Here is a 57,671-nt window from a genome sequence, read left to right as displayed (position 1 = left end):
AAGCATGTGAACACCGTGCAAAAGATGCGGGTTGTAAATGGCTGAGGATTCCTGCGCTAGGACGAAATCAACAGGCTAGAGCAATTTATGGGCATTTAGGATTTGAGGAACAATATGTTGTTCTTGAAAAATGTCTCTGAGTAGGTAAGGGGGTATTGTATATAGTTAACTACAAATTTGTATCGTATGGAGAGGATCGTTTGGTGCAATCTTGAGTTTAGCGTAATTATAGATTGTAGCTCAAGGATTTTTATGGTTAATGTGTGACTTGGTGATATATTTTGGTGCTATTCGTTATTTAGTCTTTCGTAAGCATCACAGCCGTCTTTTGATCCATTTGAACAAGCCTGTTGATAATATTTTTTAGCCTTTTCTAAATCTTTTAGAACAGTCCTCCCGTACTCGTATATTACACCAATACAATATTGTGCCTCTGCATGATCTTGATCCGTAGCATCGATAAAATATTCCATTGCTTTGGCTTCATCTTCGGGAACGCCTTCTCCTCGCCAGTATATTAACCCAAGGTTATAAATGGCAGATACATGACCTTGATCGGCAGCCTGTTGAAACCATTTCTTCGCTTTTACATTATCCTGAGGAACATCATCTCCATGCCAGTATATCATTCCAAGCTTATATTGCGCGCCCTCATCCTCTCGCTCAGCAGCCTTTTGATACCATTCTATCGCTTTTTTATAATTTCGACGCGTACCCAAACCCTGTTCATACATTATTCCAAGGTTATATTGAGAATCTTCATCTCCTTGCTCGGCAGCTTTCTGATACCATTCCAATGCTTTTTTGTAATTTTGCGCAACTCCTTGACCTATATAATATGCAGATCCAATTCTATATTGTGCGTAAACATGCCCTTGATCCGCTGCTTTTTGATACCATTCTAATGCACTATTAATATCTTGAGGAACATCTTCACCAATATTGTATATTTCTCCAAGCTGAAATTGTGCTTCTGCGTGTCTTTGGTCTGCAGCTTTGCGGTACCATTCAATCGCTGTATTTATATTCTGCGGAACACTACAAGCACCTACGCTATATATTTCGCCAAGATGAAATTGTGCTTTGACATATCCTTGATCCCCTGACCTTAGATAGTAAAATATGGCCGTTAAATAATCTTTTGGAATACCAGCAGCATACTCATACATATATGCTAAATGAAATTGAGCCTCTGCATCCCCTTGATCGGCTGCTTTTTGAAATAATTCACGAGCTTTATCATAATTTGGTGGAACGGAAATACCATTATCATAAAATTGTCCTAAAGTCCTTTGAGCGACAGCATCACCTTGCGCGGCTTGTTGCTCTAGCTCTGCAATCTCTTGTTCATTTGGCTGGGAATAGGTTTTAAAGGATTGCTGTGCTTTGCTTGCATCGTTTTTAATACTTGAAAAGATTTTTTTGAAAAAATTCATAATAAACGTTCCTTTAAGTATCGCTTACCCTTAGCGGGTCTTATTGATAATAGAATATTCTTTTATCATTATAAACACTTAAACTTATGAAAGTTTTATTCATCCTTCAACTGTTCATAAGCATCACAGCTTTTCTGATAGCCATTTGAACAAGCCTGTTGATAATATTCCAATGCTTTTTCTTTATCTTGCGGAACACCCACCCCGTTTTCATACATTACCCCAAGGTTGTATTGAGCATTGATATGTCCTTGATTGGCAGCTTTGGTAAAATATTCCACTGATTTTACAGTATCTTGTGAAACACCTCGACCATGATAATACATCCGACCAAGATGATATTGGGCATCAGCATCCTCTTGATTTGCGGCTTTATGATACCATTCTAATGCTTTTGTATAATCCTGCGGAGCAATTTGACCAGTCTCATATATTACTCCCAACGTATTTTGAGCATTGATATGTCCACAGCTGCCCGCTTCAGAATATAATTCAATTGCTTTTACATAATCCTGAGGCACACCTTGTCCATTTTCATACATCAGACCCAAATTAAATATAGCTAAGAGATTCCCTTGCTCGGCGCTCTTAGTAAAATATTCAGCTGCCTTTTCATAATCTTGTGCAACGCCTTGACCTGCATCATACATTACACCAAGGTCATTTTGAGCATCCACATCTCCTTGATTGGCAGCTTTGGTAAACCATTTAAGAGCATTAGAATAATTCTGAGGCACATCTTGACCATGATAATATAAACGACCAAGATTATATTGTGCTAAAACATAGCCTTGTTCGGCAGCTTTGGTAAAATATTCTATTACTTTTATATAATCCTGAGGCACACCCTTGGCATTTTTATACATCAAACCCAGAAAATATAGAGCCTCCACAGACCCTTGATTACCAGCTTTACGGTAATATTTTACTGCTTGGACATAATCTTGTGGAACGCCTTGTCCTTCTTCATACATCGTAGCAAGGTGATACTGAGCATCTATATGTCCTTGATCGGCTGCTTTATGATACCATTTTGCTGCTTGAACAAAATCTGGGCGATTATCATATATTACCCCAAGATTATATTGGGCATCAATGTCTCCCTGATAGGCTTTTTGTTCTAATTCTTTGATATCTTGCTCGTTTTGCTGACAAGCTATATTAACAGATTGTGACGTTTCGTTCGTATTATTGATTAAACTAGAAAGTATTCCTTTTAAAAAACTCATAATCGAACTATTCCCTTTGAAAGATAGATATTCTATTCGTGCTTTATTTTGAAAACAAACACTTAATACCCTAAATCAAAGTATTAATCATTTTATTTGTTCTTTAACCTTTTATAAGCATTGTACCAAGATTATATTGAGCATAAATATCTCAAGAAATTGCCTTGTGCCCTAATAATTTTGAAACATAAAAAGGTAAATTTCTTATCGTAAAATTATACTTTATTACGCAGGAATATTTTTAAAGATCTAAAAACAAAATGATTATTGTTCAGATATATGATGGGGAATAAATAAAGGTGGTAGATGTTATTGATTATTTCAGCAACTTTGTCATATAGTCGAACATTAACTTATTTTTGAATAAAGGTGCATGATGTCTCAAATGCCAAAGATTTTCATTGATGGTGAATATGGAACAACGGGTTTAGGAATTCGTCAACGCTTGGGCAACTTGCCTGTGCAAGTCTGTTCTATTCCTGTTGAACAACGCCATGATATGAAAGTGCGTTTGGATATGATGGCACAAGTGGACTTGGTTGTGATGTGCTTACCTGATGATGCATCGCGGGAATCTGTGGCTGCTATTCAATCCTTGTCAGGACATCACCCCAAGGTTTTAGACGCCAGTACTGCGTTCAGAACCCATCCAGATTGGGTCTATGGATTTGCTGAGTTGGATTTGGGGCAAGCTGAGAAAATTAAATCCGCACCATTGGTTGCTAATCCTGGTTGTTATTCTAGTGGTGCGATTGCGTTATTGCATCCTTTGGTCAGGGCTGACATTATCGCAAAAGATTACCCAATTACAATTAATGCGATTAGTGGTTATAGTGGTGGGGGCAAGCAAATGATTGCGTCTTATGAAGTTACAAAAGAAGCGCCACCTTTTATGCTTTATGGTTTGAATTTACAACACAAACATTTGCCAGAGATTGTGCATTATGCGGGATTAAGCCGTGAGCCTGTTTTTGTCCCATCAGTAGGGAATTTTCCGCAAGGGATGATTGTTTCTGTTCCATTGCACGTAGATACATTGTCTAATAACGCCAGTATTGATGACATAAAGCAGTGTTTACAAAATCATTATGCTGATGGGAAAGTCGTGTCTTTTGTTGATGAAGCACCCGCTAAAGTATCTGGCGATCAATTAGCACTGACTGATCGAATGGAGTTGCATATGCATAGTAACGCTCGTCAAGATATGGTGGTATTAACGGCGACTTTTGATAATCTTGGCAAAGGTGCCTCTGGTGCAGCGATACAGAATATTCGGTTGATGTTGGGTGTGTAGCGATCGAAATACTAAAGAGCAAAGAGAAAAAAATGACTGACCAACTCCATCAATCAGAAATTATGTTTCCTAAATTCTATCAAAGGCTGATGGCAGAGAATTTAGCTAAGTATGATGTGTTAGCTGAAATGGAACCTTGGTATTTTGTGGAGCAACACAAATGCTTCTTTGCTCATACATTATGGCCAAATGTTTGCAACGAAAAGCTGTTTGTTTTTGCACGTCGTCAAGATAATGATGACTTGGCTGCATTTTTAGTGGATGCAACGAATAAGGCAGAGCAAGTCTATATTTTGCATGGGTGGACGAATGAAGGGTTTTGTATTATGAAAAAATTACCCGATATTTGGTCATGGATGCACATGGTGATTGATGATATGCAGGAATGGGTAGAGCTGAATGAATATTTATAAAGTCAGCTTTTGATTAAGATATTGTTTTGATGATTTTATCCGTGCTATAAATTAGACCATTAACTTGCTCTTTGGTAGGTTCTTGTTCTTTATTGTGACAACAATGGTTACGAATATCAGCATAAAATTGAATTGAACGCCAATCAGGTTGGCTGATAATTTCTTCTTTCTTTAACGGTTCACATAAATCACTAATCGTAGGATGTTTCTTACCGATTTCAATGTTATGATTTTGACATAGAGTCAGAAGATGTTTTTCAATAATAACACCACAAATAACACCAGCAGCTCTGAAGAACCCTTTTTTAGCAGGCTCTTTTGCAATATCTATTTCTGAATCAAATAAATCTGCTTGTACAAGTGCTTTTAAGTCAAACAGTTTAGATGACAGCATTTCTTTAGCTGCTTTTAAGATGCCAAGTTGTTGTTGAAAGTGAGGAATGACTATTTCAAAAGGAATTATAAAGTTATTTTTTGCAAAATTTTTCTTTTATTACAATAATCATCAATGCGATAATTATCAGAATATAAACCTTTACTTGCTCCTTGATATTGATAGTGGTCTTTAAAATCATCTAATCTACTGGGTAAGATATGTTTAACTATTTCCAATGTAAGACTGTACCATTGTTGATAATTATCTCTAAATTTAGCAGTAGTTTGACTTGAATCTTCTGAATCACATTCACTTTGTATAGCTTGATTTAAATTTTCACCTTTTTCAATCAACCTATCCAGTTCTTCGCGGAATTTGTTTTCTCTTGCTGCCATTGGAACCTACTTAAATATTATTACGATTTATATATGGATAATATAAGTTTCGTTTGAAAAATACCATTGTTTTTGATTGAAGGTGAGGGCGATGGTAGGTGATTTAGTTTACTTCACATCCTTTTTCTCATTCCAACATTCAGTCATAAACCCATATTGTTCAGAATCAAAGGATACCCCTTTATTTTTGCGATAATCAGCAAGTGCTTTTAATACAAAGGGTAATCCCAAGAGTAACAAAGGAATATTGAGGTACACCATGACGATATTCATGAGGTCAGAGATATACCATAAGTTTCCTAATTCTAATCCTGCCAGAATGGTTAAAATCCCAAAGGGAACAAAGACTAAAGATCCTAATATTCGAATGACTAAAATAAAGCTAGATTTCTTGGAAATAAAATTGGCTGAAATCTCGGCAAAGGAAATCATGCCTAATAAAGTCGTAAACGCAAATAATCCATAACAAGCACACATAATAATTTTAATGATTATGGCAATGGACGAAGGGACCAGGGCTTGTACTGAGGTTAGATATAAGGTGATTTTTGAGGCTCTGACGGACTCCCACATCACGCCATCAACGGATCCAGTCCAGACATGCGCCATAATCACGATAAAGCCTGTCATGGTACAAATGACCATGGTATCAAAAAAGACCCCAAAACTTTGCACTAATCCTTGTTCACAAGGGTGGCGATTATTGGCAATCGCCGCCGCCATCGTAATAGTTCCTTGACCTGCTTCATTTGACATCAAACCTCTTTTGACCCCTTGTGCAAGGGCGGTGCCAATGGCTCCACCGAAAATAGCATGAGGGGCAAATGCTCCAACCACGACTTCACGAAAGAAATAAGGAATTAATGGGAAATTGATGAGGATAATAACAATTGAGATCCCAATAAAGATGACGGCTTTGATAGGAACCAAAACGTCAGAATATGCCACAACACGGCGAATGCCACCAAAGATAATAAATGCACAGGTTATGACAAGAATAACTGCAATCGTATAATATAAGGTGGATTGATGGCTATATTGATGCCCTGTTGTGGCTTGTGCGATGGCGCCAATAGCAGAAAAAACGTTAAAGGTTTGTGCTGGAATATTAAAAAGCGCATAGGTGATAAAGACAAGCGATAAAAATAATCCAACAAAGCGGTTATTTCCCAGCAGGCGTTTTCCATAAAAAGGTAATCCACCAACAAATTCATCGCCTTTCTTTTCTTTGAAAAGCTGTGCCAATACAGATTCAGTAAAAGCAGATGCCATGCCAAAAAATGCTGCAACCCACATCCAGAATAAAGCGCCTGGCCCGCCAATGGAAATGGCACCTGTAATTCCAACAATATTCCCTGGTCCTGCACGCATTGCCAGTCCCAGCATAAATGACCCTATGGCACTGACCCCTTGTTTAGAAGGTTGTCGAGCCAGCATAATCTTGATTGCTGGGGCAAAGCTGTGTCGTTGAATAAAACGTGTGCGAATGGTGAAATAAATCCCAACGCCCATTAATAAAAGAACAGGAAAAGAAAGCTGTCCTAAGATTGGGGTATGTTTATACCAAGCAATATTGGTTGGAAAATCCCAAACAGCATCGGTAATTGGAGCTAGGAATGCAAAAAATTGGTTAATGAAATTGAAAATAGTATTCACAGTAGATACTCACATGATTTGTGGAATGAATATAAAGCGAATATCTGTTAATGAATAGGGATTAGAGAGTTGATCGTTTGATTTTACACGTGGGCTGTGTTGATTGAGTGGCAAATGAGATCGGAGTAAAGAAATCAATATTGTATTTTATCCAAATTGTTTTTTTGATATTGGTAGAATAATGCAGATTACAGAAATTATATAACAAAACTGTTTAATTAAATAAAAAAAACACCTTGCTATTTATTATTAAGCATAATCCCTTGGTTTTTCCCTATAAAAGGATTTTGTAATAATGTTGATTCATTACCAAGCCCTAAATACAAGCAAGAAAATTCTAAAAGTAATTCGGAATCTGAAGCAATCAAATTTTTTACTAAAAATACTGACAAATGGAAATCAGTAAATAATTTCTCTTTAGGACTGCAATATTTTTACGGAGATAAGGTTCCTAAAAACTATTCTAGAGCTGTAGAGTTGTTTACAAAAGCTGCTAATCAAGGAGATGCAAATGCTCAAGGAATGCTTGGGACAATGTATTTACAAGGGCAGGGTGTTCCTCAAGACTATTCCAGAGCGGTGGAATGGTTTACTAAATCCGCTAATCAAGGAAATGATTCTGCGCAATATTTACTTGGCACTATGTATGGAGGCGGCAAAGCTGTTCCTCAAAACTATGCCAGAGCTGCAGAACTATTCACCAAATCTGCCAAACAAGGCAATCCAAGATCTCAACAGCAACTTGGATTAATGTATCTAAAAGGGGATGGTGTAACTCAAAATTCGTCAAAAGCAATAAAATGGCTTACCAGCGCTGCCAACCAAGAGGATGCAAAAGCCCAAGCAATACTTGGGCTAATATATTATCAGGGGCGCGGTATTGCGAAAGATATATAAAAATCCAAATATTTCTTAAAGCAATCTTGCCTAAATAAAAATAAAGATGCTTGTGATTTCTACGCAAATTTTATTCACTAGTTATATTTTTGTTTTTCTGTGGTTCTTATTAAAATAAGTGATAAAATTTTAAAATTTTATCACTCGAGTATAGATTAAGGCTAAATCAATTGAACTATTTTAGGTAGCTTATTTATGATCTAGTTTACTAATAATTGTATCAATGACAGTATATACGGCTGTATCATCATCGTCTTTTTCTGCAACTTTTCTAGAACTTTGTTTTACAACGACGACTTTGGCCGTTGGATCAACATAAACGATTTGGTCATAAATACCTACTGCCGCAAAGGCATGATTAGGGTTGTTTCTGATCCACCACTGATCTTTATATGTCCATCCTTTAGTTGATTCAAAATGGGCATAATGGCTGTTATCGAACGCTTCTTTAGAACCGCCTTTGATAACTTCATCAACATATTTTTTGCTGACGATTTGTTGGTTGCCTAATTTACCGTCATTTGCCATAATCATCCCAAATTTTGCTAAATCAACGGCTGTGGCATTCGATCCTGCACCACAAAAAGCCTGTCCTTGACGGTCAACAAGAAGATAAGCATCCCGTATCGTGGATAATTTTGACCATAAATTTTGATCAATCAGAGTTTCAGCATTTTTTCCAGAGGCTTTTTGTGCAATCCAGCAAAGAACATCGGTGTTTGGGGTTGCATAATTGAATATTTTCCCGTGTTCGCCTTTGCCTTTTTTAATCCCTTGCAAGAATTTGTGAATACCAATCGTATTTTTAAATTCTGTGTCAGGGGCAGTAAAACCCATCGCTCTTAAATAGTTATTAAAGCCTGATTTTGGATCATCATAGTTTTCGGTATAATCAAGGCTGACCAACATATCTCTGACTTGTTGAACAGTCGCATCTGCCCATGCAGATCCTGCAAGCTCAGGGACATATTTGGTAACTTTGGCATTTGGATCGATTTTGCCCTCATCAATCAAAGGTTGAATGGCTGTTGAGCTAATGGATTTTGTAACAGACATCATTTGATGACGAGTTCTCTCATCTTGTCCATTTAAGTATTTTTCATAAATAATTTGACCATCTTTGACAACAACAAATGAATCTGTATAGGTTTCTTCTAAATATTGGGTAAGTTTAACTTGTTTACCTCGGCCATCTTTGACCATCAAATCATCTAGATTTTGTAATTTTTTAGGTAAACCGTTGGAGTAATGTTGACCGTCGACATTTGCAGAGGGATATAATTGTTGCATATGTTGGTATGACCATCGATTGGCAGGATAATAAAATCCATTTCCAGCATTTGCTTTGACGCTTTGTCTGGTTTCGCCGCTTTGTGTTGTGTTAGCATGTGCAAGATTTTGCAATGATACCAACATTGTCATTGATAATAATGAAACGCTTAGTATTTTTTTCATATAAATTCCCTTATTGCATATATATAGATACTTCAAACGTAAATTGTATTTAATATTTTCCAAATCATATTATTGTCATGAATAAGGTTAAAATGAGTCTAATTATATTTGACGATGTTTATTATCTTATTAATATTAAAGGATAAAATATTCTCATTTTATCCTTTAATGAAATGAACGATCACGTAATATTGTTTTATTGTGCGACATATCCACCATCAACTAAGAGCGCAGCACCATTGACAAAAGATGCCTCGTCACTGGCAAGGAATGCCACAACATTAGCGACTTCTTCTGGTTTTCCAAGACGTCCAATAGGGTGTAATTCTTCAAGAGATTTTTTGACAGTTGCAGGCAGGATTTTTAATAATGGTGTATCAATATAGCCAGGGCAAACGGCATTAACACGGATATTTTTGGCCGCATAATCAATGGCCAATGTTTGGGTTAATAATTTGACCCCTCCTTTGGATGCGGCATAAGCAGTAACGCTTTGTTTGCCAACCCAAGAGTGAATCGAACCACAATTTACAATCACGCCAGGTTTGTTTTGATTTAACCAATATTCAATGGCATATTTATCTAATAAATAAACGGCGCTCAGGTTTATATCGATGGTTCTTTTCCAATGTTCAAAGTCTAATTTGTCAATAGAGTTGTCATTAGCAATGCCTGCATTAGCAAAAACAATGTTCAAATCCCCAAAATGCTGTACGGTCTTTTCTATTAACATTTTGTTTTCATCTTCGCTGGTGACATCAATCTTAATAAAAAGGGTTCTATGACCTTCAGTATTCAGATTATCAGATAGAGCTTGTCCTTCTTTATCATTAAGATCTGCAATAACAACATTGGCACCGAGTTGACAAAATTTTTCAACGGTTGCTTTTCCAATACCACTGGCACCCCCAGTGATAATAATTGTTTTATTTTTAAAACTCATAATTCCCTCTTGGTTACATAGTGAATGGATATAATCATATCTGTATATAATATGAATTTGTTGATTTTAATGATAGCGTCACAACATGTTGATTCAATTTTTATTATGAAAAGGGTGCAATGATGGCAATTCAAAATGCAACCATGCAGCAATATAATTTTTTAACAGAGATGTATAAGGATAGTTACTTTCCAGACCATCTGGTTAAAAAAATTGAAGACACTTTGCGTCATTTATGTGAGCAAATTGAAAAGCAGCAACCTAAAGATATGAAAGCATTATGCGTTTTAACGCATGCAGCTGTTGAGGTGATTAACAATATTCAAGAAGAATTTTGGGAAGCAGAGAGTGAATTGGAAACTGCTGCCAGAGAATGCATTTGTGGAGATTTTGTTTTTATTTTGAAAAATTATGGTTTTGATTTGGATGAAGATCAATATGAAGAGGCAATAGAAAATAGAGATTGGTAATGATTGTTTTTTAAATTAATATATTTTAATAGATATTTAAATTGATTTCTTATTTGATGCATTGTCAGCTCACACGTCTGTAATAAAAGCTCATTATACAGGGCAATAAAGAATTGAGAAAATTTCCAATTTTGTATAATATCTCGTTCTAATTAAAAAAAGTAACGTTGTGTGATGAGATAAATAGCTATGTAACTATCCTCTATCTACTAAAAGTTGCATTTATGAAAATAGATAGAGGTATAGGTAAAAATTATTTTAAAATATTAGTGTATTATGGATTATAACCGAAAAACTGCCAATACTGATTATCTGTTGCAGTTGTCGGAAAATACCAATAGCTACCAGTGTTTTTAAGAATAAAGTACATTTTTGTTGAAGTATCGTAGTACAGCTCTCCTTTTTTGCCTGAGTGGTTGCTGTCGTTCCAAGTGTGGACAGGAAGATTATTATAAAGATTTTCGCTACTTCTTGAATAACGACCTACATACTCCCAACCATTACCATTAGTTTTATCGGTAGGAAAATATCCTGGATTTGTTTGGGTCAATTTAAAGTATTCTGTGTCTAAGTTGATTGGGTTATGATAAACAAAATAGTCACCAATTTTAACATTGCTGTTTTTTAGTTCTTCCCATTCATAAACTCTTTGGTTACGAAAGTATAAATCATTAATAATTGGGTATCCAATGCCTATGGATTTCCAATCTTTATTATCCACACCCTTGGCAGGAAAGGCCCCATATACACCATCGTGTAAAGCCTCATATATATAAGGTTCTGCTACAGTTGGATTGCTAGCAAACATCATACCTTTTTTGGCTTGTTTTTGATATTTTCCCCATTGATGAATACCACGATAATTGTTGCCTAGTAAGGTTAGTGTTCCTTTGTTATTAGATGCAATTGAACCGTGATCTGCTTCTGTCATATTGGGTAACAGATATTCCTGACCACAAGTATGTGGGTTTCCATAAATTGAAGCATTTGACGAGCTTAAAGCTGTTTCTTTGCCATAATTACCTTTAATTTGTCCCATAGTTGTTTTTGAATGACGTAAAGAGTTACATTGGTATGGTCCTGTAAAATATTCAAGGAAAACGCCATTGTAATTTTTCAGCCCATTCCATTTCGGTGTTTTTAATTCGCCTAGAATATCAATGGTACCTGTAGTTAAATCAGCAAGTGATATTTGCCACCAATCTCCAGTGTTATCTGATGGTGTTCTAGGGCTTTTTTCTACACGAAAACGATATTTGTGTCCAACTTTCCAATTGTATTCACCTTTGATACTGGAACATGATCCGAATTCATAGCAATTTACAGTGGGTAAAATACCAGCTTTTGCACCAGTGCCATCCCAGATAGAGGCTAGAGCAATTTTCTTTCCGTTGGCACGTTGTAATCCCAAATACCCACCACTGGCATTGTTAAAAGTAATGTATTCAGCCCAGTAAACAGAAGATGGTGCATAACCAGCACCGCTATATTGTTCTCCAGGATCAACATCTACTCTCATAGAGTAATCTTTTACTGTTGGGCTGCTTTTTTGTAATGTCCATTCCCCCGAAGGTGTATAGGCACGTGAATTGATTACACTACTGCCTTGTGCAATAATGGTCCACATTAAAATAAATAAAATTCTTTTATACTTAATCATAATAAGGTTTTCTAAATATAGTTGAAATAAAGTTAATTTTTAATAATAATATTAATACGTATTTATAGTGTAAATAATGGATTAATAAATTTATATTTAATAGAATAAAATATGATAAAATGTTAATTTTGTAAAAAATTAAAATAATCCCCCTTTTACTTATTTTCGTCAAGTAAAAGAGGAAATTATACTAATAATAATTAGCAGTTGGAATAAATATTAGATAGCTTCCAAAATTCTGCAGCAGAAACACGTGCTTGCCCGCTATTTGCGTAGAATGTGAATTTACTATCTCCATTCGTTGGATAGAAATTGCTGGTTAAAGAATATTCTCCATCATTAACGAACACTTCGATAGAAGACGCATCAACAAAAATATGTAAATTAATTTTTGAACATGCAATTAGTGGAATGCTACGTTCTGTATTTAATACGGGATTCTTACTCTCGCGTTTTAATACAAGACGTTGAGATTGTGCATCAATAAATAATTTAGCACCATCACCAATCATAATACCATATTCTTCTGCTGTACTATTCGCCAAATCAAAAGAGATTTTATATTCTTGGTATTGCTGCGCTAAGCCCATATGAATATTGGTAACGGTAAACGGTTTGAATATGTCGTGGCTGGTTCTTAATTGCTCTAACTCGACAATTGGTGTGCACAGCAAACGACCATGTTCATTATAATTGACCTCACGAGGAAGGGTAAATGCGCCAGCCCATCCATGTTTTTGCGTAGGCATGGCGGTATTCCACATATTCATCCAACCAACCATAATACGACGACCATCAGCAGCCGTAAAAGATTGTGGTGCATAAAAATCGTGACCATGATCGATTTCTTTGAATTCTTCTTGAACTGTAAAAGATGAATCTTGTTCCCAAACGCCACAACGATAACCGCTTTGATATAGATTGCGATAATCATACCCTTGGGCTGGTATCCCTTGTGGTGAGGTAATCAGGATGTCTTTGTTATTCACATTAAAGAAATCAGGACATTCCCACATAAACCCTTCGGCTGAAGTTTGTGCTTGATCCAAAATTCTCACAAAAGTCCAGTCAGTAAGGTTAGAAGATTGATATAATCTGACTTCGCCTAGATTATTTTCTGGGCGTGCGCCAACAACCATCCACCATGAGTCTCTGGCACGCCAGACTTTTGGATCACGGAAATGCATAATCCCTTCGGGTGGATATAAAACAGGACCATGTTTAACAAAATTGATACCATCAGTGCTGGTCGCCATACATTGAACTTGGCGAATATGGGTATCATCGCCTTCAGCACCTAAATAGACATTGCCTGTATAGATTAAGGTCAAAACACCATTATTATCTACAGCTGAACCAGAATAACATCCGTCACGGTCATAATCTTGGTCAGGGTAAAGGGCGATTGGAAGATGTTCCCAATGTACCAAATCTTTACTGACTACATGACCCCAATGCATTGGACCCCATTCGGCACTATAGGGATAATGTTGAAAGAAGAAATGATAAGTACCGTTAATGTAAATCAAACCATTTGGATCGTTAATCCATCCAGATTCTGCAGCGACGTGAAATTTTGGGTAGTATAAATTATCAAGTGTTTTTGCAGTATTTTTCACAAAAATATCTGCTTGTGATAATGTTTCCATTGTAAATTCCTTTTTAAATAAAATAAAAAAATTAAATATAGTATAAGTTGAAATATCTATACTTATATATAGTTTAATATCGTATAACTATATATAATTATTAGTATATACTACTTTAAGTATATTTAAAATACTAAATTCATTATGTTACAAAAATAAATTTTGAATATATTAAATAATAATACTTGCAATTTTTCTTGTTTTTTTTTAAAAGAACATTGTCTTTTGATACGAATATCTGTTAAGAGAATTACATAAGCGAGAGTGACGGAACGGTAGACGTAGTCGACTCAAAATCGACCGCCGCAAGGCGTGGGGGTTCAAATCCCCCCTTTCGCACCAAATTGCATATTATACAACATGAATATGCGTGATGTAATTGTGAGCTCTGATGTCAATGACAATTTCAAATATACCCCCAAAACCTCATCAAAAACCAAATAATCCTTCTTTTTCTTCTGGACCGTGTGCAAAACGTCCTGGTTGGACTTTGGATGTGTTAAAGGATGCACTGGTTGGTCGTTCCCATCGTTCGGCAGAAGGGCGTCAGAAGTTAAAGGACGTTATTGATCTATCTGCTGATATTCTGGGCATTCCAAGCGACTGGAAAGTTGGGATTACCCCTGCATCGGATACGGGTGCGGTTGAGCTGGCATTATGGGCTCTGTTGGGGTCACGTCCTGTTGATATGGTTTCTTTTGACAGTTTTTCAGCCGAATGGGTAACTGATATTGTTAAGCAATTAAAATTACCTGATGCGACCCTATTACATGCGGATTATGGTGATTTGCCTGATTTGAGTAAAATTAATTGGGATCATGATGTGGTGATGGTTTGGAATGGAACGACCTCTGGGGTTAAAATTCCAAATGATGATTTTATTCCACAACATCATGATGGTTTAATTATTTGTGATGCAACTTCTGCTGCGTTTGCGATGGACTTACCTTGGTCTAAACTGGATATTGTGACGTGGTCTTGGCAAAAAGCGTTGGGTGGGGAAGCTGCCCATGGAATGATTGCGTTATCTCCTAACGCAATTAAACGGTTGGAAGAAACCGAGCAATTGCGTCCATTACCAAAGATTTTTCGTTTGTTAAAGCAAGGAAAAATAAATGATAAAATCTTTGAAGGGGATACGATCAATACGCCTTCAATGTTATGTGTCGAAGATGCGTTGGATGGGTTGCGCTGGGCGCAATCTGTTGGTGGATTACAAGGGTTAAAAAAACGTTGCGATCAAAACTTAGCGGTTATCGCACAATGGGTTGCCAAAACGCCTTGGGTCAAATTTTTGGCAAGTCAAGAAGAGTTCCGTTCAAATACATCTATTTGCTTGAAAATTATTGATCCGTGGTTTGTGGCGTTAGATGCCAAAGAACAACAGGTTGCATTTACTAAAATAACAAAATTAATTGCTCAGGAAAAAGCAGGGTATGATTTAGCCAGCTATCGTGATGCACCGTTAGGGTTGCGCATTTGGGGTGGGGCAACGGTTGAAACCTCTGATATTGAATTATTATTGCCGTGGCTGGACTGGGCATTTGCTTTTGTCAAATCTAGCTATTAATATGTCCAAATAGTCTTTTAATAAATTAAAGTAAAGCAAGACCCTATGATTGATGATCCAGAGATGAGCAATGCTCTGCTACCGATTGGTTTTCGTGATCTTTTACCTCCGTACGCACAGAATGAGGATGAGATCGTTCAATGGATGATTGATGCGTTTTCTGATTACGGGTATGAACGGGTCAGCCCTCCTTTGCTAGAATTTGAACAAAGCCTTTTGTTACATGCAGGGTCAGGGATTGCTGAACAAACGTTTCGAGTGATGGATCCTGAAACGCATTATATGATGGGTCTGCGCCCAGATATTACGCCACAAATTGCTCGGATTGCAGCAACACGTTTAGTTAATTCACCCCGTCCGTTACGCTTATCTTATGCGGGTCCTTGTGTGTTGGTTAGTGGCGCAAAGCACAGTGCTGCCAGACAAATTTTACAAGCTGGGATAGAGCTTATTGGGATTGATAGTCCACAAGCAGATGCAGAAATTATTATTGTGACTGCTGAGGCGATGGGTGTAGAAGATCTCCTTCCGCCTATTTCTATTGATTTGATGATGCCACAATTGGCAAATAGTATTATTCAAACCGAAAATTTTGACGAGCAACAAACGAAATTATTAATGCGTGCGTTGGATCGCAAAGACGTTGCAGCAGTTCAACAATATGGTGGTAGTCTTGCTGGTATTTTAACAACAATGTTGCAAGCTGCTGGACCAGCAGATCGTGCTATTGAGATGTTAAAGGGGCTAGACTTACCTGCAGATTCACAGCAACTATTGGATCGTCTATTTACTGTGGTTCAAGCAGTCAAAACACATAACCCTCATTTACAACTTACCATTGATCCTGTTGAATTTCGTGGTTGGGATTATCATACGGGTTTATGTTTCTCGGTTTATATGAGTGGAATTAGTGGTGAAGTTGGACGTGGTGGTCGTTATTTATCGAATAATGGTGAGCCTGCTTGCGGATTGACATTACGACCTGATCTTTTATTACCTTTGATTAATGATGATGATTGCTTTCAACGTGAACGTGTTTTTATTCCATTTGGATATACAATAGAAGAAGTCCGTGGCTTGCGTCAGGATGGGTATATTCTGCTTATGGGATTGACCGAAGAAGAAGATGCGTTAACAGAAGCACGTCGGTTAAACTGTAATTATATTTTGCAAGATAAAGAGTTAAAGGCTGTTGCCGATTAATCTTTGATTGCATTTTAGGTGCTTTGATTCAACTTTTTAATATATTTGGTAGGAAAAATTTTATGTCCAGTGTTACCATCGTGGGTTCTCAATGGGGTGATGAAGGAAAAGGTAAAATTGTCGATTGGCTAGCCAGCCGAGCAGATGTCGTTGTTCGTTTCCAAGGGGGACACAATGCTGGGCATACGTTGGTGATTGATGGGGAAAGTTATAAGCTTTCTTTGTTGCCTTCTGGTGTTGTACGTAAAAAAACAAGCGTGATTGGTAATGGGGTTGTGGTTGATCCACAGGCTTTATTGAATGAGATTGCACGGTTTAAAGATCAACATATTGAAATTACGCCTGATTGTTTAAAAGTTGCTGAAAACTGCCCTTTGATTTTACCATCTCATGTGGCATTGGATCAAGCGCGTGAAAAAGCTCGTGGTGACAAGAAAATTGGCACAACAGGTCGTGGTATTGGTCCTGCTTATGAAGATAAAGTGGCACGTCGTGCTATTCGTCTATGTGATTTAACAGAACCAGAAACCCTTGATTGGCGTTTGGATGAATTGTTAGCCCATCATAATGCGTTATTGGCTTCTTTGGGTGAAAAGACCTTTACCAAAGTAGAAACTTTGGCTTATTTAATGGATATTGCCCCTAAAGTATTACCTTTTATGGCGCATGTTCCTGAATTACTCGCAAATGCTTTGGAACAAGACAAATTCGTGTTGTTTGAAGGGGCTCAGGCAGTCATGCTTGATGTTGATCATGGCACGTATCCTTTTGTCACTAGCTCTAATACGGTTGCTGCACAAACAGGCGTTGGCAGTGGCACGGGTCCTCGTGCGGGTGGATATATTTTAGGGATTGCCAAAGCCTATACTACTCGTGTTGGTGCTGGACCTTTCCCAACAGAATTATTTGATGATGTGGGTAAATTCTTGGGCGAAAAAGGTCATGAATTTGGCACAGTCACAGGTCGTCCACGTCGTTGTGGTTGGTTTGACGCGATATTGGTCAAACGTGCTGTGCAAGTGGGTGGTTTGGATGGACTAGCCCTTATGAAACTGGATGTTCTGGACGGGTTAAAAGAAATTAAAATCTGCGTTGGGTATGAATTAGACGGAAAACAAATTAATCGTTTCCCTTATACTTTAGAAGCTCAAAAACGTCTGAAACCGATTTATGAATCGATGCCTGGTTGGGATCAAAGCACATATGGGGTCAGAAGCCGTGATGGCTTGCCTGATGCAGCCAATAATTATATCAAACGGATCGAAGAATTAACGGGCGTCAAAGTTGCCATTATCTCCACCAGCCCAGAACGTGAAGATACGATTAAGTCTGATGATTTTGTAGTATAATTATTAATTATAATTAATAATCTTTGTTTCAAAAGGATAGTCGAAAGGCTATCCTTTTTTTATGGTTTATTATTATGTTTATAAAGTCAAAACCAACTTTTAATTTGTTGTTATATTTTGAAAGGCAACTTATGGAAATTTCTGACTTAAAACTTGGAAAAGTTATGAGTAATGACGAGATTGTTGGATTTTTTAAGTGTAGTAATCAAGGTGGAATGAGGCGTTCATATAAAATAAATACGTTGGTTTTAATTTCTGACTATACAAAATCTATTTATGAAGATTGGTGGGAAAAAGATGTATTTTATTATACAGGTATGGGTTTATTAGGAGATCAAGAGTTAGTTAGACAAAATAAAACACTATATCAATCGCAAACTAATGGGATCGATATACATCTTTTTGAACGTTTTAAACAAAAGAATTATATTTATATAGGTCAAATGTATTTGGCAGGCGAACCCTATACAGAGTATCAAATGGACACAGAAAACAATAATAGAAAAGTTTATATTTTTCCTTTGAAATCTAAGTTGGTTGATTTTCATATACCAACAGAAGTGATTGATCATTTTCGACACGATCGTCAAAATAATGTTCAGAAATTATCTAACGATCAACTAGAAAAAATAGCTTTAAAAGTTAAACCCAATAGAGCTGAGCGTTTATGTATTACGCAAGTATATTCAAGAAGTATATATCTTTCAGAATGGGTTAAAAGACTAGCTCGTGGAATATGTCAATTATGTTTACAACAAGCGCCATTTAACTTTAAAAGGTGTACCATATTTGGAAACTCATCATATTCAGTGGTTATCACGTGGGGGTAGTGATAAACTTGAAAATATGGTTGCATTATGCCCTAATTGTCATAAAAAAATGCATATTTTGAATGATGAGAAAGACATGGATTTTTTGATGAAGCAGGTGGAGAAAAGAATTAAACTACTATAGTTTTTGTAATCTTTGGTGAACGGTATGGATTGCATCGAAAGTATAAACATAACAAAGCTAAGAAAATAAGAATCATCTTGATTTAAATCGCTTATTTGGATAGGAATTTATCCAGCACTAATTGATTCCATGACTGGCAGCTGCGGCTTTGATAGATGCTTTTGACATTAACCAGCGCAATTTCATAGGAAAGAATAGGATCAATCACGGGAATAATAATCAGATCATCTCTGGAGTTCTGTTCCCACATGCTTTCAGGTAATAAGGTAATGCCAACGCCTGCTTTGACCATGGCGGTTATAAGGTCTAGATGATTGCTGCGTCCTGCAATGATGGGTTTTGCTGAATGAATACCACAAGCACTGTTAATTAAATCATTAATACGAAAATCATCAGCAAATAAGATCAAAGGTTGTTGAAGCAACTCAATAAACTGAATTTCTTTTTTTGAAGCAAATGAATGAGATTTATTGACGATAAGGGCTAGTCGCTCTGTGGAACATTTTTGAATATCAAAATTATGATCTGAAAGCGGTAAAACAACGGTGGCGGTTTCAATGGTGCCTTCATTTAATGCTTTGATAATTTTGTTGGTACCCATTTCAAAAATCTTCAGCTCTACTTGAGGGTGCAGTTTGGTAAAGGTTAAAATAATATCAGCAAAATAAGTCGAAGAAATAATCGGTGGAATCCCAACATTTAAGGTGCCTTTTAGGGGGCCAGATTTATCTTTTAAAGAATGTTTAATCTCATTAAATTGGCGCAGTAACTCTTTGGCTTGATCGAATAAGATACTTCCTTCATCGGTCAGCTTTACCCCATCAACTTCACGAATTAACAACTTAAATCCTAACTCGTCTTCAAGATGTTGAATCGTACGGCTGATTGCGGGTTGAGTAACGCATAATGTATCAGACGCACGGCTAAATCCGTTTAATTGAACGACTTCGACGAAATATCTCAGCGCACGAATATCCATGATCTATAACCTCTCTATTACTTTTAGTTATAGCTTATATGATTATAAACCATTTCCAATTAAAAAAAATTATTCGTAAGATTTAATTAACAAATCAATCAACGATTGATGGTTTTTATTTTAAGTTTATAAAATCAGGAGAGTAAAATGCAAATTACCGTTATTGAATATGTATTATCATGTTTAGATGATTTAGGGATCGATGATGTTTTTGGGGTTGCTGGGGATTATGCATTCCCGATTGAGGATGCAGTTTGTAATAGCAATACGATGCGTTGGATTGGGAATTGTAATGAATTAAATGCCGCTTATGCTGCGGACGGATATGCTCGTGTAAAAGGCGCTGCTGCACTATCTACTACTTTTGGGGTAGGCGAGTTAAGCGCAATGAATGGGATTGCGGGAGCTTATGCTGAAAACCTTCCAATCTTTCATTTGGTTGGGATGCCAGCTTCAACAGCACAAGAAAACAAAAAACTGGTTCATCATACATTGGGTAATGGTCAGTTTGATATTTTTTACAAAATGAGTCAAAATGTTGTTTGTGCGCATGCAATCATGACCCCCGATAATTGTGTCGAAGAAACAAAACGGTTGATTGCTTATGCACTCAAAGAAAGAAAACCTGTTTATATGGGATTTCCTTCTGATTATGCGGTTTCACCTGTCAAAGAACAAACGACAACAAATGCTGTTACCTTTCCAGAAAGTGATCCTGTAACTTTAGAAAAAGCAGTAAAAAAGATTGTTGAAAAATTAACCAATAGCAATACGGCATGCGTTATGCCTGGTATCTTATCTGCGCGATTAGGGTTTGCTACCGAGGTTCAAGCCATTATCGATCATTCGAATTTACCTTATACCACGATGTTTATGGATAAAAGTGTTTTGAGTGAAGCTAATCCTCAATATATCGGGATGTATAACGGACATTTATTAAACAAAACTGTTCAAGAATATGTTGAACATTGTGATTGTATCTTAGGGATCGGTGCGATGTTGTCTGATTTCAATACAGGCAGCTTTACGGCGAAAATACCAAATGAGCGATATATTAATATTATGCCCGATCATGTTAAAATTGGATTGGCAGTTTATCATAATATTTATATGAAAGATGTATTATCAAAACTGAAAGATTCTTTACCTAAATTCTCTATGAATGCACCAAAGGCAACCGGTCTGGGTGAGCCAGTTAGTTGCAAAGATGGAAAAATTACAGCAGAATATTTTTATGCTCGTTTGGAAAAAATGTTCAAAAAAGATGATATTATTTTTGCAGAAACAGGGAATTCCTCTATGGGTTTAGGGTTCGCACATTTGCCTGAAAATGCTAAGATTTATAATCAAACCTTGTGGGGATCTATTGGTTGGGCAACGCCTGCTGCTTTTGGTGCTGCTATTGCTGAACCTAATCGTCGAGTTATTTTAATTACGGGTGAGGGGTCTCATCAATTAACGGCACAAGAAATCAGCCAATTTGCTCGTTTTGGGTTAAAACCAATTGTTATTGTGCTGAATAATGATGGATATTTGATTGAGCGTCTTTTGTGTAATGATCCTGAAACCTATTATAATAATTTAGCCCAATGGAATTATTCAGAACTGCCAAAAGCCCTAGGATGTAATGATTGGGAATGTAAACAAGTTACGAATTGTCAAGAGTTGGATGCTGCCATTCAACAAGCTGAACAATCCGAGTATGCATCTTATATCGAGGTAATGACTGACCGATATGCAGCATCAGAATTAGGCGAAAAAATGAAAGAGTCAAAAGATACATTATATTAGTATTTATCAACTCAAGAATTAATTTCAATCTTAATATTCCAGTCTTATATTTAAAAAGTGAGGCTGGAATATTTTGTATAGTGTGATGTATTTAAAACCAAAAAAAGTGGAGATTGATAATATTATTTTTTAACTTATGATTGTTAAGAAAAGAGTCGTTATGGAAACTATTGTCAATCAAAAAATATAGATGATTTAAATACAAAAATTAAACAGTCAGGCGGATGGGTTGATTGTATCGTATGGTCGTATAATGGTTGGCAATTAACAATTGTTGGTAGTTTTGATCTACAGACAGATTTATTCGTCAAAGCCAATGTGGGCTTAATAGAGGATTTGGATAAGATTAAAAGATTGACATTTTATCAAGACGGCCATGAAGCCTTTATGGTAGAAGCCTGCCAATTTTCTGTTCGTTTTGATACGGTTTTCATTATAAAAGAGATGATTTAAAGCCAAATGAGCGCATTGGAGATTGGGCTAAGGATTGGAGAAATGATCGTGATCCAGCCATTCAATTATCCATCCAGTTTCTTTAAAATATTCTATTAATGCATATCGGTCTTGAACCCAATCATCAAACCCAATACGTGGATTAGTTGGGTCTGGGGTCAGTAAGATTGAGAAGCTATCATCTTCATTCACAATGATTTTAATGAAAGCCCCTTTATCCTCTCCATTCAGGACTCTTCCTGTTGTATGAATAGGAAACGGTAAGTTCATTATAAATATCCATAAGTAATTTTTGTAAGTTTGTCATTTACGTCAAAGATCTTACAAATAATATTTTTAGCCCCAAATGCAGTCATTCTTTGCGTATGTTTTTCAATATATAAAGCTGCATGTTGATGGTCGGTAAATAGATAAATACCTCCAGCTTCGTTTGTTTTGGCATTGTTGAATAATGCATCCCCCATTGCTTCTTTGGGCCAGTCAAAACAGAAATAGATAAGCACGGACATAATGGTTCTTTCATTATATAAATTGAATATAAGAAAAAAATAATATCATATTTATGCTCGTTTTTAGAATGTAAACTGTTAAGATCAATTTGTTGAGATGATGCCTAGAGGTTCTTTATGAAGATTTTAAAAAATCTAGCTGAAAAAATAGACCAACGAGAGATATTGCGTCATAGAATATACAAGGCTTGTTATCGTTATATAGAGCCCAAATCTGTTAAAGAATTATTACCTGATATCATATCAGCTTTGGAAGATTATGATTTAAGTTATTTAAATGATTTAAGTGCTCCTTGTTTAATTTATGAAGCAGGAGATGCGATTCATTTACCCAGTGAAATTACTTACTGGCATTTTCCGTATTTGAATTATTATGAGTGTAGTGATCCTAAACCTATTAATGTTAAGATTTTTGCAGATGTTTTCATAGAACTATTTGAAGCCTATCATACCCAATGGCAACGATTTAAAGAATTGCCCCAACAAAAGCAAGATGCTTATTATAATAAGATTTATAACGTAATTGGAAATTTTACTACCATCAAAAATGTTGCTGCATCTTCTCACTTATTGATTAATAGGAATGGACTTGGGATTGATGAATATAAAGCAAAAAGAATGATTAAAACGGTTTTATGGGTAACGGGTTTAGAGAAAAAGATATATAGTGCTTTTGAAGATTATTTTAACTTTCCGATAGAATGGAGTAGTATTGCCTTTGGGCTGTTTTTTATTGGGTTGTCAAGTCTTTGCTTCTATGCAGGCACGATATGGAGTATCTTTTTTGGTATTATTTTCCTTCCATTTGGATTAATGCATCTGTTTGATCGCTCTGTTGCATCAAAACTCTTAACAGTCAAAGAGTTTGCCGATAAGATCGTAGGGTTACGGTTAATGCAATCTTTTCAAGATACTCGACAATCAAAAGGACAACATAATGACTAAAATTATTCAGTTTTCAACGATTGGGGCTTTGATGGCAGGGCATGTGCAGGGCGAGATAGACTTTGCTAAGCTTAGTTGTGGATGTAATTTTGGTTTGGGATGTTCTGCGAATTTAAACGGCGAGCTTACGATTTATGACGGTACAGCTTATGAAGCCACCGCAGGTCAATCTTTGGAAACATTGGATTATGAAGAAAAAGTTCCTTTTATTCAATTAACCAACTTTAACCCTGAACATGAATATGTTGTTGAACATGTGAATCATAAGAATATTGAAGCATGTTTAAAGCGTTTTATTCAAGCTCAAAATATTTTTATTGCAGTTTCCTTGCAAGGGGTTTTCGAACAAATTGTTTTCAGACGCCCTTATTCTTTAGCTGATAGTAAAGAAAGAAATGTTGACGAACTGGTAGAAACGCAAAAAGTCGATAGGTACCATCAAATTGAGGGTAGGTTAATTGGCTTTTGGACACCAGAATTATTTGGTCGTGTTTCTGTGCCAGGATTTCATTTTCACTTTTTCGATGAGAGCAAGCAAATTAGCGGTCATGTCTTGGAATTCTATATGAATTATGCGCAATTAAGTTTCCAAGAAAAACAAACTATCGAAATTACGAACCCTAAAAGTCACTCTTATAAAGAGATGAATATTGATGTGAATATGTTGGATGAGATGATTCAGAAAATAGAAAAATAATACTCTGCTTTTCTATCTGTTAAGGTGCTTTATACCCGTATATAGTAAATATATTTCCTGTTTCTTCATAAGGGATGTTCAGACGCTCTAAGATTGCTCTGAACTCGTTAGTCTCGTCGATAATTTCAGGTTTGATTAAGGCTCCTCTGAATTTTTCAAGTTGGGGACGGACTTTCATCCATTCAATGTTAAACAGAGGGGGTAACCCTTCGCAATAATAGTTTGACCAACATCCGAACCATGAGGGTATTTTTTCTTCTAATATTGTCATTGCGTTGACAGATTCTGGATGATTTTCCGCATCTGTCACACATCGTACAATATTCGCAGGAGGAAATGGTAATGTATGAATAGCAGTTTGTAGTTCAAGCCATTTGGTTGTGTTCATACAAGAAAATAGACGTTTTTTTGTAATAAGAGCGGTAACGTTTTCTCTTAATTCTTTAAAATATTCCCTGTGTGCAGTGTAATGCATGGTGTATTCTTCATATAAGGTTGTTGCACCCAAAAGGAATGTCTCGGTCATTTGATTGATCTCAGTGTGAATATTGAATTTTATCTTATTATTTTTGATTAAAAAGTTCACTAATATAATTTTTAACCGCTTTAATTCTGGCACTCGATCTTAGTCCACTGTGAATGGACAACCATATTTCTTTATCCAGCTCTGGAATATGTGGTATCACAGGATGTAACAGGTTTGGGATTTCTGTTCCAACAAACGTATCCAAGACACCCAGTCCGTTATTGTGCGTAATGCCATCAAATATCCCCAGAGCATAGCTGCATCGCATCCACGGTGTGGGTGCATTGGGTAAAGATCGTAACCATTTTTCGGTTTCGAAGTGAGAGCGTACTTCGTCAAAACCAACAAAATCCAATTTGTCCCAATTTTGTTTTTGGATATTTACTTTATGTTCTTTGTAGTAATCTTGCCCGCAATATAAACCATAGGAAAGGGTGCCTATTTTTTGAATAATTAAGTTCCCTTGCTCTGGACGGAATGTTCGAATACCAATATCTGCCTCCAGCTTGGTTAAACTATAGGCACGGTGGGAGGTAATGATTTCAATTTCTATATTGGGATGTAATTTGTGAAATTCTGCAAATCTTGAGGTTAAAAAATAAGAGATTAACTCGTTGGCATTGATTTTGACGGTTCCTTCGACCTCATGAAAATCTTGTTGATCGACCGTGCGTTCAATTTCAAAGGCAATTTCCTCCATATCTTTTGCCCAATCAATGATTTCTTCACCAGCTGGGGTTGGGATACATCCTGCTTGCACGCGTTCTATTAATTTAACGCCCAGCTCTTGTTCTAGTTCATCAATACGTCTTGAAAGTGTTGCTGGGCTAATTCCTGTTTTTTGTGCAGCGCGCCGAAGGGTCTTGGAGCGTGCAACGATGACGAGGATCCTGAGGTTATCCCAATTCATATGTTTCATAAGTGAACCACCAGAGCTTATTTGTTGATATTTACATCTAAAAATAAAGCATATATGCTATATGTGGGAAAAGTAAATCACTATATAAAGATAAAAAGAGTAACATATGCGTAGCTTTTGGGACAGAATCCGTCATGCCATCATGTTTGAGATTTTAGGATTAGTTTTATTTATTCCTTGTTCTGTATGGGTGTTTCACCATTCAGTAACTGATATGGGGGTTATCGGTATTTTTTCCTCATTGGCGGCGACTATTTGGAATTTTGTTTATAATTTAGGGTTTGATAAAACTTTATTGTTTTTTTTGGGCTATGTGAAAAAGAGTTTATTAATCCGTGTTCTTCATACAATCCTTTTTGAGATTGGATTGACTTTGGTTACTTTGCCGATGATTGCTTGGTATTTGAATATTAGTTTCCTAGATGCGTTGATTATGGACATAGGGATCGTTGTTTTTTATCTTGTTTATGCGTTCTTTTTTAATATTGCTTATGATTTTATCTTTCCAATTAAAGAGAAAGAAACGATTATTCGCACGAAATAGCTACAAAGGATGTTCGTCAATCTGATTGGCTGATATAAACTGATCGAGTATTAAATTGCGGTGGTTTAAAACTTTATTAACTCATTAATTGAGTTTAAATAAAAATATTGACCAATATGATCGTATGAGGGGTCAAAACTATTTTCAATATCGGATTTCAAAAATAAGGATTCACGATCTCTAAATCATGCTCGTTCAATGGGACAAATATAATGATATTTAGAATGTCCTAGCATCGCATAATTGTCTGTTCGAAGGGGGTAAATGGGTTTTAATTGATCTTGTAATGAGAGTTCTAACCAAGTGATATAATCTGTAGCTTCAGATTTACTTTGTAAAACAAGATTTTTCCCACTTAGTAACATGTTCATTATAGAGCTTATTATAATTACTTACAGAGGCTTGTATTCATTAATGTTAGGTAAATCTTATGTTATCAATTAAATTTAATTCATTAGTAGGGGTGCTAATGTTTTTGAATAAATAGATTTTACCAAAGAATAAACCTTTCGAAAATCATTATTCTCTATTTACAAACGATCATCTTAGACAATTAGACATCAAACTAAAAAAATTTTATTTATTGAATAATGTTATTTTTATCAATCGAACGGCATTTTTAAAATGATTGCTGGGTAGGGCATGGTTACCCCTTAATTTGTTGATAGATGGCGGTAATTATTAATCATAATTTTGGTGTGCCACGATGTTTAGTGTTTCAAAAATGAAGCACTATGGGTGATTTGTTGTTGTTTACTTCTAAAATCAGAGCAGATATACTTATCGGTAAGTAACAACAGAGTAAAAAGAAGAAAAAAAATCAAACCCAAATAAAAAAATACAAACTTAGTAATTGATTTGTCAAAAACGAAGAATATAAAACTAATAAAGAGTATTTTAAAATGCGTAGTTTCCGAGATAGAGTTCGGCATGCGATTTCTTATGAGATAATTGGACTATTTTTATTTATACCCGTTGGTGTATTACTATTTAACCAACCTGTCACCGAAATGAGTGTTGTTGCAATTGCTTCATCATTGGTTTCAACAATTTGGAATTTTATCTACAATATATCCTTTGATAAAATTATGGTTTACTTTCGCGGTACAACCGAAAAAAAGGTAACTATTCGTGTATTTCATGCAATCTTATTTGAAGCAGGGCTGACTATTTCCCTCGTTCCAGTAGTTGCGTGGTATCTGGGAATAAGCCTGATTACAGCCTTTGTAATGGATATCACCATCGTCTTGTTTTACTTGGGATATACATTCTTTTTTAATCTTGCTTATGACTATATTTTTCCTGTTGACGAGAAGAAAGGTAAGGTGCAATATTCTCTTAATCCTTAATAGCTAAATTGACTAACCATTCGTTTTATTTATTTATTCTTATTTGAGTTTAATCCTCCTGGATTGAACTCTTTTTTATAGAACTGAATACAATTCGGTATTTAAAAATAAATGGTTAGAAATGGGCTATATACAAGAAAAACTCATTTTTTGCTCAAAATAGTATGATCTCACGGCAATGTTTAGTATCGAAACAGACACGTAAACAAGTCAAGGCAATATAAGTAGTTCTGTGATCTGGACTTTTATTTGGGAAATTCCAATCTATAATCTGGTTTTTCCAATAATCCATTAAGATTGGCACCTCTATGCGCATTTTGAAATGTTATTAAGAAAAACCATCATAGAGCATGGTTTTTCTTATAAAAAAGTTGTGCTGAATAAAGCTTAGTAAGCTTGTTGATAAGATTTTGGAGTAAATTGCACCTCATTACTAGGTGCGTTGTTGTCATATTGACTGTTTAATGCCCAGTAAGGATCGCGCAATAAGCCTCGACCAACGGCAATTAAATCTGCATCACCAGAAGCTAGAATATAATCTGCTAATTCTGGATCTTCCAATTTTCCAACGGCAATCACAGGCACGTTGGTTGCTTGCTTGACAGCTCTGGCAAAGGGTACCTGATAACCAGCATTGAAGGATGGATGATGATCTTTATCCAATTGGCCATCACCGCCACCGCTGACATGAACAACATCAACACCTGCGGCGACAAATTGTTTGGCAACTTCGCAACCATAGGCAAGGTCAAAGCCATTCTCTCCGAATTCTTGTGCAGAGATTCGTATAATTAGTGGCATTTCTGCGGGCATAACTTCTTTAACAGCTTTAATGATTTGTTTGCCAAACAGGAATTTATCTTGACCATATTCATCCGTGCGTTGATTTAGTTTGGGTGAGTAAAATTGATGAATTAAATAACCATGTGCGCCGTGTAATTCTATGGCATCAAATCCGATTTCGATCGCACGTTTTGTAGTATCTTGGAATGCTTGAACCAACTTGGCGATCTCTGGTTGACTTAGTTCTTTTGGCGTTTTATATGCCCATTTTCCATCGCCAGCATCAGGGTTACCCTCGTAAATCATTGGTGAGGAGGAAACAACATTTTCCTCGCCCAACGATTTGCGTCCTGCATGGGCGATTTGAATAGCAATTTTGCTGTTATGAGCATGTGCTGCATCAACAATTGGTTTAAAGGCATCGCGTTGGTCATCATTCCATAACCCAAGGCAATTTGGGGAAATACGACCATTCTCTGCAACGCTGGTCATTTCCACAATGATAAATCCAACCCCACCCACAGCACGAGATGCATAATGCACATAATGCCATTCATTTGCGATACCATTTTGGGCTTGGTACTGACACATAGGTGGCATCACTACACGATTTTTCAGGGAAAGTCCTTTGATTTGATAGGGGGTGTTTAGATGATATAATTTCGTCATTTTATTTTGTCTCGCCTTTATAATTGAATTATCTATGAGTATAAGAAGAATACTGATATAAATATAATAAAGCTTTTATATAAAGATTATAAATATGGATAATATCAGGTCATTAGATTTTAATTTATTAAAAGTCATGGATGCACTACTGGATGAACGTAATGTCACCCGTGCTGCAAAGAAATTATCAATAACTCAGCCAGCTGTCAGTATTATGCTAAATCGGTTACGGGATAAATTCAATGATCCCTTGTTTGTGCGTGCGTCTCATGGGATGGTGCCAACTGATCGGGCTTTATCTTTGTCAGAGCCGATAAAAAAAATATTGCTAGAGATTAATCTTTTAATGCAGCCTACGCAGTTTAATCCGTCTGAATTAAAAATGACATTTACGATTGCTGCAAATGATAATGATATGATGGTAACAGGAATTCCTTTTGTGATGGCTTTGAAACAACAAGCCCCCAATGTAAAGGTCGCTTTTGTTTCATATCATAAATTAGATGTTCAATTGATGTTGGAACGCGGAGAGTTGGATATATTACTAACGGATCCATATTATTCCCCTGAATTTTTATATCAACGTGTTTTATATCAAGAACGCTATGTTTGCGTGATGCGTAAAGATCATCCTTTGGCTCAATTAAAGCAGATGAATTTAGAGGATTTTTGTAATTATGAGCATGTGCTTGTTTCTCATCATGGTGGGCAATTTTGTGGGGTTACTGATACGGCATTAAAAAAACTAGGGCTCAATCGTAAAGTTGCATTATCTATTACCAGTTTCTTGCTGTTACCTTGTGTGTTGGAACAAAGCAATTTTATTGCAGTTGCCCCAGAACGTGTTGTGAAAAAATTTACTAATATGATAACAGTCGATGCACCTATTGAAATACAAGGTTTTACTAAAATCATTGCTTGGCATGAACGCAACCACCGTGATCCAAGGCAACAATGGTTAAGGCAATTAATAGCTAACATATCGAATGAAGCATAGAGCAGGGGATTGAACATTGGCATGGCTAACATGATAAAATCATCATGCAATAGCGTCATTCAGTCTTTTGGTATTTTCATAACTGTTTAATTTTTGGAAAACTAGTTCTAAGTTTATTACAATCAAAAATATGCGTGATTATGTCTTGTTTGTACTATTTTAAACCGAATAGTTTGTAGGTAATATAGTTTTATTTATGTCTATATTTTCTGTAATATTTTTGTACGGAATCATTTACTTTATGGGTAGGAAACACTAAGGTTTTTCCTTAACTTTTGAAAGTAGGAAAAGGAAATGTCTCCTCCATCTTCTGTTGCACAGCAGAAATTAAAACATCACATTCGTCATGAATGTTTACGTGCGTTTAAAACAGCTATTCCCTTAATCATCAGCTTTATTCCTTTTGGAATGATGTTGGGTGCCCAAGCCAAGATGAAAGGGATGAGTTGGTTGGAGTTAGTTTTGATGTGTGGGGTGAATTTCGCTGGTGGTTCAGAATTTGTGGCGATTGGTCTGTGGCAACAAACGCCACCTTTGCTGATGATTGTCTGTATGACATTGTTGGTGAATTGTCGCCATATATTAATGGGTGTTACCATGATCCCAATATGTCGTAGGCAACCTGTGCGTAAGATGCTGTTATCTTTCTTTTTATTGTGTGACGAAACATGGGCGCTTTCGTTACAAGATAGCTATCGACGAATGGAAGAAGGGTATCGTGAACCTTTTAGTTATCCTTATTATATCACAATAGCGATTTCTTTTTACATTACTTGGATCATTACAGCACTTTTGGGACTATTGATCGGGCCTTTGTTGGGGGATTTAACCCAGTATGGGTTTGACATGGCGTTTCCAGCAGTATTTATTGTTTTGTTAAAAGGGATGTGGAATGGATGGCGTCGAGGAATTCCTTGGGCTTGTAGCTTGTTGGTTGCTTGTGTCGTTCATCTCCTGATCCCTGGGCAATGGTATGTGATGGCAGGCGCGATGACAGGATTGTTGATTGTGTTATGCTTACCTCCAAGTTTTTTCGAGATCAATCATGCTAGATAATTTAATTAATCACCATGCATTTTTAACAATTTTATGTATGGGTATGGTGACCTATTTAACGCGTATCAGTGGATATCTGTTATTAAGGAATAGAAATTATCCACGGTTAACCAGAATTCTTGAGATATTACCAGGATGTGTGATGATTTCTTTGATCGCACCTATTTTTGTAACAGGTAAACTGTCTGATTTCATCGCAGTTATTTTAACGATTTTAGCGGCAATGCGTTTTTCTTTTTTAATGACATTAATTGTCGGTATTGGATCAGCAGGTGTATTAAGACATTTCTTGCCAATGATATTGCATTAATCATATTAAAAAGAGATTTATATTTGTATATAAATCTCTTTTAGAAAAAATCTCATTTAACTTTAGTATTCTATTTTATTATTTAACTTCAGTATTTTTAATTCATGCAATGGCGTGGTTACTAAAATTATTATTTTGTGAACGACTGACATTGCCTTGTATAAGCTCTTGTAGTTTCTCAAACGCTCTTACTTCAATTTGTCGAATACGTTCCCTTGATATATTGTATATTTGGGAAAGCTCTTCAAGAGTAGCAGGCTTTTCTTTTAATCTCCTTTCTACTAAAATTTCGCGTTCCCTTGGTTTAAGAGACTTCATTGCTTCTTGAAGCATATTCTTGCGGTTTGATAACTCTTCTTGTTCGGCATAATTTTCCTCTTGATTGCTGCTTTCATCAACCAACATGCTTTGCCATTCGTCATAATCATTATCATTCCCAATAGGTGAGTTCAAACTATGATCATGTGCGCTTAGGCGTTGGTTCATGTTTTGCACTTCAATTTTGGGTACTCCTAAAGATTTAGAGATCATCTCTAGTTGTTCAGGATTTAGGTCATTTTCACCAAGGGCTTTGATTTGGCTTTTCAAACGGCGAAGATTGAAAAATAGTTTCTTCTGCACAGCTGTCGTACCAATTTTAACCAAAGACCAACTGTGTAAGATATATTCCTGAATAGCAGCTTTGATCCACCAAATGGCATAAGTTGTAAAACGAAATCCTTTTTCGGGATCAAATCGTTGGGTTGCTTGTAACATCCCGATGTTGCCCTCGCTAATTAACTCGTTCAAAGGTAAACCATAGCCTTTATACCCAGCTGCGATTTTGACGACCAGCCTTAGATGGGCGGTAATTAAACGGTGTGCGGCTTCGATATCTCCTTCATTTCTCCATTTTGTTGCATATTCATACTCTTGCTCTAACGTCAAAAGTGGAAATTTGCGTGTGTACTGCATATATTGAGTAAGGTTTGTATCCGGAGATACTTTTAACATTGAAGACACCATAAATTTATGCTCCTTTATGATATTAACTTTGCTGTCGCAAAATTGTTCTATAGATCTTTTTAATTTCGATATACGACCTTGTTTGGTCGCTTTTGTTTTTGATTGAGAAATTATCACTCAATGATTATTTTCTACCAGACCAAATTAGTCCTGTCAAAAGAAATACGCCCTTTATTTACGCTTTTTGATCGATAAAAACGATTTTGGATCGCAATATTATTAATCGTTAATAAATCATATCGCACAGACTTGCATTTAAAATAACTGTATGACACATAATAAAGGCTTTGTTAATAAAAAATTAACGAAAAAAATTATAAGTTTTTAAGAATTTGTAACGTTTTGAGAGCGATTAAAATGATTCGTTACGGGGCGAATCGGAGATTCTTTGGAATTAGACTTGATTGTTTTTATTTGTCATCATTATGAATTTTTTCAATTACACGATTTTATGAATTGACATATAATTTGTACATCAATTCTGCCATGTCTGGGGGCAAGTCGCTTTCAAATTGCAGATATTGTTGTGTAATTGGATGTGTAAATCCTAAAAGGGTCGCATGAAGTGCTTGGCGTGGAAAATCCAAAGCATTATTTTTTTGTTCTTGTGGAATATGTTTAGAGATCGCCGGAACTCGCTTTAAATAAACAGGATCACCAACCAAAGGATGTCCTTCTTTAGAGAGATGAACACGAATTTGATGGGTCCGGCCTGTATCAAGCTTACATTGGATTAAACTGATGGCAGGATTAACGATTTTTAGTGTTTTATAATGGGTTCTGGCGAATTTTCCGCCACGTTTGACGACAGCCATTCTTTTGCGATCATAAGGATCGCGTCCTATATTGCCCTCGATACTGCCATTGGTAGGATTTAATACACCCCAACACAAAGCAAGATATAACCGATCAATATTTCTGTTGGCGAAATCTTCGGATAGTTTTGTTAATGCTTGCTCGGTTTTTGCCACGACAATGATGCCTGAGGTATCTTTATCTAGTCGATGTACAATGCCTGGACGTTTTTCCCCACCAATACCCGTCAACTGGTCGCCACAATGGGCAAGCAATGCATTGACTAATGTACCGTCTTCGTTCCCAGGGGCAGGATGAACAACTAAGCCTGCGGGTTTATTAATCACGATTAAATCGTGGTCTTCGTATAAAATATCAAGTGCGATATGCTGAGCTTCAACAATATATGGTTTTGCTTTTGGAATAGACAACTCAATATGATCGCCTTCTTTGACAGAAGTTGACGGATCACGAACGATTAAATGATTGCGTTGGCACAGTCCTTGCTCTATTAGCGATTTAATACGAGATCTGGAATAGTCATCGCATGTTTGGGCAAGGAAACGATCAAGACGGATATTATTGTTTTCTTTTGCAACGAGGGCTACAATAGAAGACTCAATCATATTATTTATATCAGACATAGAGAAAGTTCCAAAAAAGAGATGAATATGCCACCAGAACAAACAACAGAGCCTTTAACATCGAAAAACAAAGGAATGTTAGCATTAGTTATTTTCCTTGGGGTGTTGATTATTATTGCGACGACCGTTCTGATTTTTGTCATCGTCAGTCGTATTCTTCATAAAAATGACCATCCAGCTGTTGCTAATGTTACAAGCTCTGCTCCCTCTATTACTCGTCCAGTCAGTGTTTTACAAGAGCCTAATGGTACCCATATTACCCAAGTGTTTCGCCAATCTGATCAAACGATGGCTATTTCTCTGAGTGGTGGTGGGCTGCCTGATCGTGTAATTATTTGGGATGTTGCTAATCAACAAAAGTTATCTGAAGTAAAATTATCTGAAACGCCATCTTCTGGGCAATAACACTGATATAACATGATAAAGGGCGTTTGAATTGGTCTATAGATAGTATTATTAGGTTCAATCACGCTCTATCATATTGGCATTTCAGTTAAGGTTTGGTGATGTATATTACCCAGTAATATCATTTTTGAGATCTTAATTGTTGCAGTAAAACTAAGTATTTCATTTAAGTTTATTTGATGGTGGATTTTGTGAAGCGCCACGTCTTTATATTTTCCATGATAATCAAGTAATTTAGTATTTTTTCAATTCCAAAATGCTTTTGACTGATCATAAATATATATAAATTATCATAATCTATCATTTAAATATTGCATAAGATATCATAATATATCATTTTGTCTAAGGAAAAACGATATAAAAGTGAGAACAAAATGGTCAACTCTTCTTTTCCCTCATTTGATTTTTTTTGGTCTGATGGGCAAATCGTGGTTCTTTGGGCGTTTAGGAATCATGAGAATGAGGACAAGACAAGAAATTATGCTTCATCAAGCTATTTTACATATAACTGCTCCAGAATCTGTTGAGATTTATCCAAATAATCGATTTGATGTGTTAAAAGATAAAGTCTTAATCGCCCGATATGGCGGCGAATGTTATGTAATGGCTATGCTGGCTGTGGGGCATATTGACATTTGTGTAGAATATTCTTTGCAACCTTATGATATCATCCTTTGATTCCAATTATTGAACATGCAGGCGGGGTTGTAATTACTCTTGATGGAAGCAGACCAGAACAAGGTGGGGCTGTGGTGGCACGGCAAATTTAGAGTTGCATCAACAAGTGTTGCACTTGTTAAATACAGAAAGATAATATGGATGTTACAAAAATATATCAATGATCGGCATTCAACACGGATTGCTTTTTTTATTGCTGGATTGGTCACAGCAATTTGGGCAGTGATTGTGCCTTTTGCAAAAATGAATACAGGGATTAATGATGCTGTATTAGGGACATTGTTGCTCTGTTTGGGGACAGGGGCATCACTTGCGATGCCAACGGCTGGTCTTTTAACGTCTCGTTATGGATGTAAGAAGGTTATTATTGCTTCGGTTTTCATCATCTTGATAACGCTCCCATTTTTATCTTTGATTACCCATCCAATTTTATTAGCTATATTTCTTTTTGGTTTTGGAATTGGCATTGGACTGTTAGATTGTGTTGTTAATATTCAGGCAGTTATGGTAGAGAAAAAAGCAAAAAAAGCTCTGATGTCTGGATTTCATGGCATGTTCAGCGTTGGGGGGATTGCAGGGGCTGGTTTAATGACTGGTTTTCTTAATGTTGGTGTCAATATTGTTATTGCAACATTAATGATGATGTTACTTTGTATTGCTTTTCTTGTCGTATGTGTTCCGCATTTAATATCGGATGTCAGCCCTACCAAAGGTCCAGCGTTTGCTATTCCTAGGGGGGTTGTTTTGATTATAGGTATTGTTTGCTTTATTGTATTTATGGTTGAAGGGAGTGCATTGGATTGGAGTGCCGTTTATTTAGTTGATTCAAAACATATCAATGATTCATTGGGGGGCTTGGGCTATGTATTTTTTGCATCTTCAATGACTTTGGGGCGCCTGACAGGGGATTATATTATTGGCAAATTGGGTGCAATGCGGGTTGTGATTGCTGGTGCAATTATCACCGTGATTGGATTTTATTTTGTGATTACGGGTGTTGAATTATATACGCTTCTTGTAGGATATTTATTGATTGGTAGTGGATGCGCTAATATTGTTCCCGTGATGTATAATCAAGTCGGCAAACAAAACACAATGCCACAAGCTGTGGCAGTACCTGCAATAACAACTTTGGGATATTTAGGCATCTTAGCGGGACCTGCGGGTATTGGGTTTGTTGCCCATCACAGCTCTTTGTCCCATGCGTTTATCTTTGTCGCTATGTTAATGGTGGTGGTGTTGATTATGGCGATCGCTTTGCGAAACCATCTGAAAGCTAGCTAAAGATTACTAAAATATATTGTTTATTTGATTTTAAAGAGAATAAAACCGATGCTCGATTATGCTGCTTTCCCTCAACAAAGACAAGAATTGATCCATCGAAGACTGTTAAAAAACGGTAGTGTGGTCTGTGCTGTATTAGCAGAAGAATTAAATGTATCAGAACATACGATCCGTCGTGATTTACAAGAACTGAGCCAGCAAGGAATTTGTAAAAAAGTTTATGGTGGAGCCGTTTTATCCGCATTAAGGAATGATAATTTTGTTGATAGAAAACAAAGTAATTATGATGAAAAAAAACAAATAGCGCAAAAATGTATAGAATTTATTCAAGATAATGGTTGTGTTTTCTTGGATGCCAGTACAACAAATCTTGCTTTGGCTAAGGCATTACCCAAAGAGATCAAGGGAACTTTTGTCACGAATTCTCCTGAAATTGCAGTATCCTTATTACAACTTGAATATTGTGAAGTCATTTTATTGGGCGGAGAGATCCATCGTGATACAGGGGGTTGTATTGGTGGGATGGCGATCCAACAAATACAAGAAATGATTTTCGATCAAGTCTTTATCGGAGGATGTGCGATGGATCCCGAGGTTGGATTAACAGGATTTTGTTATGCAGATTGTGAATTCAAAAAAATCGTCATTAAGCAGGCTAATCAAGTGATTGTCCCATTAACAAAAAATAAGATTTCGATGGTTGCGCGCTACGTGGTGGCAAGATCAGAAGAAATTGATATTATTGTTATGAGTACCGCATTAGATGCTACATTATCTTCACAATTTAAAAATAATATTCGTTTTTATCATACCAATCAGGAAAAATAAGGCTTTATTTAGTATCGTTATACAAATTCTAATTATGGTTGTCTTGCATTTATAATACAGAATATTATGCTAGTTGATAAAATTGTTTTACAACAATTCAAATTAGAAAATGAAGTGGCAACTATTATATGATTTAGTTTATTTAACACGTGCTACATTCGTTTAAAAATGAAAGACTATCATTCTTCGAAATAATTTTTTATTGGTTGATTGGACGTAAAAAATGAATAAAATTCTAGATGTATTAACGAAAAATAAAGATAAATATACTGAAATTCGTCGTAAAATTCATCAAAATCCAGAATTAGGATTTGAAGAACAAGATACCAGTAACCTGGTTGCAAAGTTATTAGCAGAGTGGGGGTATGAAGTTCATCGTGGTTTAGCAAGAACAGGTGTCGTTGGCACCTTAAAAGTTGGTACGAGTGATAAAGTTATTGGACTTCGTGCGGATATGGATGCTTTACCAATCCTAGAGAAAAATGATAAACCTTGGATCAGTAAAATCCCATATAAATTTCATGGTTGTGGTCATGATGGACATACTACGATGCTCTTATGTGCTGCTGAATATTTGGCAAAAACCAAAAATTTTGATGGCACCCTTCATTTGATTTTCCAGCCTGCCGAAGAAACCTTATATGGTGGCAAGCAAATGATGGATGATGGGTTGTTTGATTTGTTTCCATGCGATGTTATCTATGCCATTCACAATATGCCTTCTTTAAAAAAAGGTGAATTTTATATCACCAAAGGGGCAATGATGGCTTCTTCTGATACAGTTCACATTGAAGTGACTGGTTTGGGTGGACATGGGGCGATGCCAGAACGAACGATTGATGCTGCGGTGGTGGCTTGTCATATCGTGGTGGCATTACAGACGATTGTATCGCGCAATGTTGCTCCACAAGAGGCTGCGGTAATTACGGTGGGCAGCATTCAATCAGGCGATGTCCCGAATGTAATTAATGAAAAAGCATTATTAAAATTAAGTGTTCGCAGTTTGCATCCTGATACACGTTCATTATTATTGAAACGCATTACTGAAATTGCTGAAGGACAAGCAAAAAGTTTTGATGCCAGTGTTAAGATAGATCATATTAATGGTAGTCCTGTTTTGGTTAATGGTGATCAAGCGGTTGATTTTGGGGTAAAGATTGCCACAGAATTATTTGGTGCAGAGAAGGTGCATACTGATTTATCCCCAGTCATGGGCAGTGAGGATTTCGCATTTATGTTAGAAGCCCATCCAAATGGGGCATATTTCTTTGTTGGGAATGGCGATCAACCAGGAAATTGCATGGTACATAATCCTGGATATATCTTTGATGACGATATTATTATTCCAGCAGCAGCTTTTTGGTGTGCTATTACTCAAGAATATTTAAAAAAATAATAGTCTATATTCAGGTTGAGTATCATTTTTATTAATCTGAATAGTATCTATTTCTGCGTGTTATACTCGAAGAATTGCTTTACATATGGGGCAGGCGCTAAAATTCTTTGAGAAATATTTTAATACAATAATATATTTAATATATACAAATAATAATTAAAATAAAAGTACTTTTATTTTAAATACTTATAATTAATTTGGTTGTATAAATAAAATTATTACATTAAAAATTACTTTTAATATTTAAAATAAGACAATTTATGATATAATAATACTATCTTTACTAATAAGTTTTCAATTTATAGTTGATATTATTTTAAAAATTAATAGTAAAGATTTTTTTAATTATAAATTTTTTAGGTATTTTAAATGGTATTCTTAGTTAATATTAATAAAAATCAAATTAATACTTCTGCTGGTAAAGCTGGTAAAATAAAAGATGTTGGTGGGGTGAATGGTTCACCTATTTCAATTGCGCCTGGTTTTCCAGATCTTGAAGATGAATTTAACCAAATGGGTGTTACCCATATTCGCTTACACGATATTTTTGGAATAGGGGATATTGATAATGGTTTTGTTGCGAACAGATCAAGCAACCAAAATCAATTAATGATTAATGTGCCAAGTGCTTCACAGGCAAAAGCAAGAACTTTTATTGCAGAATATGCAAATAAAAGAACAATCTTTCCGTACGCTGCGGCGGGGATGAGAGCAAATAATCTTTCTCTTGCGATGCAAAACGTAAATTATAAACCAACCGACAGTTATATCAAACGTATTTTAGATAATAATCCGTCTGTTAACCCTAATAATATTCAACGACAAGTTATGTTTCGTGTTGGACGTACTTTAGACGGTGGGTACGAAGTTCCCGAGAATTTCGATATTTATGCTAGCTTAGTGGGAGAGGTTGTAAAACGTTACTCTTTAAATTATCAGTCTATAGGCTTGCCCAGAAAAGTGACGTATTGGGAAATTTGGAATGAACCTGATTTAACATTTTTTTGGAATAATAATAACCCACAAGTTTATTATGAGTTTTACTCAAAAGTAGCACGTATGATTAAATCTATCGATCCAGATGCTAAGGTCGGCGGTTGTGGTGTAGCCAATGGTTATAATCCAGGTGGGGCTTATATTGATGGTTTGTTAAATTATTGTCGCACAACAGGTACTCCTATTGATTTCTTGTCTTGGCATTTTTATGGTAACTTAACTGCGGATCCACAAAATGTTATTGATATTGGGAATGCTATTCAAACCGCTTTAACCAAATATGGTTATAGCAATATTGAAAGTATTTGTACAGAATGGAACTCTTCTCCTTTTGGTAGAGCGAATATTCTTTCTAATGTTCAATCAGCAACAAATGCGGCTTATTTGACATCTGCGTTAATTTTTATGCAATATTGTAAAACAGATAAGGCTTATTATTATCGTGGTGATGCAAGTTCTTTTGGATTATTTAATGATCAGCCTAATCCAAGTGACGCAAAAGTTAAGAATTTTTGTACATGTGCTGCACAAGGATTTTATTTATTCAACAAAATGCTTGAAACCCCAAATATTCTTAGTCATGACAACCAGTTTAATACTGGACTTGCAACGATGGCTGCACAAAATGATGCTGGTAATAAAATCAACATTATTGCAGCTAATTATCAAATTGACACAAGCTTTGTTTCTGGAAGTTCAGCTAAATTTAATTATAAACAACATTATTTAGATTCGAACAGAACAGTTAATCAGTTAAATGATAGCTGGAGTATGAATGAATGGTTTGGTGGTGTTGATCCAAATACGGTAACTTTTAACAATGCTGTGACACAAAGAACGGTTGTTCCACAATTACCTGTTTCTGGTTATTTACGAGCCAGGGCCAGAACTTATACCCAAAGTAATACAGGGGTTGGGTTCCAAGTTAATAATATATCAAGTGGTTATACAAGTTTCAAACTGACCGCATACAGAGTGATCGAAGGTACGCGTCTGGATCGCATGACCGCATCAGAAGTATCTACATCGATTCAAACTTCTTTTGTTGGTGGTGTCTTAAAGATTACTGATACTGGTGCAAAACCGTCTACTGTTACTTTATATACTATCGAACTGATTGGTAATGATGGTAATAACAACGGCAACAATAATGGTAATGACGGCAATAACGGCAACGATAATGGTGGTAACAACGGTGGTAACAACGGTGGTAACAATACCGGCAATACCAGTGGTGTTGTAAGGCATACTGTTAAACTTCCGATTGGTAAAAGGTTACCTATTCGTGATTTATTGCCGCCTAACTATGTATTTACTGCAAATAAAAGATATAAAATTGCAATTATAAGTACGTATGGAGGGATATATACATGTCCAGGTACTACGGTTTTCAATGCGGAAACACAAAATTGTGGTTCTACTCTAGCAAAAACCTTTGATATTGAAACGGGCACTTTAATTTTTACGCCTTATATTTCTGGTGTGTTATACCAAAATCCAAATCTCAATGGTAATGAATTCATAGGTGGAGGAAGCTCTTCATCAGCTGGTGCAGATACGTTCACTTATGTATTAATTCCTTTGGATGAAGATATCAATGGTGGAATTTATGGTGATGGTACAAGTGGTATTGTAAGACACCAGTTTAAAACGCCATTAAACAAAAAATCGCCGATTCGTGATTTTTTACCGCCCAACTATGTATTTACTGCAAACCAAAAATACTTCATCGCATTCATAAGTAAGTTTAGCCCTATATATACGTGTCCTGGCAGTACGATCTTTAGTGATGCACAACAAAGTTGTGTTACTAACATCTCAAAAACGTTCGATATAGGCGATCGCTTAAGTTTCATACCTCATATTTCTGGTGTTTTATATAAAAATACAAATCTTAACGGTAATTCTTACATTGGTGCGGGAAAATCTACACCTGCTGGATATGATACAATTGATTATGTGTTAATTCCTGAATAAGCTTCTTTCGTTAGTAGGAATAATCGTAATCTTTTTCAGTCAATATATAAATTATATTGACTGAATTCACATATTCCAAAGCAATCTAAATTGATGGCAAAAGGAATATATAAAACTAAAATATATTGTTTCTATTTTGAAGGGATAGTCCTTTATAGGTTCAAGCTGATTGTCGATTAAATCAGCTTGAATTATCTTTATTATGCTTTTGAGTTATAAACTATAAATTGACTTGGATGTAGGTCGGATACAGATCCGCCTTGGATAGTAATTTCATGGTTGCCCAAATTTAATACAGCATCACCGTTAACATCATTTTGAGAATTTTTTAACAGCGCAGATAAAGAGCTGCGATTTAAACCATAATTAAAGAGTGCAATTTGGTTATCTTCAGAAGCGAGAAAATCGGTAATAACGGTTGAACCATTTGCGACATCACTGCTGGTAAATGCAAATAAATTGGATCCTGCACCCCCTGTGAATGTAGAGTTTCCAACACCACCCGTTAACGTATCATCACTGCGCCCCCCCCACAGCCACCAAAGAAGATCGACCGCCAGATACTGTGTTGGCATAAATCCCAAATGCGCCTGTTGATCCTGCGGCGTTTAATGTTTCATTCCCATCTTGTGCAGTAAATATATTACTTTGATCATTATAGGAATTGATTGTCATATTCAGCCCATCAGAGCCTTTAATATTAACTTGTCCTTCAACATGAAAAACATTTGTATTTCCAGTGCCGCCTGAAAAAGAAAAATCTTTGCCAATGTAATAAAAGTCGTTGTTATGACCACCAGAGACGACAAGATTATCATAAGCAGACCCAATAGTACTATTATAAGTATTTTTTAGAACACTTTTGCTTATCTTAGATGGATCTGATTCGTTGGTTGTGTTTCCTAAAAAAGAGATATAATTTTGTTGTCCGCCAATCACATGGCTGTTTGAACCGACATAGATATAGTTATTGATGTTTCCTGATTCTGGATCATTAACAGGGTTGCTCATGTCGTAGACATAAGCTTGATTTGAAATATTGATGTTTGAATGACCCCCATTAATTGTAACATAATTATAGGCATCAGGTTTATAATCCCCATAACTATAAACAGTATCAGTACCATTTAGCGTTAAAGAATTATTACCCATTCCTAGAGTAATTCTGTTACTTCCATAACCTGTAAGAATGGTGTTGTTTCCATCTCCAACTTGGATTTCATTGTCACCATTGCCAATCTGAAGCTTATTATTCCCATTACCAAAAAGAATATGATAGTTATCATCATCTAAGGTTAGATTTGTGTCGCTGTCTCCGATAGTAATATTATTTACAGAGGTAGTAAAAATAATTGCATTTGTGGTTGATTGTAAGAAGACAAAATTAACCAATTTTTCGGAATTACTGTTAGCATTTTCAACTAGTTGTGCAGATGTATTGCGCTTCATACCTAAATCCTAACGATATATGTTAAAATAATAATAGAACAGTCATATTGATGACTAATATATTATTAAAGTAGAATTATTCTATTAACAATACATGTTATTTATAATTTGTATGGATCTTAATGAACGTATTACAATGATTTTTTGGCCTCTTCGTAATATTTTCGTTTGTATTTTACAACTTTTAATACTTCTTGTAACTCAGCCAGCTGTTGTTCAATATTTCTTTGATGGTTTTTGAAAAATTCCAATCGTTGATTAATGGTGCTATCGCCTTGGACGACCCAATCAATAAATTGTTTGATATCTTTTAATTTCATACCAGAGTTTTTCAGGCATTGTATTAAAGAAGCCCATTCAACATCGGTTTCTTGAAAGATGCGCACACCAGCGGTATTACGATCGACAAAGGGAAATAATCCTTCTTTGGCGTAGTAACGAATGGTATGAGGATTGATATTTAATTTCTTGGCAACTTGATGAATGGTATAGGACATGATTACTTTCCTTGATGTATAAACAGTGCTATTTAAATTATACATGTTTTCCTGTTGTTCTATGAAACAAAGAAAAGCTGATAATGGTGCAGAAAATGGCAAAGATAAAGATCGCTGCCGATGCAATAAACAACCCATTTAAACCATAATGATCGAAAATCATACCACCGATTGTTGCTGCCAACGTAATAGAAAATTGAATGGCTGCAACCATTAATCCTCCTGCAATCTCTGCTCGGTCGGCTAAGGTTCGGGTAATCCATGTTGACCATCCGACGGGAATAATACCAAAGATAAATCCCCAAAGCATTATTTTGGTTAGATCTGCTGTAATCTGATGATTGATATAAAAGAATATTGCCACAATACACAGAATCACATGAATGACGATCATTGTGATACGGAAAGATTTATTCAAAATAAATCCTGCCACAAAAGTTCCCAAACAATTCACGACACCAAAACCCAGTAAAGTTAGCGATAAAGCATTATTGGTAAAATGAAGTTTTCCTTCGATAAAGGGTCTGAGATACGTAAAGACGACATGGTAACCTGAAAAGCTAAAGAATATTGCAAAAAGCCCAAAACAGACCCACGGCTGTTGTGTTAATGTAAATATGGCGTTGAAGTTGCTGTTCTTTGAAACTGGGAGTTGCGGTAACGATATGGCTTGCCAAATTAACGTAATGACCCCAAGTAATGCTGCAAGATAAAAAATCATTCTCCACCCCAATAAAAGCGTTAGATAATTAGCAAAAGGTAAGGAAATAATGGTTGCGACAGACACTCCAGCATAAATAATACTTAATGCACGGGGAACATCTTTGGTCGGTGCAAGGTCAAGGACAACAACAGAGGTCAAAGACCAAAAGCCACCCACACATATCCCTAACAGGCATCTCCCTAGTAAAAGCACGTAAAAGCTGTCAGTGATTGCAACGATACTGTTTGAAAAGATAACTAAAACAGAAAAACTGAGTAATAATGTTTTTTTGTTAATATTTTGACTAATCGGCGCAATTAACAAGCTAGTGATGACAGCAAAAATACCGACGGCGGTGACGGCTTGTCCGGTTTGCCCTTCGGTAATATGTAAATCATGGGCAATAGGGGTTAATAGGCTGATCGGTAAAAACTCAGCCGAGATCAAACAAGTAACCCCCATAAATAAGGATAGAATAGCACTCCAATAAGGGGTTGGGCTTGGAATATCAGAGGACGGAACAGTCATTAAAAGCTCTCTTCGTATAGCATAAAGATCAATATCTTTAAGCCATACGCTTGAGAGTTTGCTCTCAGTCAATAGGAGATAAAATGCTTTTTTATGCTTTATTCATTAATTTAAATCAATTGAACTATTGGCTTGTATCGAAGATGATTTTTGAATATCAGTCCCTGAGGGTTTTTGATAAATACCCAGTTTAAAAAAGATTGCGGTGGCATACATAAATTCAAAAATCTCTGATTGTGTTTCTTCATACTCGTTCCAAAAGACATTCGATGTAAAGCAGTAAATCTCGATGGGTAGTCCCTCAGAAGTTGGGCTGAGCTGACGAACAACAATATACATATCTTTGCAAATATCTTCTCGGTTTTTAAGGTAATCGAGAATAAAGCTGCGATATAACCCCAAATTCGTAATATTTTTATATTGGGGTAACGCCATCTTGGCTTCTATATGGCTTTTTATATTATTGACAATCTCACCATCATAGGATTTAAGACTATTTAATAAATCATCGCTAAAGAATATAATGCTGGATTGATCGACAAAGAAACTGCGTTTAATTCTGCGCCCACCGGATTCAAACATGGGCTGCCAATTGGTATAGGTTTCAGTAATAAAATTTTTGGTTGGGACTTGAGAAATCGTATTATCCCAGTTTCTGACAGTAATGGTGTGCAAGGCAATATCAGTGACTTCACCGCTAATATTGACAATGGGCATTTCGATCCAATCCCCTAGTCGAATAACATTTGAAGAAGAAACCTGAATATTGGCAACCAATGAAATCAAGGTATGTTGGAAAACCAACATCAACACAGCTGCAATAGCACCCAAACTGGAGATAATAATGATTGGGGATTTATTAGATAACGTTGCGATAATTAAAATCACAGCAATCGAGGATATAATAATCTTACCAATCTGAATATAGCCTTTGATGGATCCCGATTTGGCACCATGTTTTTTGGCATAAGCATCCTTGGTAATATCCAGCATTTCGTTAATTAATATCGTGATATTGATGATCAATATCACAGCACATATTGTATGAATGGCTTCAACCAGACCCACGGGCAAGCCCTGGATCCACAAAGACATAAAATATACAGTAATAACAGGGGCAATATGCGACAGTCGCTCTGTAATGCGAATGTCTTTTTTCTGATCGTCACTGTTGGTATTTCTGTGTAAAATAAACTGACGAACAATGCTTAATAGGAAATATTTGCAAATAATGGATGCAATGAATCCAGATAGCAACATCAATACAATGGATAACAAAGAAAATACTATTTTATTGGAATAAATCCAATCCAACATTGATGCTAAACTCTGCATGATTAAACCTTAATGATTAAAAACAATTTCTTTAAAAGGGCTGTATTATAATTTCAATCATTAAACCACGAACAGGGAATTTTTTAAAATAATAATATATTGTTGTAGGTTAATTGCGTTGGAGTTGAAATTAATAATTATATATAATTTCTATTTTTCTAAAATATATACTCTTGCAATCATCTTTGATATAAGTTTGTAACGGATAACGCTTCTTCCAAAGAAGAAATATTCAAATCGACTTGGTTAACCGATTTGAATATATTACAGGTTATTTATTATTGTAAATGAAGAACTGGTTGGTATTTAGATCAGATACAGAAACGCCTTGGAGGATGACTGAGTGGTTTTCAAGATTTAAAACAGCATCACCATGAGCATTATTTTGAGAGGATTTTAGGAGTTTAGATAATGAATTGCGATTTAATCCATAATTGAATAGAGCAATTTGGTTATCTCGAGATGCAGAGAAATCAGTAATGACTGTGGTGCCACCAGCAACATCCTCTTTGGTAAATGCAAATAAGTTTGATCCAGTTCCTCCAGTAAATACTGAATCTCCACTTCCAGCTGTGAGCGTGTCGTCTCCGCTGCCACCAATTGCAGTTAGGGCAGTTCTTTCCTCTGATGTTTTTTGATCAATATTGGCATAAACTGCAAACGCCCCTGAAGAACCGCTGCCATTTAATGTTTCATTTCCATCACCAGCTGTAAATATACTATCTTCTTTACTGAATGTTTTAAAAGTCGTATTTGAATACCCAGAGCCTTTGATATTAGCAGTTCCGCCTGTGAAGTAATTGACGGTGGCGCTAACGCTAGATAAATTGATGTTACCATTAATATAGTTAAATTGATTGCTATGGCCACCATCTACATCTATGTTTCCATATAAGGCATTAACGGTTGTATTAATACTGTTAGTCAATAGGCTCTTACTATCGTAATTTCCACGCAGTAAACTTATGTTTGTGTCTACACCACCAGTGATTGTAGTATTGCCATTTAGATCCAAATTTTTAATAAGAACATTATTAAAAATAGATTTTCCATTAATGCTTACTGTTTGATCTGTTTGTAAACCAGAAATAGTTGCATTGCCATTGACGTTTAACGGGCTATTATCATTTCCTCTTCCATATATGAGATTAACATTACCCGTTAAATCTACTGCATTACTTCCACCATTGATAGTAGCAGCAATGTAAGAATTTGCAGATCCTCCTGTAATCGTATGCATTCCCATTGTCGCTGTTATTGTGGCATTTCCCGATCCTATATGTATGTTATCAGAGCCGTTACCTGTTACGAATTGATTATTACCACCGCCAACAGTTACGTTAGTGCCTCTAATATTGAAACTATTGTCTCCATCACCTACATGCAGATTTCCCAATCCATAATTGATTATATTATTTCCACCGCCAATAGTGGTATTTCCACTGCCGTAAGTAATAGTGTTGTTTCCATTCCCTATGACCATATTGTCGCTACCTATAGTAATCGTATTATTACCATTCCCTACAATAGCATTGCCACCTTGCCACGTTCTTATGGTATTATCACCTCCGCCTATAGTAACATTTCCACTTCTTACATCAACGTCGTTATTTCCATCCCCTATAGTAGTATTACCACCTCTAGCTTCGATATGATTATTTCCATTTCCGAGTATATAAATATTGTTGGTTGGATTACCAGAAGTGATGGTGTTATTACCGTTACCAAATATATAAGTGTTATATCCTCCATAATTTTCACTAAGATTGTTATCGCCATCTCCTAATGTGACTTTGGCATAAGAACCGTGTTGAGTGATAGTGTTATTGCCATTTCCACCTGTAATATCACTTTTGTTCCCAAGTTTTAGGAGATAATTCTTATCATCTAACTGAATTGGTTTTTTGCTTCCCGTAATAGGTGTGTAAGCGCTGTCATCTATTGTGATCGAGTCATTTTGAAGAGCATCTTCTAAGATTACGTCTGTATGATCTGTTGTATTTTCGCTCATGTTTTAACCTTTCCAGATAATGATATTATAATAAAATTTGATTGCTAAGGATTAAGTCTATAGTAATATCCAAATTATGATAATTATCATATATTAACAATATCTATTTATTAATAATATACAATATGTGATAATAATAATCACAATTAATTTAACTATATGATTCCATTGCGTATTATTTGTGATAAGGTTTGCAGTTATCTAAATAATAAAATTTGATAAATAAAACTATTGAACATGTTTTGATTATCCAAAATTTTTAATATACCATCATTAAAGTAAATAATTTATTTTCTTAGGAAAATCTTATGTTATGGTTCTAAATAGTATAGCCAATATAAGGAAAATCGTTAAATGAAGCGGTCTATCAAAATTATGCTTTATTGTGCAGGATTGACTGCATTAACATCGACAATAGCGATTGCATGTGGACCGTATTTTCCTTGGCAGCTTTTAGATAACCGCAAAGAGACTTTATTAAATTTGCCTGCAATAGATAGTTTTTCCCAGAAAGTAAAAACTCTTGGTGTTGTGACAGCAGAAGAAAAGAAGAATTTATATTCTGCGACCAATCTGAATGATCCATATATTGGTCAAACAACTTGTCCCAATACAGATGAAGCCTATAAAAAAGCAGCAATCTTATTTCACAATAAGCAATGGGAAGATGCTTATTCAGCATTTTCAATGTTGGCATATAATAGTAACCCAGCCCAGCAAGTCTGTGCAAAATATACGTTAGGGCGCATTGAAAAAGAGTTAGGACATTTTGAGGATGCGGTTCAATCGTTTAATAGCACCGCCTATTTAGTTGCTCATGGTGCGCCTGACCCATTACATTTGGGAATTGCTGCTTATGGTGAGGCTGCTGGAGTAATATTAGATCAAATTGGCATGCGAAGCATAGATAAAGATGATGTAGTTTATTGGCAAGTTGGTTCTATTAAAGAGGATAGTTTTTTACAGTTACAAAGAGCCGTAGAATTATACCTTAAGCAAGCAACATTGGGTGATAATGATGGTGTAAGTTCTGTTATGATTATCTTGCAGGGTTTAAGTGATCCTAATAATCTCAATGCGAGAGAATTGCTGAAGCAAGCTGTTCAAAATTCTTTGTTAAGAAAGCTTTTATTAGCTTATGTTTTAACAGATGAAATTGATTATAAAGTTTATTCTAAAGCTAAAATACAAAATATTTTGCAAACCTTTATCCAAACTGGTTTAGACCCAAAAAATAATTATGATGATATGGGGTCTTTGGCTGCTTTTGCTTATCAAAATAATGATGTGGACAAAGCACAAGCATTTGCGGAATATGATTGGAACAGAAATCAAAAAGCCCTTGATGCGTGGATTTTGGCTAAGATTGCATTAAGAAAGGGTGAGAAGATAAAAGCCCAAGACTATTATCATCAAGCCATTAGCCATTTTAATGATGAAACTTTGCAGACACGCAATAGGCAACGTGTGCAAGGTGAGCGTGCCGTTCTAACGTTATCCCAAGGGAATTTTGTTCAAGCATTGGAAGAATTATGGTCAGTGCGAGATATTTATTGGGGAGATATCGTTTACCTCGCTGAAAATGTGTTGACACCCGATGAGTTACGCCAGTTTGTAAATAGCCATACAAACGTTCCTAAGGATAGTAAGGCAGCTTGTAATCGGGACATTGAAGAAGATTATGTTGATCAAAATGCTGCTGAAACTTCTGACGATGAATATAATATGAGGTATAGCTTAAATGGTCGCTCAATGGCGTTACGTCATTTGTTGGCTCGTCGTTTAATGCGTGAGGGGCGTTTACAAGAAGCAATTCCATATTTTACTCAGATTGGTGATGCAAATTGTAAAGGTACGCCTCAACATGTTCAGATAGAGCGATCTTATATCAAAGCAACAACAGACATGCATAGAAGCTTTTGGGCAACCGATCGAGCCAAGGCTGCATGGAAAGCAGCAACGATTTTGCGTCGTCATGGAATGGAGTTAATGGGAACCGATGGATATCCAGATCAAAATCCTGGAACATATCCACAAGGTATTGGTCAGATGATTGGTCCTGCAAATGATCTTAATAATGAACCTTGGAGCGTGCCAGCAGAACAAGTCAGAACGGGGGCTTCTTGGCCTATTCCTAATCGTCGTTTTCATTACCGATATTTAGCAGTCGAAGATGTATCATATGCCGCAAATTTAATTCCTTATCAATCTCAAGCTTATGCAGCATTATTATGTCATGCGAATGGTTGGATGCAAAAGACGTCATATTATGATGGTGTATCTATGGCTAAAGATACAGAATCACCATCTTCACATATGTCATTAGGTGCTGTGAATGACCCTCAATTTGCTTATGCGAAATCCAGAGAGCTTTATAATCTTTATTTGAAAAACGGTGCTGTTGTTCCTTTTGCAAAAGATTTTGGATATAATTGCCCGCAGCCGAAATTTGGCGCAGTGCCGAAGTTAAAGCGTGATTTATTCTGGAAAGAAGTCAAAAAATCGTTACAATCGCTTAGGGGACATTAGCCTTTTGTTTCTTTATCAATCATTGTATACTCAATAAGCTGAATACATAAAGTGACTTACGAAAGAATAATCTTGTGAAAATAGGGTATCTGGACTGTTTTGCAGGGATGAGCAGCAGTCGATTTATTGGGGCTCTGGTGGATGCTGGTGTTCCTGCGGAAATATTGTATGAAGCGGTGGATGCATTGGATATCGGTGTTCGGCTTGATTTAATGCATATTAAGCGGAACATGATTGAAACCACCAAAGCGCATGTCAGTCTCGTTTCAACAGAGATTGATTTAGAGTCAACGCCTTATTACGAGTTGCCTATTTTTATAGAACGACATGAATCACCCGAAAATTTACAGTTGCTGAGCACAATTATTGCTTTGATTTCGAATGCGCCTATCTCCGAAAAAGCAAAAGAATTAGCGATTGATACCTTTACTTTTCTGGCTCAGGCAGAGGCAGAGGTGCGTGCTTTGCCCATTGAAGAAATTTATTTTCATGAAGTCAGAGCCTTAAACACGGTGGTAACGGTGACTTTGTGTTGTGTGGGGTGTGATTGGTTACATATTGATCAATGGTATGCATCACCTTTGAATGTAGGTTCAGGAATGTTGAAATACCCACAAGGATCGTTACCTGTGCCAACTCCAGCAACCTTGCAGCTGTTGGGGGATAAAGCCTCTATTTTTTCTGAAGGCCCTCAAAAAGAATTGTTGACCTCGACATGTGCAGCGTTATTGAAAGCATTAAAAATCAAGTTTGAACCTTGTCCAGCTATGTGCATTACGCATGTTGGATATGGTGCTGGCAGAATAGAATATGATAATCTACCTAATTTTCTAAGAATCTGCATTGGCGATACAAAAGTTGGAAAAAAACAAACGATGAATCATGAAGTCATTGTTACCGAGGCAGAATTTACGGATATACAACCAGAACGCATTCAAAAGTTACAACAAGAACTCTACTCCAGAACAGCACAATTGGTCTATACGCAACCCATCGTTTCTTTTACCCACAAGGTAACAGACAAATTAACGGTTATTTCCTTGCCTGAGGATGCGGTGACAATACGTCATTACCTATTTTCTCAAATCCCGTTGTTACATACGGTGCATTGGCATACTGAATATTATGAGGATTTAATTCATTCCGAGGAATTGGTTTTAACGCCTTGGGGGGAAATTAAAATAAAAGTAGGTCAATTATTGGATAATAAAATTATTTTCGTGATTCCAGATGGGCAAGTATGTGAATCTGTTGCTCAAAAACATGATTTACATCCAGATCAGATCAGTAAAACGGTAAAAACACTTTTTTTAACAAGAAAAAATTCATAATATCAAGAATAAAGATTTAAAAAATTATATAAACTCTGTATAACAAACGTCAATATTATTGTAACGTTTTTGTTGAAAACCATCAACGTCAGGTCACTGATTTGGGAATAGTGGAGCGCCATAAACTATGAATTTTGTATCCTCATTGTCGTTTTCTCGACTTTTATTAGTGGCAAGTGCCTTGTCTTTGGGGCTTACAGCATGTTCAAAAGACAAAAAACAAGAAAATTTGGCATTTCCAGACCAACGTTTAGTTGGTGTTGATCGCTCTGCAGTGGGTGGGGATGACAGTTTGCAAGGCGGCGTTAATGCTTATTTATGGCGCGCTGCGGTGGATACGTTGTCTTTTATGCCCTTTATATCTGCTGATGCGGTTGGAGGCACCATTGTAACGGATTGGTATCAACCCGTTCCAGCAAACGCAGAGCGTTTTCAAATTATTTGTTCGGTCTTGGATCGCCGTTTACGCTCTGATTCGATTAGCGTTGTTGTTCACCGACAAGTAAAAGAAAATGGCGAATGGGTGGATGCGCCAGTGGCCAATAATACGGCATCTGACATTACCAGTAAGATTCAAGTTCGCGCGCGTGAATTACGTGCTGATAAATATAAAAAATAATTAACAGATACTGATTAAAATATTATGAGTGACTCTTCTTCTTTTTCGTATAATTTTCAACATACAGAACCATTTTGGCAACAAGAATGGGAAAAGCGTCGCTTATTTGACGTTCCCAACGTTCCTGATGCGAATGCTCCTAAATATTATGTCTTGGAAATGTTTCCTTATCCTTCAGGACAGTTGCATATGGGACATGTGCGGAATTATACGCTGGGGGATGTGGTTGCTCGATATAAACGAGCCCGTGGGTATAGTGTTTTGCATCCAATGGGTTGGGATGCTTTTGGCTTGCCAGCAGAAAACGCAGCCAAAAGTCGTGGTGTGTCCCCAGCAAAATGGACGATGGAAAATATCGCTGCCATGCGTGCAGAGTTAAAACGTCTTGGTTTTTCTTTAAATTGGGATCGTGAATTCGCAACTTGCCAACCTGAATATTATGGGCAACAACAAAAACTCATCCTTCGTTTGATGAAGGAAGGGTTGTTGGAGCGCCGTGAGAGCTGGGTGAATTGGGATCCTGAAGATCAAACTGTTTTAGCCAATGAACAAGTCATTGATGGCAGAGGGTGGCGTTCTGGTGCATTGATTGAGAAGAAGCAGCTTTTCCAATGGTTCTTTAAAATCACCAAATTTGCACAACCTTTGTTGGATGGGTTGAAAACATTAGATAATTGGCCTGAACGCGTTAAAACCATGCAAGAACGTTGGTTGGGACGATCAGAAGGAGCAAAAGTTAAATTTGCTTTGGACAATGCTCCAGCTGATTTCGAAGAAGCAATCCAATCTGTTGAAGTCTTTACCACGCGCCCTGATACTTTATTTGGTATGGCATTTTTGGCGATTTCGGCAGATCATCCGATTGCTGCAAAACTAGCCACTAATAATCCTAAGATTGCTGATTTTATTGCTGAATGTCACCGTATGGGGACTTCTGAAGAAGTCATCGAAAAAGCCGAGAAAAAAGGTGTGGATACTGGCTTATATGTTATTCATCCTTTTATGCCAGATCAAAAATTCCCTATTTGGATCGCGAATTTTGTGTTGATGGATTATGGTACGGGTGCTGTATTCGGATGTCCATCAGGCGATCAACGTGATATTGATTTTGCCCTTAAATATAACCTTTCCTTTAAAACCGTGGTGATGCCTCAAGGTGAAGACCCAGCGCAATTTGTCGTCACAGACAAGCCGCATACGGGAGACGGCATTTTAATTAATTCCGATTTCTTAAATGGCTTAACGATTGCCCAAGCCAAGAAAACAGCCATTACACGTTTGGAAGAAATGGGTATTGGCGAGAAAATTGTTAATTGGCGTTTGAGAGATTGGGGATTATCCCGTCAACGCTATTGGGGTTGCCCAATTCCTGTGATTCATTGCCCGACTTGTGGTGTTGTTCCTGTTCCAGAAGATCAATTACCTGTTGTTTTACCAGAAGATGTCGATTTTTCTTTATCTGGCAATCCATTGGATAACCATCCGACATGGAAACATGTCAATTGTCCGAAATGTCATGGCAAAGCACAAAGAGAAACGGATACGTGCGATACATTTGTGGATAGTTCATGGTATTTTGCGCGTTTTACAGCGCCTCATTCAAATGATCCAATTGATCATGAAGCGGTCAATCGTTGGATGCCTGTTGATCAATATATTGGTGGGATTGAACATGCGATTTTGCATTTACTTTATGCTCGATTCTTTACGCGTGCATTAAATACGATTGATGAAGTTGGGATGGAGGAACCATTTAAAGCACTCTTTACCCAAGGTATGGTAATGCATGAAAGCTATAAAGATGCTGCGGGTGAATGGGTTTCTCCTGACGAAATCAAAAAAACGGATGCTGGTTTTGTAAAACATGATACAGGGGAAGCAATTACCGTTGGACGTGTTGAAAAAATGTCCAAATCTAAGAAGAATACGATTGCACCTTCTGTAATTATTGAACGTTTTGGAGCAGACACAGCTCGTTGGTTTATTTTGTCTGATAATCCACCAGAACGTGATATGGAATGGACAGAAGAAGGCGCTGTTGCAACTTCTCGTTTCCTACAACGTTTATATCGTGTTGTGTCTATTATTGCACAAGATGTTCCAGCTGATGTTGCTTTGCCAGAGCAATTTGCTCAAAGTGCAGATGATTTGCGTCGTATGACCCATCGAACGATTGTTGCAGTGACTGAAGCTTTGGACGGGTTTGCAATGAATGTGGCGATAGCACGTTTACATGAGTTGACGAACGCAGTTGCAGATGCTGAAAAGCAAGCCAAAGAAGTTGGAATGGATTATGCACGTCGTGAAGCAGCTTATATGCTCAGTTTGTTATCAGGTCCATTGGTTCCACATATGGCTGAAGATATGGTGCGTTTATTAGGGATTTCAGAGCTTGTTGCACAAACGCCTTGGCCCATTGCTGATGAGTCCTTGTTGGCTGCAACGCGTATTGTCATTGCGGTGCAAATCAAAGGGAAGCTCAGAGGAACAATCGAAGTGGTTCCTGACATGGACAAAGACGCAGTGATTGCACTTGCACGCGCGGAAAAAACAGTTGCAAAATTCTTGGATGGAAAAGAAATTGTGAAAACCATTTATGTTCCCAACAAGATCGTTAACTTTGTGGTAGGCGGATGAAAATAATCAGTAAGTTTCTCAAAACCTCTTGTATTTTACTAGGTATCGGGGGGATGGTGTCAGGGTGTGGATTTAAACCCATGTATGGCAAAACAGCAAACTTAGATGTGAATGACGAGCTACAGAAAATTTATGTTCCTGTGTTGGCTAATCGTTATGGACAGCTTGTGCGTCAGGCTCTGCAACAAAATCTTGCGGGTGCAGGCCCAGAAGATCCCAAAACATATCAATTGGATGTTTCTCCTAATCTATCAGAAGAAGCTATTGATATTCATTATGATAACTCTTCTGGTCGTGCAAGGATGATTGGAACTGCGCATTGGGCGTTAAAGACGATTTCCATTAACCCTGTCGTATTGGCGCAAGGGGATGCTCAGACAATGGATGGTTATACCGTGACTTATGAGCAATATTTTGCACAAAGTTTAAATGACGAAACAGCCCAAGGTCGCGTTGCCAAAAATTTAGCAGATGAAGTGACACAACAAGTTGCAACTTGGTTTAGAAATAATGATACCTATCAAACCAAAGCAAAAACACCAAATACACCAAAACCAACCTATATGTTGCCCAGTATGAATCCTGGAACTAACGGGGCGGCTACTCAAGGGGCTGGTGTCGATGGGGTTCCCGCAATGGCTACGGGTCGAAATACAATGATCCCTGTGGGTATGGATAATATGACGCCTGATGATGTGCCTGGTAATTAAACTCCGACAGGTTTAGAGCATGAAAATAGACGCACGAAATATAATAAGTCTTTTGCAAGGACCTATACAATTTCGTGTCTATTTGATCTATGGTGAAAATAGTGGGCTTGTTCGAGAAAGAGCGAGCCATCTTGTTAAAAAAGTTGCTGGTCGTTTAGATGATCCTTTTCAAGTCTGTGTGCTTGATAAAGAATATCATGAGCGATTGAAAGAAGAAGCAACTGCCTTGTCTTTGATGGGGGGGCAACGGGCAGTGTGGGTACGTGAAGCGACCGACACTCTTGCGAAAACGCTTGAAACATTTTGCGCTTTATATCCTACAGATAAAAAAGATCCTTTTGTTTTTGATTCTGTAGTGGTTATTGAAGCAGGCAGTTTATCCCCCAGAGCGTCCTTGCGCATTTTAGCAGAAAAACATCCTTTAATTGCTACTATTCCTTGTTATGCAGAAACTGGACGCTCATTGGAAGAAACGGTGCGGGTATTATTGGGGAAAAAAAGAATTGCATCTGATGCTTTTCGTTATTTATTGGCTATTTTGGGTACTGATAGAGCATTAATCCGAAATGAAATTGATAAATTATTGTTATATGTTGGATCAGATCCTGAAATCACCTTAATCCATGTTCAGCAAGCGATTGGGGATGATGCTGAATATTCCGTTGAAGATGTTGTTTATGCTGCAATGTGTGGGCAACCCGTGATGGTTGACAAAGCATTGACCAAAGCGATCAAAGAAGGGGTGAATATGGTTGCTTTGACACGTAATCTGTTGCAGCATATTGATCGTTTGTTACAAGCACGATTTTTGTTTGAAGAAGGTACACCTGCCAAAATTGCTATTTCTAAATTAAATCCACCTGTTTTTTTTAAACGCACTGACAGTTTTTTAAAAGCGATGGATAGTTGGAATTCTGATTCATTATATCCTTTATTGCGATATGCCCAAAAATTAGAATATTTGTGTAAACAAACGGCAATTCCAGCAGAAACTTTGTGTCAACATTTCATGCTAACCATTGCACAACATGTGAAAGAGAAAAAAGTTCAGTTAGATGAATACAAGCTCTTTTCAAATTTATAAAGACGCGTTAAAAGGTAAAGAAGTGTCTACGTAGCTCAGCAGGATAGAGCACAGGATTCCTAAATAAAAATTGGGCGCTTTATTTGGAAACGATAAAGTGGATCCACTCAAATTCGGGGAACGTTTCGGTAGTCTTTACCATACCAATCCCGAGCCAAGCCTTATTTTATATAAGGAAGGTGTAGAGACTGTACGGGTGGTGCCTAAGGGATATATCCTAGGGCAAAGAGACAGTCCAGCTTACAAACATTGTGTTTTATCACAATGGCGATGAAAATCGTAGTGAGATGAATCCTGGGGCCGTGGGTTCGAATCCCGCCGTAGACACCATTAATCAACTCAAGATAGTTCGATAAATTTTTCTAGTTTAGTTCACTCTAATATTTAATAAGTTAATATATTTGGAAAAAGGTAAAACTAACCGTACGTGAGCCTGCATTATATAGTGCGTTAAGGTAATATTAGGGTCTTTATTGTTTTGATAGTGTTATGAAACGGAGCTTTACTTGCACAAGGATTATGTTGATATACAATTAAGTCGATACTTTATTCTGTTGATGCGTTATATGTAGTAATTTTTTTGATTTTTGTTCAAACATGTTTGAACAAAATATTCTCAACTTTCATTATCTATTATCACCTCATCACTTATCAAATTATACTAAGCTGTGCAAGTTATGTCCAGAACGGATCCATCTGATGGTTGTTCATTGTGGATTGATGATGGGTTTGTGCGGATTGCCTCTGGTGATCC

55 protein-coding genes and 1 tRNA gene (1 of these 56 running past the window's edge) are annotated in these 57,671 nt (G+C 36.5%); 32 read left to right on the top strand and 24 right to left on the bottom strand.

Features of this window, described 5'->3' with window-relative positions:
- Window positions 1-140, top strand: the end of a protein-coding gene (locus PQG52_RS08210; RefSeq protein ID WP_271828950.1) for a GNAT family N-acetyltransferase. It extends 340 nt beyond the left edge of the window; only the last 140 of its 480 coding nucleotides appear in the window; its start codon lies off the left edge, out of view; it ends in the stop codon at window positions 138-140.
- A gap of 147 nt (window positions 141-287) precedes the next feature.
- On the opposite strand, the gene PQG52_RS08205 is transcribed toward PQG52_RS08210, so the two are convergent.
- Window positions 288-1,436 carry a tetratricopeptide repeat protein gene (locus tag PQG52_RS08205; RefSeq protein ID WP_271828949.1) on the bottom strand — a complete coding sequence of 383 codons (1,149 nt, stop codon included), beginning with the start codon at window positions 1,434-1,436 and terminating at the stop codon, window positions 288-290.
- A gap of 95 nt (window positions 1,437-1,531) precedes the next feature.
- A complete protein-coding gene (locus PQG52_RS08200) occupies window positions 1,532-2,665 on the bottom strand; it encodes a tetratricopeptide repeat protein (RefSeq protein WP_271828948.1) in 1,134 nt (377 codons plus the stop codon).
- A 376-nt stretch (window positions 2,666-3,041) separates the two neighbouring features.
- Between PQG52_RS08200 and argC the strand changes: the two genes are divergently transcribed.
- Both argC and PQG52_RS08190 read left to right on the top strand, forming a co-directional pair.
- Window positions 3,042-3,959 carry an N-acetyl-gamma-glutamyl-phosphate reductase gene (argC, locus tag PQG52_RS08195; RefSeq protein WP_271829033.1) on the top strand — a complete coding sequence of 306 codons (918 nt, stop codon included), beginning with the start codon at window positions 3,042-3,044 and terminating at the stop codon, window positions 3,957-3,959.
- A gap of 32 nt (window positions 3,960-3,991) precedes the next feature.
- Window positions 3,992-4,372 (top strand): hypothetical protein, encoded by a 381-nt coding sequence (locus PQG52_RS08190; protein WP_271828947.1) that lies wholly within the window; start codon window positions 3,992-3,994, stop codon window positions 4,370-4,372.
- Between the two features lie 13 nt (window positions 4,373-4,385).
- On the opposite strand, the gene PQG52_RS08185 is transcribed toward PQG52_RS08190, so the two are convergent.
- From PQG52_RS08185 to PQG52_RS08175, 3 genes are all read right to left on the bottom strand, one after another.
- The gene (locus PQG52_RS08185; RefSeq protein ID WP_271828946.1) at window positions 4,386-4,766 is read right to left on the bottom strand and encodes a hypothetical protein; all 381 of its coding nucleotides are present in this window, start codon (window positions 4,764-4,766) and stop codon (window positions 4,386-4,388) included.
- Window positions 4,767-4,831: 65 nt separating this feature from the next.
- Complete coding sequence (locus PQG52_RS08180) at window positions 4,832-5,143, bottom strand: hypothetical protein (RefSeq protein WP_271828944.1); 312 nt, start codon at window positions 5,141-5,143, stop codon at window positions 4,832-4,834.
- Between the two features lie 108 nt (window positions 5,144-5,251).
- Window positions 5,252-6,799, bottom strand: a complete 1,548-nt coding sequence (locus tag PQG52_RS08175; RefSeq protein WP_271828943.1) for an alanine/glycine:cation symporter family protein — start codon at window positions 6,797-6,799, stop codon at window positions 5,252-5,254.
- A gap of 222 nt (window positions 6,800-7,021) precedes the next feature.
- On the opposite strand from PQG52_RS08175, the gene PQG52_RS08170 reads away from it, so the two are divergent.
- A complete protein-coding gene (locus tag PQG52_RS08170) occupies window positions 7,022-7,696 on the top strand; it encodes a tetratricopeptide repeat protein (protein WP_340222232.1) in 675 nt (224 codons plus the stop codon).
- Window positions 7,697-7,885: 189 nt separating this feature from the next.
- On the opposite strand, the gene PQG52_RS08165 is transcribed toward PQG52_RS08170, so the two are convergent.
- A complete protein-coding gene (locus PQG52_RS08165; protein WP_271828941.1) occupies window positions 7,886-9,151 on the bottom strand; it encodes a serine hydrolase domain-containing protein in 1,266 nt (421 codons plus the stop codon).
- Between the two features lie 196 nt (window positions 9,152-9,347).
- On the bottom strand, window positions 9,348-10,094 hold the full coding sequence (locus PQG52_RS08160) for an SDR family NAD(P)-dependent oxidoreductase (protein ID WP_271789978.1): 747 nt from the start codon (window positions 10,092-10,094) through the stop codon (window positions 9,348-9,350).
- 119 nt (window positions 10,095-10,213) lie between these two features.
- On the opposite strand from PQG52_RS08160, the gene PQG52_RS08155 reads away from it, so the two are divergent.
- Window positions 10,214-10,564, top strand: coding sequence for a DUF5713 family protein (locus PQG52_RS08155; RefSeq protein WP_271828940.1), 351 nt, complete (start codon window positions 10,214-10,216; stop codon window positions 10,562-10,564).
- Window positions 10,565-10,838: 274 nt separating this feature from the next.
- Here the strand turns inward: PQG52_RS08155 and PQG52_RS08150 are convergent, their stop codons facing one another.
- Window positions 10,839-12,191 (bottom strand): DUF3472 domain-containing protein, encoded by a 1,353-nt coding sequence (locus PQG52_RS08150; RefSeq protein ID WP_271828939.1) that lies wholly within the window; start codon window positions 12,189-12,191, stop codon window positions 10,839-10,841.
- A 233-nt stretch (window positions 12,192-12,424) separates the two neighbouring features.
- A complete protein-coding gene (locus tag PQG52_RS08145; RefSeq protein ID WP_271828938.1) occupies window positions 12,425-13,873 on the bottom strand; it encodes a glycoside hydrolase family 32 protein in 1,449 nt (482 codons plus the stop codon).
- A 258-nt stretch (window positions 13,874-14,131) separates the two neighbouring features.
- Here PQG52_RS08145 and PQG52_RS08140 point away from each other — a divergent pair.
- From PQG52_RS08140 to PQG52_RS11480, 6 genes are all read left to right on the top strand, one after another.
- Window positions 14,132-14,215, top strand: a tRNA-Leu gene (locus tag PQG52_RS08140).
- 49 nt (window positions 14,216-14,264) lie between these two features.
- The gene (locus tag PQG52_RS08135; RefSeq protein ID WP_271828937.1) at window positions 14,265-15,443 is read left to right on the top strand and encodes a phosphoserine transaminase; all 1,179 of its coding nucleotides are present in this window, start codon (window positions 14,265-14,267) and stop codon (window positions 15,441-15,443) included.
- 45 nt (window positions 15,444-15,488) lie between these two features.
- Entirely contained in the window at window positions 15,489-16,646 is a 1,158-nt protein-coding gene (locus tag PQG52_RS08130; protein ID WP_271828936.1) for an ATP phosphoribosyltransferase regulatory subunit, read from the top strand.
- A gap of 62 nt (window positions 16,647-16,708) precedes the next feature.
- Window positions 16,709-17,995, top strand: a complete 1,287-nt coding sequence (locus tag PQG52_RS08125) for an adenylosuccinate synthase (RefSeq protein WP_271828935.1) — start codon at window positions 16,709-16,711, stop codon at window positions 17,993-17,995.
- Window positions 17,996-18,126: 131 nt separating this feature from the next.
- Window positions 18,127-18,825 (top strand): hypothetical protein, encoded by a 699-nt coding sequence (locus PQG52_RS08120; protein ID WP_271828934.1) that lies wholly within the window; start codon window positions 18,127-18,129, stop codon window positions 18,823-18,825.
- A complete protein-coding gene (locus tag PQG52_RS11480) occupies window positions 18,725-18,949 on the top strand; it encodes an HNH endonuclease (RefSeq protein ID WP_408869546.1) in 225 nt (74 codons plus the stop codon). The genes PQG52_RS08120 and PQG52_RS11480 overlap by 101 nt, the downstream gene beginning before the upstream one ends.
- Before the next feature lie 91 nt (window positions 18,950-19,040).
- Here PQG52_RS11480 and PQG52_RS08115 read toward each other — a convergent pair whose 3' ends face one another.
- Window positions 19,041-19,928, bottom strand: a complete 888-nt coding sequence (locus PQG52_RS08115) for a LysR family transcriptional regulator (RefSeq protein ID WP_271828933.1) — start codon at window positions 19,926-19,928, stop codon at window positions 19,041-19,043.
- A 147-nt stretch (window positions 19,929-20,075) separates the two neighbouring features.
- Between PQG52_RS08115 and PQG52_RS08110 the strand changes: the two genes are divergently transcribed.
- Entirely contained in the window at window positions 20,076-21,719 is a 1,644-nt protein-coding gene (locus PQG52_RS08110; RefSeq protein ID WP_271828932.1) for an alpha-keto acid decarboxylase family protein, read from the top strand.
- Between the two features lie 480 nt (window positions 21,720-22,199).
- Here PQG52_RS08110 and PQG52_RS08105 read toward each other — a convergent pair whose 3' ends face one another.
- Together PQG52_RS08105 and PQG52_RS08100 are read right to left on the bottom strand one after the other, a co-directional pair.
- Window positions 22,200-22,442 (bottom strand): hypothetical protein, encoded by a 243-nt coding sequence (locus PQG52_RS08105; RefSeq protein ID WP_271828930.1) that lies wholly within the window; start codon window positions 22,440-22,442, stop codon window positions 22,200-22,202.
- Entirely contained in the window at window positions 22,442-22,681 is a 240-nt protein-coding gene (locus tag PQG52_RS08100; RefSeq protein ID WP_271828928.1) for a YdhR family protein, read from the bottom strand. Before PQG52_RS08100 ends, PQG52_RS08105 begins: the two co-directional genes overlap by 1 nt.
- Window positions 22,682-22,798: 117 nt before the next feature.
- On the opposite strand from PQG52_RS08100, the gene PQG52_RS08095 reads away from it, so the two are divergent.
- The gene (locus tag PQG52_RS08095; protein WP_271828927.1) at window positions 22,799-23,626 is read left to right on the top strand and encodes a hypothetical protein; all 828 of its coding nucleotides are present in this window, start codon (window positions 22,799-22,801) and stop codon (window positions 23,624-23,626) included.
- On the top strand, window positions 23,619-24,323 hold the full coding sequence (locus PQG52_RS08090; RefSeq protein WP_271828925.1) for an acetolactate decarboxylase: 705 nt from the start codon (window positions 23,619-23,621) through the stop codon (window positions 24,321-24,323). Before PQG52_RS08095 ends, PQG52_RS08090 begins: the two co-directional genes overlap by 8 nt.
- 19 nt (window positions 24,324-24,342) lie before the next feature.
- On the opposite strand, the gene PQG52_RS08085 is transcribed toward PQG52_RS08090, so the two are convergent.
- Window positions 24,343-24,849, bottom strand: a complete 507-nt coding sequence (locus tag PQG52_RS08085) for a DUF6678 family protein (protein WP_271828924.1) — start codon at window positions 24,847-24,849, stop codon at window positions 24,343-24,345.
- Window positions 24,850-24,886: 37 nt separating this feature from the next.
- Window positions 24,887-25,768 carry a LysR family transcriptional regulator gene (locus tag PQG52_RS08080; RefSeq protein ID WP_271828923.1) on the bottom strand — a complete coding sequence of 294 codons (882 nt, stop codon included), beginning with the start codon at window positions 25,766-25,768 and terminating at the stop codon, window positions 24,887-24,889.
- A 106-nt stretch (window positions 25,769-25,874) separates the two neighbouring features.
- On the opposite strand from PQG52_RS08080, the gene PQG52_RS08075 reads away from it, so the two are divergent.
- Complete coding sequence (locus tag PQG52_RS08075; protein WP_271828922.1) at window positions 25,875-26,312, top strand: PACE efflux transporter; 438 nt, start codon at window positions 25,875-25,877, stop codon at window positions 26,310-26,312.
- Window positions 26,313-26,497: 185 nt separating this feature from the next.
- Here the strand turns inward: PQG52_RS08075 and PQG52_RS08070 are convergent, their stop codons facing one another.
- Complete coding sequence (locus PQG52_RS08070; protein WP_271828921.1) at window positions 26,498-26,683, bottom strand: hypothetical protein; 186 nt, start codon at window positions 26,681-26,683, stop codon at window positions 26,498-26,500.
- Between the two features lie 531 nt (window positions 26,684-27,214).
- Here PQG52_RS08070 and PQG52_RS08065 point away from each other — a divergent pair.
- Complete coding sequence (locus PQG52_RS08065; protein ID WP_271828920.1) at window positions 27,215-27,661, top strand: PACE efflux transporter; 447 nt, start codon at window positions 27,215-27,217, stop codon at window positions 27,659-27,661.
- 387 nt (window positions 27,662-28,048) lie between these two features.
- Here the strand turns inward: PQG52_RS08065 and PQG52_RS08060 are convergent, their stop codons facing one another.
- On the bottom strand, window positions 28,049-29,113 hold the full coding sequence (locus PQG52_RS08060; protein ID WP_271828919.1) for an NADH:flavin oxidoreductase/NADH oxidase: 1,065 nt from the start codon (window positions 29,111-29,113) through the stop codon (window positions 28,049-28,051).
- 94 nt (window positions 29,114-29,207) lie between these two features.
- Between PQG52_RS08060 and PQG52_RS08055 the strand changes: the two genes are divergently transcribed.
- The 3 genes from PQG52_RS08055 to PQG52_RS08045 all read left to right on the top strand — a co-directional run bounded on the left by PQG52_RS08055 (window position 29,208) and on the right by PQG52_RS08045 (window position 31,476).
- Window positions 29,208-30,110, top strand: a complete 903-nt coding sequence (locus PQG52_RS08055; protein WP_271828918.1) for a LysR family transcriptional regulator — start codon at window positions 29,208-29,210, stop codon at window positions 30,108-30,110.
- Between the two features lie 294 nt (window positions 30,111-30,404).
- A complete protein-coding gene (locus PQG52_RS08050; protein ID WP_271789957.1) occupies window positions 30,405-31,166 on the top strand; it encodes an AzlC family ABC transporter permease in 762 nt (253 codons plus the stop codon).
- Window positions 31,156-31,476 carry an AzlD family protein gene (locus tag PQG52_RS08045; protein ID WP_271789956.1) on the top strand — a complete coding sequence of 107 codons (321 nt, stop codon included), beginning with the start codon at window positions 31,156-31,158 and terminating at the stop codon, window positions 31,474-31,476. Before PQG52_RS08050 ends, PQG52_RS08045 begins: the two co-directional genes overlap by 11 nt.
- A gap of 102 nt (window positions 31,477-31,578) precedes the next feature.
- Here PQG52_RS08045 and rpoH read toward each other — a convergent pair whose 3' ends face one another.
- Entirely contained in the window at window positions 31,579-32,481 is a 903-nt protein-coding gene (rpoH, locus tag PQG52_RS08040) for an RNA polymerase sigma factor RpoH (protein ID WP_271789955.1), read from the bottom strand.
- A 449-nt stretch (window positions 32,482-32,930) separates the two neighbouring features.
- Entirely contained in the window at window positions 32,931-33,920 is a 990-nt protein-coding gene (locus PQG52_RS08035) for an RluA family pseudouridine synthase (protein ID WP_408869545.1), read from the bottom strand.
- Between the two features lie 27 nt (window positions 33,921-33,947).
- Here PQG52_RS08035 and PQG52_RS08030 point away from each other — a divergent pair, with 27 nt between their 5' ends.
- The 6 genes from PQG52_RS08030 to PQG52_RS08005 all read left to right on the top strand — a co-directional run bounded on the left by PQG52_RS08030 (window position 33,948) and on the right by PQG52_RS08005 (window position 41,484).
- Window positions 33,948-34,325, top strand: coding sequence for a hypothetical protein (locus PQG52_RS08030; protein ID WP_271789954.1), 378 nt, complete (start codon window positions 33,948-33,950; stop codon window positions 34,323-34,325).
- 459 nt (window positions 34,326-34,784) lie between these two features.
- Window positions 34,785-35,003: an FIG domain-containing protein gene (locus PQG52_RS08025; protein ID WP_271828917.1), complete on the top strand. Its 219-nt coding sequence runs from the start codon at window positions 34,785-34,787 to the stop codon at window positions 35,001-35,003.
- Window positions 35,004-35,144: 141 nt separating this feature from the next.
- Window positions 35,145-36,287: an MFS transporter gene (locus tag PQG52_RS08020; RefSeq protein ID WP_271828916.1), complete on the top strand. Its 1,143-nt coding sequence runs from the start codon at window positions 35,145-35,147 to the stop codon at window positions 36,285-36,287.
- A gap of 48 nt (window positions 36,288-36,335) precedes the next feature.
- Window positions 36,336-37,115 (top strand): DeoR/GlpR family DNA-binding transcription regulator, encoded by a 780-nt coding sequence (locus PQG52_RS08015; protein ID WP_271828915.1) that lies wholly within the window; start codon window positions 36,336-36,338, stop codon window positions 37,113-37,115.
- 223 nt (window positions 37,116-37,338) lie between these two features.
- Entirely contained in the window at window positions 37,339-38,511 is a 1,173-nt protein-coding gene (locus PQG52_RS08010; protein ID WP_271828914.1) for a M20 aminoacylase family protein, read from the top strand.
- A 369-nt stretch (window positions 38,512-38,880) separates the two neighbouring features.
- Window positions 38,881-41,484, top strand: coding sequence for a GH39 family glycosyl hydrolase (locus PQG52_RS08005; protein WP_271828913.1), 2,604 nt, complete (start codon window positions 38,881-38,883; stop codon window positions 41,482-41,484).
- A gap of 200 nt (window positions 41,485-41,684) precedes the next feature.
- Here the strand turns inward: PQG52_RS08005 and PQG52_RS08000 are convergent, their stop codons facing one another.
- The 6 genes from PQG52_RS08000 to PQG52_RS07975 all read right to left on the bottom strand — a co-directional run bounded on the left by PQG52_RS08000 (window position 41,685) and on the right by PQG52_RS07975 (window position 48,007).
- The gene (locus PQG52_RS08000; protein ID WP_271828912.1) at window positions 41,685-42,059 is read right to left on the bottom strand and encodes a calcium-binding protein; all 375 of its coding nucleotides are present in this window, start codon (window positions 42,057-42,059) and stop codon (window positions 41,685-41,687) included.
- Entirely contained in the window at window positions 42,001-42,933 is a 933-nt protein-coding gene (locus tag PQG52_RS07995; RefSeq protein ID WP_271828911.1) for a hypothetical protein, read from the bottom strand. Before PQG52_RS07995 ends, PQG52_RS08000 begins: the two co-directional genes overlap by 59 nt.
- Window positions 42,934-43,064: 131 nt before the next feature.
- A complete protein-coding gene (locus tag PQG52_RS07990; protein WP_271828910.1) occupies window positions 43,065-43,430 on the bottom strand; it encodes a MerR family transcriptional regulator in 366 nt (121 codons plus the stop codon).
- A gap of 37 nt (window positions 43,431-43,467) precedes the next feature.
- Window positions 43,468-44,661, bottom strand: a complete 1,194-nt coding sequence (locus PQG52_RS07985; RefSeq protein ID WP_271828908.1) for an MFS transporter — start codon at window positions 44,659-44,661, stop codon at window positions 43,468-43,470.
- 105 nt (window positions 44,662-44,766) lie between these two features.
- Window positions 44,767-45,996, bottom strand: coding sequence for a mechanosensitive ion channel family protein (locus tag PQG52_RS07980; RefSeq protein WP_271828906.1), 1,230 nt, complete (start codon window positions 45,994-45,996; stop codon window positions 44,767-44,769).
- 271 nt (window positions 45,997-46,267) lie between these two features.
- Window positions 46,268-48,007 carry a beta strand repeat-containing protein gene (locus PQG52_RS07975; protein ID WP_271828905.1) on the bottom strand — a complete coding sequence of 580 codons (1,740 nt, stop codon included), beginning with the start codon at window positions 48,005-48,007 and terminating at the stop codon, window positions 46,268-46,270.
- Window positions 48,008-48,361: 354 nt separating this feature from the next.
- Here PQG52_RS07975 and PQG52_RS07970 point away from each other — a divergent pair, with 354 nt between their 5' ends.
- The 7 genes from PQG52_RS07970 (at window position 48,362) to PQG52_RS07940 (ending at window position 57,191) form a co-directional block, all read left to right on the top strand.
- Window positions 48,362-50,536 (top strand): tetratricopeptide repeat protein, encoded by a 2,175-nt coding sequence (locus tag PQG52_RS07970; RefSeq protein ID WP_271828903.1) that lies wholly within the window; start codon window positions 48,362-48,364, stop codon window positions 50,534-50,536.
- 74 nt (window positions 50,537-50,610) lie between these two features.
- Complete coding sequence (larC, locus tag PQG52_RS07965) at window positions 50,611-51,867, top strand: nickel pincer cofactor biosynthesis protein LarC (protein WP_271828902.1); 1,257 nt, start codon at window positions 50,611-50,613, stop codon at window positions 51,865-51,867.
- Window positions 51,868-51,994: 127 nt separating this feature from the next.
- Window positions 51,995-52,486: a DUF3576 domain-containing protein gene (locus PQG52_RS07960; RefSeq protein ID WP_271789941.1), complete on the top strand. Its 492-nt coding sequence runs from the start codon at window positions 51,995-51,997 to the stop codon at window positions 52,484-52,486.
- A 24-nt stretch (window positions 52,487-52,510) separates the two neighbouring features.
- On the top strand, window positions 52,511-55,123 hold the full coding sequence (leuS, locus tag PQG52_RS07955) for a leucine--tRNA ligase (RefSeq protein WP_271828901.1): 2,613 nt from the start codon (window positions 52,511-52,513) through the stop codon (window positions 55,121-55,123).
- A complete protein-coding gene (locus PQG52_RS07950) occupies window positions 55,120-55,833 on the top strand; it encodes an LPS assembly lipoprotein LptE (protein ID WP_271828900.1) in 714 nt (237 codons plus the stop codon). The genes leuS and PQG52_RS07950 overlap by 4 nt, the downstream gene beginning before the upstream one ends.
- 19 nt (window positions 55,834-55,852) lie before the next feature.
- Complete coding sequence (holA, locus tag PQG52_RS07945) at window positions 55,853-56,917, top strand: DNA polymerase III subunit delta (RefSeq protein ID WP_271828899.1); 1,065 nt, start codon at window positions 55,853-55,855, stop codon at window positions 56,915-56,917.
- Window positions 56,918-57,014: 97 nt separating this feature from the next.
- Window positions 57,015-57,191 carry a hypothetical protein gene (locus PQG52_RS07940; protein WP_271801717.1) on the top strand — a complete coding sequence of 59 codons (177 nt, stop codon included), beginning with the start codon at window positions 57,015-57,017 and terminating at the stop codon, window positions 57,189-57,191.
- Window positions 57,192-57,671 lie beyond the last annotated feature (480 nt).

Origin of the sequence: Commensalibacter communis (assembly GCF_947179105.1) — a bacterium.
Lineage (GTDB): Bacteria > Pseudomonadota > Alphaproteobacteria > Acetobacterales > Acetobacteraceae > Commensalibacter > Commensalibacter communis.
The sequence above is the reverse complement of the archived record's forward strand: the minus strand, read 5'-3'. Positions and strand labels throughout refer to the sequence as shown.

Bases quoted from the DNA above. Each gene is read 5' to 3' on its own strand.
- PQG52_RS08155 (WP_271828940.1), top strand. From the start codon at position 10,214: ATGATGGCAATTCAAAATGCAACCATGCAGCAATATAATTTTTTAACA.
- PQG52_RS07990 (WP_271828910.1), bottom strand. From the start codon at position 43,430: ATGTCCTATACCATTCATCAAGTTGCCAAGAAATTAAATATCAATCCT.
- PQG52_RS08000 (WP_271828912.1), bottom strand. From the start codon at position 42,059: ATGCCAACACAGTATCTGGCGGTCGATCTTCTTTGGTGGCTGTGGGGG.
- PQG52_RS08025 (WP_271828917.1), top strand. From the start codon at position 34,785: ATGAGGACAAGACAAGAAATTATGCTTCATCAAGCTATTTTACATATA.
- PQG52_RS08190 (WP_271828947.1), top strand. From the start codon at position 3,992: ATGACTGACCAACTCCATCAATCAGAAATTATGTTTCCTAAATTCTAT.
- PQG52_RS08055 (WP_271828918.1), top strand. From the start codon at position 29,208: ATGGATAATATCAGGTCATTAGATTTTAATTTATTAAAAGTCATGGAT.
- PQG52_RS08160 (WP_271789978.1), bottom strand. From the start codon at position 10,094: ATGAGTTTTAAAAATAAAACAATTATTATCACTGGGGGTGCCAGTGGT.
- PQG52_RS08125 (WP_271828935.1), top strand. From the start codon at position 16,709: ATGTCCAGTGTTACCATCGTGGGTTCTCAATGGGGTGATGAAGGAAAA.
- PQG52_RS08090 (WP_271828925.1), top strand. From the start codon at position 23,619: ATGACTAAAATTATTCAGTTTTCAACGATTGGGGCTTTGATGGCAGGG.
- holA (WP_271828899.1), top strand. From the start codon at position 55,853: ATGAAAATAGACGCACGAAATATAATAAGTCTTTTGCAAGGACCTATA.
- PQG52_RS08050 (WP_271789957.1), top strand. From the start codon at position 30,405: ATGTCTCCTCCATCTTCTGTTGCACAGCAGAAATTAAAACATCACATT.
- PQG52_RS08075 (WP_271828922.1), top strand. From the start codon at position 25,875: ATGCGTAGCTTTTGGGACAGAATCCGTCATGCCATCATGTTTGAGATT.
- PQG52_RS08120 (WP_271828934.1), top strand. From the start codon at position 18,127: ATGGAAATTTCTGACTTAAAACTTGGAAAAGTTATGAGTAATGACGAG.
- PQG52_RS08010 (WP_271828914.1), top strand. From the start codon at position 37,339: ATGAATAAAATTCTAGATGTATTAACGAAAAATAAAGATAAATATACT.
- PQG52_RS08085 (WP_271828924.1), bottom strand. From the start codon at position 24,849: ATGACCGAGACATTCCTTTTGGGTGCAACAACCTTATATGAAGAATAC.
- PQG52_RS08180 (WP_271828944.1), bottom strand. From the start codon at position 5,143: ATGGCAGCAAGAGAAAACAAATTCCGCGAAGAACTGGATAGGTTGATT.
- PQG52_RS08080 (WP_271828923.1), bottom strand. From the start codon at position 25,768: ATGAAACATATGAATTGGGATAACCTCAGGATCCTCGTCATCGTTGCA.
- PQG52_RS08045 (WP_271789956.1), top strand. From the start codon at position 31,156: ATGCTAGATAATTTAATTAATCACCATGCATTTTTAACAATTTTATGT.
- PQG52_RS08015 (WP_271828915.1), top strand. From the start codon at position 36,336: ATGCTCGATTATGCTGCTTTCCCTCAACAAAGACAAGAATTGATCCAT.
- PQG52_RS07950 (WP_271828900.1), top strand. From the start codon at position 55,120: ATGAAAATAATCAGTAAGTTTCTCAAAACCTCTTGTATTTTACTAGGT.
- rpoH (WP_271789955.1), bottom strand. From the start codon at position 32,481: ATGGTGTCTTCAATGTTAAAAGTATCTCCGGATACAAACCTTACTCAA.
- PQG52_RS08005 (WP_271828913.1), top strand. From the start codon at position 38,881: ATGGTATTCTTAGTTAATATTAATAAAAATCAAATTAATACTTCTGCT.
- PQG52_RS07970 (WP_271828903.1), top strand. From the start codon at position 48,362: ATGAAGCGGTCTATCAAAATTATGCTTTATTGTGCAGGATTGACTGCA.
- PQG52_RS08150 (WP_271828939.1), bottom strand. From the start codon at position 12,191: ATGTGGACCATTATTGCACAAGGCAGTAGTGTAATCAATTCACGTGCC.
- PQG52_RS07995 (WP_271828911.1), bottom strand. From the start codon at position 42,933: ATGAAGCGCAATACATCTGCACAACTAGTTGAAAATGCTAACAGTAAT.
- PQG52_RS08070 (WP_271828921.1), bottom strand. From the start codon at position 26,683: ATGAACATGTTACTAAGTGGGAAAAATCTTGTTTTACAAAGTAAATCT.
- PQG52_RS07975 (WP_271828905.1), bottom strand. From the start codon at position 48,007: ATGAGCGAAAATACAACAGATCATACAGACGTAATCTTAGAAGATGCT.
- PQG52_RS08020 (WP_271828916.1), top strand. From the start codon at position 35,145: ATGTTACAAAAATATATCAATGATCGGCATTCAACACGGATTGCTTTT.
- PQG52_RS07980 (WP_271828906.1), bottom strand. From the start codon at position 45,996: ATGCAGAGTTTAGCATCAATGTTGGATTGGATTTATTCCAATAAAATA.
- argC (WP_271829033.1), top strand. From the start codon at position 3,042: ATGTCTCAAATGCCAAAGATTTTCATTGATGGTGAATATGGAACAACG.
- PQG52_RS08205 (WP_271828949.1), bottom strand. From the start codon at position 1,436: ATGAATTTTTTCAAAAAAATCTTTTCAAGTATTAAAAACGATGCAAGC.
- PQG52_RS08115 (WP_271828933.1), bottom strand. From the start codon at position 19,928: ATGGATATTCGTGCGCTGAGATATTTCGTCGAAGTCGTTCAATTAAAC.
- PQG52_RS08165 (WP_271828941.1), bottom strand. From the start codon at position 9,151: ATGAAAAAAATACTAAGCGTTTCATTATTATCAATGACAATGTTGGTA.
- PQG52_RS08095 (WP_271828927.1), top strand. From the start codon at position 22,799: ATGAAGATTTTAAAAAATCTAGCTGAAAAAATAGACCAACGAGAGATA.
- PQG52_RS08060 (WP_271828919.1), bottom strand. From the start codon at position 29,113: ATGACGAAATTATATCATCTAAACACCCCCTATCAAATCAAAGGACTT.
- PQG52_RS08105 (WP_271828930.1), bottom strand. From the start codon at position 22,442: ATGAACTTACCGTTTCCTATTCATACAACAGGAAGAGTCCTGAATGGA.
- PQG52_RS08110 (WP_271828932.1), top strand. From the start codon at position 20,076: ATGCAAATTACCGTTATTGAATATGTATTATCATGTTTAGATGATTTA.
- PQG52_RS08200 (WP_271828948.1), bottom strand. From the start codon at position 2,665: ATGAGTTTTTTAAAAGGAATACTTTCTAGTTTAATCAATAATACGAAC.
- PQG52_RS08145 (WP_271828938.1), bottom strand. From the start codon at position 13,873: ATGGAAACATTATCACAAGCAGATATTTTTGTGAAAAATACTGCAAAA.
- leuS (WP_271828901.1), top strand. From the start codon at position 52,511: ATGAGTGACTCTTCTTCTTTTTCGTATAATTTTCAACATACAGAACCA.
- PQG52_RS08035 (WP_408869545.1), bottom strand. From the start codon at position 33,920: ATGTCTGATATAAATAATATGATTGAGTCTTCTATTGTAGCCCTCGTT.
- PQG52_RS08065 (WP_271828920.1), top strand. From the start codon at position 27,215: ATGCGTAGTTTCCGAGATAGAGTTCGGCATGCGATTTCTTATGAGATA.
- PQG52_RS08030 (WP_271789954.1), top strand. From the start codon at position 33,948: ATGCCACCAGAACAAACAACAGAGCCTTTAACATCGAAAAACAAAGGA.
- PQG52_RS08130 (WP_271828936.1), top strand. From the start codon at position 15,489: ATGATTGATGATCCAGAGATGAGCAATGCTCTGCTACCGATTGGTTTT.
- PQG52_RS08100 (WP_271828928.1), bottom strand. From the start codon at position 22,681: ATGTCCGTGCTTATCTATTTCTGTTTTGACTGGCCCAAAGAAGCAATG.
- PQG52_RS08185 (WP_271828946.1), bottom strand. From the start codon at position 4,766: ATGCTGTCATCTAAACTGTTTGACTTAAAAGCACTTGTACAAGCAGAT.
- PQG52_RS08135 (WP_271828937.1), top strand. From the start codon at position 14,265: ATGTCAATGACAATTTCAAATATACCCCCAAAACCTCATCAAAAACCA.
- PQG52_RS07960 (WP_271789941.1), top strand. From the start codon at position 51,995: ATGAATTTTGTATCCTCATTGTCGTTTTCTCGACTTTTATTAGTGGCA.
- PQG52_RS07985 (WP_271828908.1), bottom strand. From the start codon at position 44,661: ATGACTGTTCCGTCCTCTGATATTCCAAGCCCAACCCCTTATTGGAGT.